Origin of the sequence: Pseudomonas sp., from assembly GCF_050739935.1 — a bacterium.
Taxonomy (GTDB): Bacteria; Pseudomonadota; Gammaproteobacteria; order Pseudomonadales; family Pseudomonadaceae; genus Aquipseudomonas.
In genome coordinates this window covers 57,135-99,486 of the sequence record NZ_JBOICF010000019.1, presented here as the reverse complement: position 1 = coordinate 99,486, position 42,352 = coordinate 57,135, and the positions used below count along the sequence as shown (strand labels likewise).

Here is a 42,352-nt window from a genome sequence, read left to right as displayed (position 1 = left end):
GGCGAATGCGGTGGGTCAGTCACCAATGCGCTCACTGCCAGAATCGGTTCGCCAGCAAGCCGGCTCCTACATGGATCGTGCTCGGCGAAAAATCCCGCTACTCCGCAGCTCTGTAGCAGCACGGCTTGCCGGCGGTGGCGTATTCCAGGACGCTGCCGCCGTGAAGCCGGACTGCTACAGGGTGATCGCTCAGGTCCGAACTCTGGCCGCTAGAAATCCCGCTTATAGAAAATATCCAGCGAACTGGCCACGCCGCCAGCCGCCTCGAGATACACCTTCTTGCTCAACAAATACCGCAACGCAATGGTGTTGGCCGGTTCGAACACCCCGACCCCATAACGCAGGCTGAGCTTGTCGGTGATCTTGCCGCTGGCGACTACGGCGGTTTTGTCACCACTGCCTGAGGTGTCGAGATCGAAATCCTTGATCCCCAGCCCGGAGGCCAGCTTGCCAGCGGTCGACGAACCGCCTGCCAGTCCGAGCGCCAGTGCTGCCTGGGCCACCATGTTGTTGTCTTCGCCGTCGGTACTCAACGGGCGTCCCAGCACCAGATAGGACAGGGCCTGCTCCTGGCTCATGGCCGGTTCCGAGAAAACCGTGGTCGTGGGCTGCTCGGCGCTGCCGGTCAGGCGGATACCGGCGATCACGTCGTCGGTCTGGCGGATCGCTTCGATGTCCAGATACGGCTGATCCACAGGCCCGGCGAACAACAACCGCGCCTTGCGAATCGTCAGGCGCTGGCCGTACGCCCGGTAACGGCCGTCATTCAGGTTCAGCTCGCCGCGGGTGTCGAGGTTGTCGCCGATATGCACACGACCGGCCAGATCAGCAGTCAGCCCAAACCCGCTGAAGCTGAGCTTGTCCTGCCCGACTTCAACATTGACGTCCATCGCGATCGCCATCGGCGGTTTGCCCTCCTTGGTCTGCGCGCCGACGATGACCGTGTCGTCAGATACCTTGACCGTGGACGGTGGCAACTGGCGAACCGTGATCTCCCCTTTGGGGATCAGCAACTTGCCGGACACCGCCAGCCGATCACCCTGCAGGGTAATCTTCAGGTCGGGCGCCGCTTCGAGCTTCGCGTAAGGCTCCACCGTAATCGGCAGGCGCGAGCCTTGCAGGCTGACATCGACATCCAGCGCCTCTGCCCAGCCAATGTGCCCACCAATACTGCCCTGCCCGTTCGGGCCACTGGTCCAGTTGCCTTTGAGCTGCACGTTCTCACCGGCGATCAGCGCCTGCACGTTGAGCTTTTCCAGGCTGACAGGCAGTTCCGGACCGGACACCTCGCCATCGCTCAACGTCACGTTGCCGTTGACCTGTGGCGCCAAGAGGCCGCCTGAAATACGGCCATTGCCGTTGAGCTTGCCGTTGAGTTTTTCAATCATTGGCACGAACGGCCTTGCCACCGACACGTCCAGGCCGGTCAGGCTGAAGTCGCCGGTAACAGGCTTGTTCTTGCCCAGCGGGTCGATGCTCAGTTGCGCCAGCAGCTCGCCCAATTTGCCGCCGCGGAAATCCAGGTTGGTATCGACCTTCTTCGGCGTCAGGCTGCTGGTGAGCTTGAGGGTCTGGTAAGGAAAATCCAGCCATTGATTCTTGTCTTTGACTCGCAGCGTGCCGCCACTGGCATCGATCACGATCTGACCGTTAGGCCCGGCGGCGGGAACGTCCAGCTGCACGTCGGCATTGAGCGAGCCTTTCCAGGCGAAATCCCTGGGCAGCCACTGCGCCAGGCTTTCCAGCGGAAATTGCTTGAGGTGGTAACGCAGCCGAGGATCAGGCATCAGGCGCTGATCTTCGCCGCACAGACTGGCTGGCCCGGACATCCAGCAGTGGGCGCCGAAATTGATCCTGCCGTCCGCCAGACGCTCCAGCCTGGCAGGCTGTTGCAGCTTCCAGTCCTGACCGCCGGTTTGAATGTCGCCAGTAGCAAGACGTCCGCGCCAGTTGCCTTTGTCCATATTGCCATCGAGTGCAAGCGCCAGCTTCAGCAGCGGACCTTGCAGATCAAGTTTGACCTGTTGGTGTTTGATGTCGCCCTGGCCATTGACTGTCAGCGTGCCCAGCGCGGTATCCCCGTTCTGAATGCCGGTGGTTTTCAGATCGATATTGGCGCGTTGGGCATTATCCAGCTTCGCTGTCAGATTCAGGCTTTGCAGTTTATTGGTGTCGTATGCCAGTTGACTGCCCTGCAAAGCCAGTTGTCCTTGAGGCGCCTGAAGCGTACCAGCCAGATCGAGTCGACCTTTGACCTGCCCCTGCAAACGCGGCCACAGTTGGCCCAGGCGCGGCAAGTTCAGGTCCAATTGCCCCGCCAGTTTTTGCTGCAGACTGCCAGCGCCCTGGATGCGGTTATCACCCAGGCGGATGTCCAGTGTGCTGACGTTCCACCTGTCCCCGGCGCCATCGGCCTTGGCCTGCAACACGGCAGGCTGGCCACGCAGCCGCCCCTTGAGATCAAGGTCGGCGTTCAGGTTCAGTTGCTGGTTCTTGAAAGCGCCCTTGCTGCGCAGTGGGCCGGCAAGGGAACCTGGCAATTCAGCGACCCAGAACGACGGATCGACTGCGCTCAGGTCCAGCGCGGTATCCCAGGAAACGCCATCGGCAAACCCGACATTCAGGTGACCGCTGGCCTTGCCTTGGCCGGCAACCAGTTCCAGTTGTGGCAGGAAGATTTTTTGCAGGTCGCCGCTGAACGGACTTTTCAGGCTGAAGGCCCCGGCCGGGCCTTTGAAGTCGCCGTCGAAGTTACCCAGATATTTACCGTCGGTGTAGGACACCTCGCCTTTGAAGGTGTGAATACTGACTTGAGGCTCGTCGATCACCGGATACAGTCGATGCCACGGGAAGTCGAGCCAATCGATTCTGGCGTCGGCGCTAAATCCATTTTGCCAGTCCGCCTTGCCGCTCACCTTGAGCCGCTGTTCGGCAGCAGCCGTCAGGTCCAGCGCACCGACTTCCGCGCCTTTGGCATCGACCCGACCTTGCAGCGCGAGCGTCACCGGTCCTTGTTCGGCAGGCAGACTGGCGTTGCCGAGGATCGCGTAACCCTGCGCCAGGTCGCCCTTGGCGTTGAGCGTCAGTTTGTTGAGTTGCAGCGTGTCCGGCAAATCGGCGCTGGGCTTGAAGCTATCGCTGGTGATCGCAATATCTGCCGGAAGATTGTCCACCAGTGGCTGCAACTGGCCGACCAGCTTCGCCTCGATGTAACCGCTGGTCTGCGCATTGAGGTTGAGCGTCTTGAGCAAGTCGCCCTCCACGTTCAACGCCAATGACAGAGGCTGACCGCTGACATCCGGCAGTTTGACCTGACCCTGGGCAGTCAGCGGCCAGTCAGCTGTCGGTTTGAGTAAGCCGGTCAAATCCAGAACGATATCGTCACGTTGAGCATGGACCGAATCGATCTTCAACCCATCAGTTGTCCAGTGCGCCGCCAGTTGCACGTCGCGCACCTGCTCCGTGCCATCCAGATGCAAACTGCCGACTTGTACCCGCCCCAACTCCAGCGCCAGTGGCAGCTTGAGGTCGGGCAAGGTGATCGGACCGCTGCTTTCTGCCGCACCCGAGGGTGCAAAATGCAGACGTACATCGCCGGTTTGCAGGTTGTCGATGCACAAGGTCATGCGCGTCAGACAAGACATCGACCAGGCAAAAACAGGCGCGTCCACTTCGACCTTGCTTTCGCCTTGCTGCCAGGTCAGCGAGTCGGCCTGCCACTGCCCACCGAGACGACCGGTGAAGTTCTCGACCTGCAAGCCGGGAACCAGGCCCAGTGCCCAGCGGCTGCCGGACTCGGTACCCAGAATCAGCCCCAGAGCCGTGCTGATCAACAGCACGACGGCGAGCAAGCCGATGACGAAATAGAGAGTGATACGTTTCAAGAGCGCGGTGTTCGTCACAGTTCAGGTCCCATCGAGAAATGCAGACGAATACCGCCGTCATCATCCAGCGCGTGAGCCAGGTCCAGGCGCAATGGGCCGACCGGCGAAACCCAGCGAATACCGATACCGACCCCGGTTTTCAGGCTCGGCAAGTCCAGCGAGTTGAAGGAGTTACCTTGATCGACGAACGCCGCCACGCGCCATTTTTCGGCGATCGAATACTGATACTCAGCGCTCCCGGCGATCATGTAACGCCCACCGATCTTGTCACCATCGGAGTTCTCCGGTGACAGCGACTGGTAGTCGTAACCGCGCACGCTCTGATCACCACCCGCGAAGAAGCGCAACGAAGGCGGGATGGATTTGTAGCCATTGGTAGCGGTGCCGCCGACCTGTATCCGGCCAAGAAAGCGATGATTCTGCGCCACTGTGGTCAGGCCCTTGAGCAACGCGGTGCCATGCAGGACATTGGCGTCCGATCCCAGACCCTCTTTAGCTACCTGAGTTTCGAATTGCAGGCGATAGCCGTTGTGCGGGTCGATCCGGTTATCGCTACGCAGGTAGGAATAGCTGATGCCGGGCATCAGCAAAGTGCTAAGCCCTTCATCGTTGCCCAGTCGATATTCTTCGCGCTGCCATTTGAGCGAGATCACCCGTTCCCACCCGCTGGGCAGCTTGCTGTGCCACTCAGGCCCCACGGTCAACAGCTTGCTCAGGCTGTCGGTGTCGGCGATTTCTTCGTATTGATAGCCGCCCGCGAATCGCAGTTTGTCGGTCAACGGCGGGTCCAGGGGGATGTCATAGAACAGGCCCACGTTCTGTCGCGGCGCCGAAAGTTCCGACTCCACGCCATAACTATGCCCCTGAGGGTTGACCCAGTGACGCGTCCAGTTGGCCTTGACCCGTGGCCCGACGTCCGTCGAGTACCCCACGCCAAGGCCCATGGTGCGAGGCTTGCGGGTCTGCAATTGCACGTCTACCGGAATCACCTGAGCCTGCGCGGCCGTGGGCGAGGCATCCACCCGTACGCCTTCGAAGTAGCCGCTGGACTGCATGGCCTGGTTGAGTTCGGCGATCAGCTCGGAGTCATAAGGCGTATCTTCCTTGAACGGCACCATGCGCTGCAGCAAGTCCTCGTCGAATGGCGCATCGCCGCTGAACGTCACCTTGCCTAGAGAGAAACGCGGCCCGCTGTCATAGACCAGTTCGATGTCAGCCACGCCAGCGCGAGGGTCGACGGAAAGCCGTTGGGTGACGAAACGGCCGTTGAAAAATCCGTAACGCGCCGCTTGATTCTGGATCAGTTTCTTGGCGTCTTCGTAATAACCATGATTGAGCGCAGCGCCGGGCTTGAGGGCGTCACTTTTGGGCACCTTGAATGCCCTGAGCTGGCTGGCTTCGCCCTGGATTCGCACGGTGACGTTGCGCAGATGTACCGGCTCCCCGGGTTGCACGGTCAAGACCAGATGCAGATCCTTGTCGGTGCGTTTGACTTCGCTGTCGATCTGCGCCTGGTAATAGCCCAGCGCCTGCGCGGCCTTCTGCGCCTGTTCGACGGCGCCCACGCTGAAGCGCTCAAGAGCCTGTTCATCGCGCTCGCCGAGGCTGCCCACATACCCTTCAATATTGGATTTGAGCTCGGAGTTGGCAGGCTTGATCCGCACATCCAGCTGCGCATCGGCAAACGCTGCGCAGCTGGAGAACATCAGGAGAAAACCACTTGTATATCGACCGGGAAACTTCATAGGCGCGGATGCTAACACGAGCGGCGGGTGCTGCTGGAGCCCGCAAAAGTTTAGGGAAGGTCCGCGGTCAAGCGATGGAACCCGGTAAAACCTGAGGGTTGGGATGAAAAAACACGTGCTCGCGGATTGGCCCTACAGCAACTTCGCCGATTTCTTCATAACCCTGTCGCTTGTAAAACTCCAGGTAATGTCCGTTTCCGGTATCCAGGACGATGCCTTGGGAGTTTCCGTCCACTGCGCACCAGTCATGCAGCGCCTGCAACAACTGCTCGCCATAGTGCTGGCCCTGGAAATCCGGGTGGACGCCGAACAGAGGCAGCACATGCACAGCGTCCGATGGCAGACACGCCAGCACTGCCTGGTAATACTCCAGATAGCGCTGTGTGCAACGCAGGCCGGTGCTCATCACCATGCGCAGACGCCATGCCCAGCTTTCCGTGATGCCCAGGCGGCGCTGCGGCGGCGCGATGAGCGCGACGCCCACCAGACGGTCCTCGACGAAAAGGCCTAGCGCAGGCATGTCTTGCAGGAAGTGTTGTTTGACCAACTCGCGAATGGTCGCCCGGACCCGCTGCTCGTAGCCCGGGCGTCCGGATTCGAACAGGTAGCCAAAACTTGGCTCGTGTCGGTACGCCTGATACAGCAGTGAGCGTGACTCGCGGGAATAACCACTGTCCAGTTGACGGATATCGGCCAGTGCATTCGCTGATTCAGGCATATGAGTGTGTCCCTTTCAATGACCATCCGACGCGTTCGACCGGTTCATGGTGTCAGGCGTTCGAGTCGTGGCCACTGACGACAGTTCCGGCGATTTTTTCAGGCATTTCCCACAGCGTAGCAGCCTGCCCGAATCGCGAGATTGCGCGCTGAGGCTGGTCGTCGTCCGGCAGGTCAGCTAGCATCGCGGTTTGATTTTTGCCAGGACTGCCGTCTATGAAAATTGTGTCTTTCAACATCAACGGCCTGCGCGCCCGCCCGCATCAATTGGCGGCGCTGATTGAAAAACACCAACCTGACGTCATCGGCTTGCAGGAAACCAAGGTCTCGGACGATCAGTTCCCACAGGCCGAAATCGAAGCGCTGGGTTATCACGTGCATTTCCATGGGCAAAAAGGTCATTACGGCGTAGCCCTGCTGTCGCGGCAGGCGCCGCTGGTCGTGCACAAGGGTTTTGACAGCGACGATGAAGAGGCCCAACGCCGTTTTATCTGGGGCACCTTCGCTGATCGCAATGGCGTGCCAGTGACCATCATGAATGGCTACTTCCCACAGGGCGAAAGCCGCGACCACCCCACCAAGTTCCCGGCCAAGACCAGGTTCTACGCCGATCTTCAGCAGTTGCTGGAAACCCGTTTCAGCAACGACCAGCCGCTGGTGGTCATGGGGGACGTGAACATTTCCCCGGAAGACAGCGACATCGGCATCGGCCCTGACAACGCGAAGCGCTGGTTGAAGACCGGCAAATGCAGCTTCCTGCCCGAAGAGCGGGAGTGGATGGCCAAGTTGAAAAACTGGGGTCTGGTCGACAGCTTCCGCCACCTGTACCCCGAAGTAGTCGACCAGTTCAGCTGGTTCGACTACCGCAGCCGCGGTTTCGAGGACCAGCCCAAGCGTGGTTTGCGCATCGATCTGATCCTGGCCTCTCACGGTTTGCAGCCGAGGATCAAGGCAGCCGGCGTGGATTACGACCTGCGCGGGATGGAAAAGCCTTCCGACCATGCGCCGATCTGGCTTGAGTTGAGCTGATTATTCAGAGCATTAACGCTGGGTGGCAGTCCTTGCCCGGGGACAGTTTCACGGACGCCTCCGCCCAGCAAGCCCGCTCCTACGCGGAATGCGCCCTACGCAAAAATCCCGGGTGCCGCAAAATCTGTAGGAGCAGCCGGCTTGCTGGCGAATGCGGTGGCTCAGTTACAGTTGTGCGGTCTGACACACTAGGTTCGCCAGCAAGCCGGCTCCTACACGGGACCGCGTAAACACACGACCCCGATACACCGCAGAATCCGTAGCAGCCCGCTTACCGGTGGTGGCGTCCGAAAGATCGCCATTGCCAACAACCCAGGCCACTACCCGGTAATGCGCGCTACGCAAAAATCCCAGGCGCCGCAAAACCTGTAGGAGCCGGCTTGCTGGCGAATGCGGTGGGTCAGCTACAATTGTGCGGTCTGACACACCCAGTTCGCCAGCAAGCCGGTTCTACGCGGGACCGCGTAAACACACAATCCCGATACACCGCAGAATCCGTAGCAGCCCGCTTACCGGCGGTGGCGTCCGAAAGCTCATCACTGCCAAAACCCAGGCCTCTAGCCGGTATGCGCCCTACGCAAAAATCCCAGGCGCCGCAAAACCTGTAGGAGCCGGCTTGCTGGCGAATGCGGTGGAGCAGCTACAGTTGTGCGGTCTGACACGCCCAGTCGCCAGCAAGCCGGCTTCTACGCGGGACCGCGTGTACGCACAATCACTCCCACGGAAGTAACCCACATGGATTCGTTTAGCGGGTGTTAGCGATGCTCGCTGCGCATCATCTCCTTGGGTACATATTTGCCGACCTCGTATTTGCCGATTGCTGCCCGATGGACCTCGTCCGGACCGTCCGCCAGGCGCAGGGTGCGCTGCATGGCGTACATATAAGCCAGGGGGAAATCGCCCGAGACCCCGGCTCCGCCGTGAATCTGGATTGCGCGATCAATCACCCGTAGCGCTACGTTCGGCGCCACCACCTTGATCTGCGCGATCTCGCTTTTCGCCACCTTGTTGCCAACCGTGTCCATCATGTACGCCGCTTTCAGGGTCAACAGCCGCGCCATGTCGATTTCCATCCGCGAATCGGCAATCTTGTCGATGTTGCCGCCCAGACGCGCCAGTGGCCGGCCGAACGCCGTACGCTGTACCGAGCGTTTGCACATCAGCTCCAGCGCGCGCTCGGCCATGCCGATCGAACGCATGCAGTGGTGAATGCGCCCCGGCCCCAGACGTCCCTGCGCAATCTCGAAGCCTCGCCCTTCACCCAGCAGTACGTTTTCGTATGGCACGCGGACGTTTTCGAAAAGTACTTCGGCGTGACCATGAGGCGCGTCGTCATAGCCGAACACCGGTAACGGGCGCACGATCTTCACCCCCGGCGCGTCGGTCGGCACCAGAATCATCGAATGCTGTTCGTGACGCGGGCCATCGGGGTTGCTCAGGCCCATGAAGATCATGATCTTGCAGCGCGGGTCACAGGCGCCGGAGGTCCACCATTTACGGCCATTGATCACCCACTCGTCGCCATCGCGCACGGCTCGCGCGGCCATGTTGGTCGCGTCGGAAGACGCCACGTCAGGCTCGGTCATGGCAAACGCCGAGCGAATTTCGCCACGCAGCAAAGGCTCCAGCCACTGCTGTTTTTGCCCTTCGCTGGCGTAACGCACCAGCACTTCCATGTTGCCGGTGTCCGGCGCCGAGCAATTAAACGGCTCCGGCCCGAGCAGTGAACGGCCCATGATTTCCGCCAGCGGTGCATATTCAAGATTGGTCAATCCTGCGCCCAACTCCGACTCGGGCAGAAACAAGTTCCACAAACCATCGGCTTTGGCCCGGGCCTTAAGCTCCTCCATGATCGCGGTCGGCTGCCAGCGATCTCCCTCGGCGACCTGGCGTTCGAACACAGGTTCGGCTGGATACACATAGGCGTCCATGAACGCCGTGACGCGTTCGCGCAATTCCTGAACCTTGGGGGAGTAAGCGAAATCCATGGGGCAGCTACCTTCTGGTGGGTGTTTCAAGTCATGCAAAGGATGCTAGATCAGCGCCCTCTATTTATCTAACCTATTCTCAGCGTGTATAAACATTCATAACCGATATATGATCGGCCAACCCAGAACAAACCAGACCAACAACAAAAACAGCGTGAGGCGCACAGCAATGAATCTGAGCAAGGTCGATCTCAACCTATTTATTGTGTTTGACGCCATCTACACCGAAGCCAACCTCACCCGCGCCGGCCAAATCGTCGGCATCACTCAGCCGGCCGTGTCCAATGCCCTGGCCCGCCTGCGGGAAACCTTCAACGACCCGCTGTTTGTGCGCACTGCCCAAGGTATGGTGCCCACGCCCATGGCCCAAAACATCATCGGGCCGGTGCGCAACGCCTTGTCGCTGCTACGGGTTTCGGTACAGGAAAGCCGCATTTTCAATCCGCTGCAGGCGAACAAGAACTACCGCATCAGCATGACTGACCTGACCGAGGCGATCATCCTGCCCGCGCTGTTCCAGCGCCTGCGTCGCCTGGCCCCAGGCGTGACCATCGAGAGCTTTTTATCCAAACGTCGGGAGACCACCAAGGAACTGGCCGCGGGCCGACTGGATTTTGCCGTCGATGCGCCCCTGAACACCGATCCGCAGGTGCGTCACGTCAAGCTGATGGAAGACAGCTATGTCTGTGCCATGCGAAAAGGGCACCCGCTGGCGAACAAGGGTTCGATCACCCTGGACGACTATCTGTCGGTGGCCCACATCCATATTTCCAGCCGTCGCAGCGGATTGGGCTATGTCGACCTTTCACTGGGCAAGATGGGCATACAGCGTAAGATCGCCCTGCGCTCCCAGCATTACCTGATGGCGTCCCAGGTGCTGCAACAGACCGACATGGTCATGACCGTCCCGGAACGCTTCGCCCGCCGCAATGATCTGCACTTTGTTCATCTCCCGGTCAATGACGTGCCGAGTGTCGAGACTCATTTGTATTGGCACGAAAGCACCGATCAGGATCCGGCGAACCGTTGGATGCGAGAGCAGATCATCGAGTTGTGTCAGTTAGTGATTGCGCAGGAACGAAGACTTGAGAAAGAGCTTTAACCATAACCTAAATAATCAGTTATATCAGCGATTTATTTCCGTTTATTAAAGCGGTATGGAGGAATTGTTTAGGTTTTCTCCGGATATGACTTTCTATAGTCCGGCAGTCCGGCTCGCCGGCGGCAGCGGCCTGAAATACGCCACCGCCGGCAAGCCGTGCTGCCATAGAGCTGCGGAGTAGCAGGATTATTGCAGGGCACGATCCATGTAGGAGCCGGCTTGCTGGCGAACCGACTCTTTCAGAGAACGCATTGGCGACTGACCCACCCCATTCGCCAGCAAGCCGGCTCCCACAGGTTTTGCGGCGTGCCGGATTTACGGTCGGCACAAACCCTGTAGCAGCCCGGCTCGCCGGCGGTGGCGGCCTTGACACCCATCATAGGCAAGCCGGACTGCTACAGAAATCAACGCTCGCATAAGGCTCGTCGCTTGACGTTTACGTCAAGCGCGCCGTACGTTTAGTTCTCGCTTTTCTCGTTCGAGTCTCCCATGAGCAATCCGACCTACAGCATTTCCGACCTCGCCCGCGAGCTAGACATCACCACCCGGACTATTCGCTTTTATGAAGAGCAAGGCATGCTCACTCCAGAACGCCGTGGTCTCGAGCGGGTTTACTCGGCGCGGGACAAGGTAACCCTCAAGCTCATACTGCGTGGCAAACGCATCGGCTTCTCCCTGGCGGAGTGCCGTGATTTGATCGGGCTTTACGATCCGGCCGGGGATAATCAGAAGCAGCTCACCACCATGCTGGCAAAAATTGCCGAGCGCCGCGCGCAACTGGACCAGCAGTTGCTGGACATTCAGCAAATGCAGCTGGAATTGGATACCGCCGAAGAACGCTGCAAAGCAGCTTTGGAAAATACCGTTTAAAAACATCAAGATAATAAATACACCTCCAAACGTTTCGAGGAATAATCCTGCCATGTCGCTCCCTCAACATGTACGCCTGGTCGAAGTCGGCCCACGAGACGGCCTGCAGAACGAAGCCCGCCCCATCGACGTAGCCGACAAGATCCGCCTGGTGGATGACCTCACCGATGCCGGCCTTGGCTATATCGAAGTTGGCAGTTTCGTCTCGCCCAAGTGGGTGCCGCAGATGGCAGGCTCTGCCGAAGTCTTCGCAGGCATCCAGCGCAAGACAGATGTCACCTATGCCGCCCTCGCGCCCAACCTTCGCGGTTTCGAAGACGCATTGGCGTCAGGCGTCAAGGAGGTCGCAGTGTTCGCTGCGGCGTCCGAATCGTTCTCCCAGCGCAACATCAATTGCTCGATAAGCGAAAGTCTCGACCGCTTCCTGCCGATCATGGAGGCCGCGCGCCTGCATGGGATTCGGGTCCGAGGTTACGTGTCCTGTGTGCTGGGCTGCCCGTACGAAGGCACTGTTGCGCCAAAACAGGTAGCGGCGGTCGCCAACGAGTTGTTCGGCATGGGCTGTTACGAAGTGTCACTGGGCGACACCATTGGCACCGGGACGCCAGGCGCGACCCGAACGTTGATCGACGCCGTGGCAGGGCAGATTCCGCGTGGCAAGCTCGCAGGTCACTTCCACGACACCTACGGCCAGGCGCTGACCAACATCTACGCCAGCCTGCTGGAGGGTATTCAGGTATTCGACAGCTCGGTCGCCGGGCTCGGTGGCTGCCCTTACGCCAAAGGGGCAACGGGCAATGTCGCCACTGAAGATGTGCTGTATATGCTCAACGGTCTGGACATCGACACAGGAATCGATCTGGACAAGCTGATCGCTGCCGGTCAACGCATCAGTGACCTGTTGGGTCGAGCCAATGGCTCAAGGGTGGCAAAGGCACGTTTGTCGGTCTGATGTGCGACAAGTTGTCACAGAGTGTTACCCTGACCGGCAAATGAAACACTGAAACGGGTAACACGGAAACACTCGGCGATTACCCTGGCAACAGCCTGATTTTCTGAATGTCCTCAAGGCCCCGGTTTCCGGGCCTTGCAAAGAATCGGAAAAAGTTGGCATGGCATCTGCTATGTCTCACGTACAACAAAAATAACAAAATGCAGTAACCCAATAAAAACAAGACGTATCGGCTCTGACATAACAAGAACAACACGGACAGAGACGCAGCTAACTGATTTTTTTGAAGTGGATCGCTTTGTGAGGCGCAGGCTTCTCGATCAGGCAGAGAACAATAAAACTACCTTCAGGTAGCTACCGCACGGGTTGAATCGCAAGATCGAAGCAGCATCAGCGCTCAAAAAAATACGTTTGCTCTTAACCCCGGATGGGGGTTGCTCAAAAGCCAAAAAGGTCTGGCCACCAAAAACAACAACAGGTCGCCTAAAAACAAAAAAGAGCATGCAGTTGAACTTGGAGGGGAGCCTTGGCTCCCCTTCGTGCTGTCTGGCGTTTGGAAAATCCCCTTTAGTCGTTTGAACCACGAGCAGCACTGTTTGACGGCGGTGACCCTCAAAGCGACCGCCGGCAAGCCGGACTTCTACAGGTCGGCATCACATCTTTATGATCCCTCTTCAAATTGTTTTCGCCCTCACCACAATTGACATCTGCACACCTGTGCCTTTACGTTAACGTAAAGGTGATACAGAATGTTGCTCTGACAGCCCCTCCAAAAACAACAAGGGAACGCAGTCTCATGAACTACCCCACGCTCAATTTCGGCCTTGGCGAAACCATCGACATGTTGCGCGACCAGGTGCAGGCCTTCGTGGCGGCCGAGCTGGCTCCACGGGCCGCGCAGATCGACAAGGACAACCTGTTTCCCGCCGACATGTGGCGCAAGTTCGGCGACATGGGTCTGCTGGGCATTACGGTCGATGAGCAATATGGCGGCGCGGGTCTTGGCTATCTGGCGCATGTGGTGGCGATGGAGGAAATCAGCCGCGGCTCGGCGTCTGTCGCCCTGTCCTACGGCGCGCACTCCAATTTGTGCGTCAACCAGATCAACCGCAATGGCAACCCCGAACAGAAATCCCGTTACCTGCCCAAACTGATTAGCGGCGAACACATCGGCGCGCTGGCCATGAGCGAGCCCAACGCCGGTTCCGATGTGGTGTCGATGAAGCTGCGCGCCGACAAGCGCGGTGACCGCTTCGTGCTCAATGGCAGCAAGACCTGGATCACCAACGGCCCCGACGCCCACACCTACGTGATCTACGCCAAGACCGACCTGGAGAAAGGCCCTCACGGCATCAGCGCGTTCATCGTCGAGCGTGACTGGAAAGGTTTCTCGCGTGGCAACAAATTCGACAAATTGGGCATGCGCGGCTCGAACACCTGCGAACTGTTCTTCGACGACGTTGAAGTCCCGGAAGAAAACCTTCTCGGCGCGCTGAATGGCGGCGTCAAGGTACTGATGAGCGGACTGGACTACGAACGCGTCGTGCTTTCAGGCGGGCCGACCGGGATCATGCAGGCCTGCATGGACGTCGTATTGCCCTACATCCACGACCGCAAGCAGTTCGGCCAGAGCATCGGCGAGTTCCAGCTGATCCAGGGCAAGGTCGCCGACATGTATACCCAACTCAACGCCAGCCGCGCGTACCTGTATGCCGTGGCGCAGGCCTGTGAACGCGGAGAAACCACGCGCAAGGACGCCGCCGGGGTAATTCTCTACAGCGCCGAACGTGCAACCCAGATGGCGCTCGACACCATCCAGATTCTTGGCGGCAACGGCTACATCAACGAATTCCCCGCAGGTCGGCTGCTGCGCGACGCCAAACTGTACGAAATCGGCGCTGGCACCAGCGAGATTCGTCGCATGTTGATCGGCCGCGAACTGTTCAATGAAACGAGATAAGCAGCGGCGAGTTTCGAGCTGTAAGCGGCAAGCAGAAGTGGTTCGTGCATGCCGTGACTTCGGATTCACGACAGAGGTTGGAGCAAGGCTCAAATGACAATTCTAGGAACCCGAATCAACCCACGCTCGGCAGAATTTTTAGCCAACAGCGAAGCGTTACGCAAACAAGTCGACGATTTGCACACCCTTTTGGCTCAGGTTCACGAGGGCGGCGGTGCCAAGGCTCAAGAGCGCCACACCTCTCGGGGCAAGTTGTTGCCACGTGAGCGCATCAACGGTCTGCTCGATGCTGGCTCCCCCTTCCTCGAAATCAGCCAACTGGCTGCCCACGACGTGTACGGTGAAGACGTGCCCGCAGCGGGTGTCATCGCCGGGATCGGTCGAGTGGAAGGCGTCGAATGCATGATCATCGCCAATGACGCCACGGTCAAAGGCGGTTCGTATTATCCGCTGACGGTCAAGAAACACCTGCGCGCTCAGGCCATCGCCCAGCAGAATCGCCTGCCGTGCGTGTATCTGGTGGACTCGGGCGGCGCCAACCTGCCACGACAGGACGAAGTGTTTCCGGATCGCGAGCACTTCGGGCGGATCTTCTTCAATCAGGCCAACATGAGCGCTCAAGGCATCCCGCAGATCGCCGTGGTCATGGGCTCCTGTACCGCAGGCGGGGCGTACGTGCCAGCCATGGCCGATGAGGCCATCATGGTCCGTCAGCAGGCGACGATCTTCCTCGCCGGGCCTCCTTTGGTCAAAGCCGCGACTGGCGAGGTTGTCAGTGCCGAGGATTTGGGCGGTGCCGACGTGCACTGCAAGGTTTCCGGGGTCGCCGATCACTACGCCGACAGCGACGAACATGCGCTGGAACTGGCCCGTCGCAGCATCGCCAACCTCAATTGGCGCAAGCAGGGCGAACTTCAGGTACGTACGCCAGTGGCCCCGCTGTATGACAGCGACGAACTGTATGGCGTGATTTCCGCCGATCCCAAGCAGCCGTTCGATGTGCGTGAGGTCATCGCGCGACTGGTCGATGGCTCGGTGTTCGATGAATTCAAGGCGCTGTTCGGGACCACGCTGGTGTGCGGCTTCGCCCATCTGAATGGCTATCCGCTCGCGATCCTGGCCAACAACGGCATTCTGTTCGCCGAAGCCGCGCAGAAAGGCGCGCATTTCATCGAACTGGCCTGCCAGCGCGGCATCCCGCTGTTGTTCCTGCAAAACATCACCGGCTTCATGGTCGGCCAGAAGTACGAGGCCGGCGGCATCGCCAAGCACGGGGCCAAGCTGGTGACCGCCGTTGCCTGCGCCAAGGTGCCCAAATTCACCGTGATCATTGGTGGCAGCTTCGGCGCCGGCAACTACGGGATGTGCGGACGCGCCTACGATCCACGCTTCTTGTGGATGTGGCCCAATGCGCGCATTGGCGTGATGGGCGGCGAACAGGCGGCGGGCGTACTGGCCCAGGTCAAGCGCGAGCAGGCCGAACGCAGCGGCCAGAGCTTCACTGCCGAACAGGAAACCGAGCTCAAGCAGCCGATTCTCGACCAATACGAGAGGCAGGGTCATCCCTACTATTCCAGCGCCCGACTGTGGGACGACGGCGTAATCGATCCGGTGCAGACCCGCGAGATTCTTGCGCTGGCCATCAGCGCCGCGCTCAACGCCCCTATCGAACCGACCCGCTTCGGCGTGTTCCGGATGTGACCCGAGGACCGAATATGACCGATTTCGACACTATCGAGCTTGAGCACGACCCACGCGGCTTCGTCACGCTCTGGCTCAACCGGCCTGACAAGAACAATGCTTTCAACGCGCAGATGATTCGTGAACTGATCATCGCCCTGGAGCGTATTCGGAACGACAGCAGCCTGCGCTTTCTACTGTTGCGCGCGCGGGGGCGGCATTTCAGCGCCGGGGCCGATCTGACCTGGATGCAGGAATCGGCCAATCTGGACTACGACACCAATCTGGGTGATGCCCGTGAGCTAAGCGAGCTGATGTACAACCTGGCCAAACTGAGAGTGCCGTCCCTGGCGGTGGTGCAAGGCGCGGCCTATGGCGGCGCGCTTGGCCTGATCAGTTGCTGCGACATGGCGATTGGCGCCGAAGACGCGCAGCTCTGCCTCTCGGAAGTCAAGATCGGCCTGACGCCTGCGGTCATCAGCCCGTTCGTGGTGCAAGCGATCGGCGAACGTCACGCGCGTCGTTACGCCCTGACCGCTGAACGCTTCGATGGATCGCGCGCCCGGGAAATCGGCCTGCTTGCCGAGGCTTACCCCGCCGCGGAACTCGAACAGCAGACGCAGCAATGGATAGCCAACTTGCTGCTCAACAGCCCGCAGGCGATGCGCATCAGCAAGGACCTGCTGCGTGAAGTCGGTCACGGTGAGTTGACGCCTGCCCTGCGCCGCTACTGCGAGAACGCCATTGCCCGCATCCGGGTCAGTCCTGAAGGCCAGGAAGGTTTGCGCGCATTTTTGCAAAAACGCGACCCGAGCTGGCGCGGCGACAATAACAATGATGGAGAATCACGTTGATGAGCGGCCCGAACAACCCTGCCCTGACCTCTGTGCTGGTCGCCAATCGTGGCGAGATTGCCTGTCGGGTCATGCGCACTGCCAGGGCAATGGGCCTGACCACCGTTGCAGTCCACAGCGCCACCGATCGCGACGCTCGGCATGTGCGTGAGGCGGATATCGCGGTGGATCTGGGTGGCAGCAAGGCCGCAGACAGCTACTTGCAGATCGACAAGCTGATCGCAGCGGCCAAAAGCAGCGGCGCCCAGGCGATCCATCCAGGCTATGGATTCCTTTCGGAAAACGCAGGCTTCGCCCGAGCGATAGAGCAGGCGGGCCTGATTTTCCTCGGCCCACCCGCCTCCGCCATCGACGCCATGGGCAGCAAATCGGCTGCCAAATCGTTGATGGAAACCGCAGGCGTACCGCTGGTACCCGGTTACCACGGTGAAGCTCAGGACGCCGCGACATTCAGGGAAGCCGCCGCGCGTATCGGCTACCCGGTGCTGCTCAAGGCTACAGCGGGTGGTGGTGGCAAGGGCATGAAAGTCGTCGAGCGTGATGAGGATCTGGCCGAAGCGTTGGCCTCGGCGCAGCGCGAAGCACAATCATCGTTCGGCGATTCGCGGATGCTGGTGGAGAAATATGTTCTCAAGCCGCGTCACGTGGAAATTCAGGTATTCGCCGATCAACATGGCCACTGCGTGTACCTGAACGAGCGCGACTGCTCGATCCAGCGTCGCCACCAGAAAGTCGTCGAAGAGGCCCCTGCCCCCGGCCTGAGTCCCGAGCTACGCCGCGCCATGGGTGAAGCGGCGGTGCGTGCGGCTCAGGCAATCGGTTATGTGGGTGCGGGGACAGTGGAATTCCTGCTGGATGCTCGCGGCGAGTTTTTCTTCATGGAGATGAACACGCGCTTGCAGGTCGAGCACCCTGTCACCGAGGCTATTACCGGGCTGGATCTGGTCGCCTGGCAGATTCGCGTCGCACAGGGCGCGCCGCTGCCGATCAATCAGGAGCAGGTGCCGTTGACCGGCCATGCGATCGAGGTGCGGTTGTATGCCGAGGATCCGGTCAATGATTTTCTGCCTGCCACTGGCACATTGCAGATTTATCGTGAATCGGCGACCGGTCCGGGACGTCGTGTCGACAGCGGCGTGAGCGAGGGAGATGCCGTTTCGCCGTTCTACGATCCGATGCTGGGCAAGCTGATTGCCTGGGGCGAGGATCGCGAACAGGCGCGCCTGCGGTTGCTGGCCATGCTCGATGAATTCGCCATTGGTGGGCTGCGCACCAACCTTGCGTTTCTGCGGCGGATCATCGCTCATCCAGCCTTTGCCGATGCTGAGTTGGATACCGGTTTCATCCCGCGCTATCAGGCTGATTTGTTGCCGCCTGCGCAGGGGCTGTCCGATGACTTCTGGCAGACGGCAGCGCAGGCTTATCTGCAAAGCACGCCGAACTCAGCCTGTGACGGTGACCCACATTCGCCTTGGGCCGTTACCCATGGAATGCGATTGGGGCTGCCAGCCGAGACGAATCTGCATCTGAGCTGCGCAGGCGAAACACGCAAGGTCCAGTTGCGGGGCGCAGCCAACGATCACGTTCAATTCCACGGCGAAAAACTGACGTTGAGAGACAACGGCGTACGCCAGCAAACGCTGGCGATTCGGCGTGATGGCACGTTGTACCTGCATTGGCAGGGTGAACTGCATGCCATCCAGCGCGTCGATCCGATTGCTGCCGTCGAGGCCAGCCACAGCCAACAGGGCGGCCTAGGCGCCCCCATGAACGGCAGCATCGTTCGGGTACTGGTGGAAGTCGGCCAGCAGGTCGAAGCGGGTACGCCACTGGTGGTGCTGGAAGCCATGAAAATGGAGCACAGCATCCGGGCGAATGTGGGCGGCACGGTTTCCGCGCTGTATTGCGCCGAGGGCGAGATGGTCAGCGAAGGTGCCGTGCTGGTCGACTTGACGCCGTTATGACCAGCAAACGATGACCTGTGGAGCGAATTCATTCGCCAGATGGCGGTAGTCCGATAGAGCTGTATCGGATGTACCGGCTTCTCGCGAATGGGCTCGCCTCCCCAGGAATCGCTCAGTATGGACCCGCACAGGACGTCGGGCGCATACGCGTGACCCCGCCACTGATCCAGCCCGGCGGCTAGCCAGAGTGAAGATTTTCTGGACTCTAATCCAAGCAATACTCCCTTTAATTATTCTTCAGCGCTTTGCACTATAGCCTCCGCCGCGCCCGCCTGAGGATTGGCGCGGTCATAAAAAACAACAAGAATTGCTGGAGTGCTCATGCCCTACATGCTCGATAGACGCCGCCTGCTCGGAGCAATGACGTGCCTGGCGCTGATGCCGGCCTTCTCCTTCGCGGACGATAAATCACCTGCATCCGATGCTCCCCCTGGCGCACCAACCATTGCCGACCGGCTCGCCGATTATGTGGCCACAATCCAGTACGGCAACCTCCCCGCCGAGATAGTCGAACGCGTGAAAGCGCACTTCATCGATGCCATGGGTTGCGCCATCGCCGGGCTGAACAAGCCTGAAGTACAAGAGGTGCGCCAGGTTGCCCTCGCCATGGAGGGCGGAGTCTCGACACTGATTGGCAGCACGCGCAAGACCAGCATGGACCTGGCTGCCTTCGCCAACGGCGCGGCCCTGCGCTACCTCGATTTAAATGATTCCTACGCGGGCAAGGAAGTTGGCCATCCGAGCGACAACATTACGCCGTGCCTGGCGGTCGCCGAGGCGCAGAAGCGTTCCGGTCAGGAGCTGATACTGGCGATCGCGCTGGCCTATGAGATCGACTGTCGCTTGCTGGACACCGTGCAGATCAGCGCGCGAGGCTGGGACCACCCCAACTTCAGCCTGCCAGCGGCGGCGTTGGCGAGCGGTAAACTGATGAAGCTCTCGGCGCAGCAGTTGACGCAGGCGGTCAATCTGTCCCTGGCCGGTCACTTGGCGATGAACCAGACCCGCCTGCAAGTGTTGTCCAACTGGAAAGGTCTGGCCGATGCCGAAGCCGGGCGCAACGCCGTATTTGCCGCCCAGCTGGCGCGCGCCGGGCTAACCGGCCCTGCACCTGCATTCGAGGGCAATGCCGGGTTCTTCAAACAGGTTTCAGGGCCGTTCACGCTGGACACCGAACAATTTGGCGGGCGCGCGGGGACGTTCAAGATTGCCGAATGCCAGATCAAGCCCTACCCCGCTCAGGCGTTGTTGCAGACGGCCATAGCCGCGGCTGCCAAGGTCGGCAAGGCCATCCCCGACACGAACAAGGTGCAATCCATCGTGATCGCCACCTCCCATGTCGGCCATCAGTATTCAGCGGAATCGCCGGAGAAGTTCGCCCCCAAGACCCGAGAAACCGCCGACCACAGCCTGCCTTATATCGTGGTGCGGGCGATGCTCGACCATGAGATCAAGGATTCGAGCTATTCGGATGAAGCGCTGAAAGATCCGCGTCTGGTGGCACTGCTCAAAAAGCTGACGGTTGAAGAAGACGACGCCCTCACCAAAATGTCCCCGCAACGCCTGCCTACGCGGGTAACGGTCACCCTGGAAGATGGCCGCGTCATCAGTGAACAGGTCGATGACTTGCCCGGTTTTGGCGGCAAACCCCTCACGCGCCAGGGTGCCGAGGAAAAATTCCTGCGCTCGGTCAAAGGTGTCTGGTCAGAAAAACAGTCGCGTACGTTTTTCGATGTGGCCTGGAAGCTGGATGAACAACACGACCTCACGGAATTGCTCAAGCGTTTGCAGACCGGTGATCCACGGCATAGCGGACAATCCACGACCTAGCATTCGCTTGGGTCGACCGCCGATGAGACGCTGAAGCAAACGTCTTAAACCACCGGGTGAGGTCAGTCTTGACCTCACCCGGCCCGATTACGCCGCTACCTCATACAACTTAGGCAGCTCAACCTCGCCACTGATCAGGCTCTGGCGCATCCGCGCTGCCTGCAGCTCCGCAGCCTTCATCGCGCTTTCCTTCACATGACCGTAACCACGAATCCGCTCCGGCAGACGAGCCAGGCTCAGGGCCGTGTGACGATTTCCGGCGTTCAAGTGCGTCAGAATCAGTTCGATATCGGCAACATAGCTGTCGATCAACGCACGCTCCTGACGCCGCTCCAGACTGCGACCGAACGGGTCAAACGCTGTCCCGCGCAGGAATTTGAATTTCGCCAGCACGTCGAACGCCTTCAGCATCCACGGGCCGAAACTGCGCTTGCGCGGTGCGCCGCTGTTCGGATCACGCTTGGCCAGCCACGATGGCGCCAGATGAAACTCCAGACGGTAATCGCCTTCGAACTGCGCGTGCAGCTGACGGGTGAATTCGCCGTTACTGTAAAGACGTGCGACTTCATACTCATCCTTGTAGGCCAGAAGCTTGAAGTAGTTGAACGCCACCGCTTCGGTCAGCGCCATTTGCTCGCCGGGAAACAGGCGGCTTTCTGCGTCGCGCACTCTGTAAACCAGTTGCAGATAGCGCTCGCCATAAGCCTGGTTCTGATACTCGCCGAGGGTCCTGGTGTGGGTGGCCAGACGTTGTTCCAGACTCAGAAACTTCGGTTCAGCAACGACCGCCTGAGGATTGGCGGCCGCTTGTACCGCAGGCAGATCGAACGCTGCACGCCGGCCCCACAGAAACGCCTGCTGGTTCAGATTGACCGCCACGCCGTTGAGCTCGATCGCCTTCTCGATCGCCGCCGAGGTCAGCGGAATCAAGCCCATCTGGAAGGCATAACCCAGCATGAACAAATTGCTGGCGATGCTATCGCCCATCAATTTAGTCGCCAGATCCGTGGCCGCAACGAAATGGGTTTTTTCCTCGCCGACCGCTTCGCGAATGGTCTGCATCATGGCGTCGGCCGGAAACTCAGCGTCTGGATTACGAGTGAATTCGGCAGTCGGGGTTTGCTGGCTGTTCACTACCGCGTGGGATTTGGCGCTGTTGAGTTTGGCGATCGCATCCGGACCCGAGGAGACCAGCAGATCGCAACCCAGCAACAGATGCGCTTCACCGGCTGCAATCCGCACGGCGAACAGGTCGGCCTGGCGCGCAGCGATGCGGATATGGCTGACCACGGGACCGAACTTCTGCGCCAGCCCTGCCTGATCCAGCACGCTGCAACCCTTGCCTTCCAGATTGGCCGCGTAGCCCAGCATCGCGCCTACCGTGGTGACGCCTGTACCGCCGACTCCGGGCAGCAGAATGTTGAACGGTTGATCGAGGCTCGGCAGGGTTGGCTCAGGCAGTTGGGCAAACGCCTGTGCCTGTTTAGGTAATTGCGGCTTACGTAATTTGCCGCCGTGGACCGTGACGAAACTCGGACAGAAGCCTTCGACGCAGCTGAAGCCCTTGTTACAGGCACTCTGGTCGATTTCACGCTTGCGTCCCTCGGTGGTTTCCTTGGGCAGGATTGACAGGCAGCCGGATTTCGCCCCGCAATCGCCGCAGCCTTCGCACACCGCCGGGTTGATGATGGCGCGCTTGTCGAGATCGAGCATGGTGCCGCGTTTGCGACGGCGGCGCTTCTCGGTGGCACAGGTCTGGTCGTAAATGATCACCGACACGCCTTTGAACTCGCGCAGTTCGCGCTGCACGCTGTCCAGATCGCGACGGTGGTGGAAGGTGGTGATCGGCGCGAACTGCTCGCGGCTCGGGTATTTTTCCGGATCGTCCGACACCAGTGCGATGCGCTGGACGCCTTCGTTGAACACCTGCCGGCTGAGCTGATCGACCCGCAGAATGCCGTCGATAGGCTGGCCACCGGTCATGGCCACGGCGTCGTTGTACAGAATCTTGTAAGTGATGTTGACCTTCGACGCCACAGCCGCACGCAACGCCAGGTGACCCGAGTGGAAGTAGGTGCCATCGCCCAGGTTCTGGAATACATGAGGCGTTTCAGTGAAGGGCGCCTGGCCGATCCAGGTCACGCCCTCGCCGCCCATCTGGGTAAACGTATCGGTTTCCCGGTCCATCCAGATGGTCATGTAGTGGCAGCCGATACCGGCCAGCGCGCGACTGCCTTCAGGCACTTTGGTCGAGGTGTTGTGCGGGCAACCGGAACAGAAATGCGGGGTGCGTTGGGTACTGAACAGCGGCGCGGCCAGAGCTTTTTCCTTGTCCTGGAGGAATTGCAGACGCGCTTCGATCTTCGGGCTGCTGTAGATCGGGGCCAGGCGTTTGGCAATGACGCGGGCGATCATGGCCGGGGTCAGCTCAGCCAGATTCGGCAGCAACGAGCGACCTTCCTCGTCGAACTCACCGACAACCCGCGGACGCTGATCCACCGGCCAGTTGTACAGCTGACCGGTCAATTGGTCTTCGATCACGCTGCGTTTTTCTTCGACGACGAGGATTTCGTCAAGTCCCTCGGCGAAGTCGTGGACCGAGACCGGCTCAAGCGGCCAGCTCATGCCAACCTTAAGCACGCGGATGCCCACCGAGGCGCACAGGTCTTCGTCGACGCCCAACTCTTCCAGAGCCTGGCGCACATCGAGATAGGATTTACCGGTCGTGATGATGCCCAGACGAGGCTTTGGCGAATCGATGACGACCCTGTTCAGCTTATTCGCCCGAGCAAAAGCACGAGCGGCGTAGATCTTGTAGGTATTGAGGCGTGCTTCCTGGGCCAGTGGCGGGTCGGGCCAGCGAATATGCAGACCATCCTTGGGCAACTGGAAGTCTTCGGGGATCCGGGTCTGGATGCGCAGCGGGTCAACCTCGACCACTGCGGACGAATCGACGTTTTCGGCAATGGTCTTCATTGCCACCCAGCAACCGCTGTAACGCGACAACTCCCAGCCGATAATCCCGTAATCGAGGATTTCCTGGACGTTGCTCGGGTTGAGCACCGGAATCATCGAGGCGATGAAAGCGTGTTCGCTCTGGTGGGCGATGGTTGAGGATTTGCAGCCGTGGTCGTCACCGGCGAGGATCAGCACCCCGCCGTTTTCCGCGACACCGGCCGAGTTGCCATGCTTGAAAACGTCGCCGCAACGATCGACACCGGGCCCCTTGCCGTACCACAGCGCAAAGACGCCGTCGTATTTGCCGTGAGGAAACAGGTTGACCTGCTGACTGCCCCACACCGCCGTGGCGGCCAACTCTTCGTTGACCCCCGGCTGGAAATGGATGGCGTTTTCCTGAAGATAATCCTTGGCGTCCCAGAGGCTCTTGTCGAGATTGCCCAAGGGCGAGCCACGATAACCGGAAATGAAACCCGCAGTGTTCAGACCACGGGCCTCGTCGCGCTGTTTCTGCAGCATCGGCAAGCGGGTCAACGCCTGGGTTCCGGTCAAATACAGATTGCCGGTTGCGAGTCGGTACTTATCATCCAGACGAATATCAGCCAAAGACATTCAGGCACTCCTTTATTTTTATCAGTGCGTTTTGAATGTGGCGAGCAGTGGCCTTGCGGGCCTTGTGGGCCGTGGCCCTGCCGCTCGGTCGTCGGGACGGTTGACCCGACGCACACAGAGCCAATACTGCCTGTGCGGCGTAGGCTTTTTCTTTCTAAATTGGCCGAAATCTGCTCATATCCTGCATGCCTGTTTCATTTCAAGAATAAAAAAGGGTCAATTCATGCAGGTCAAACTCAGCCCCATCGACCGTAAAATCCTGCGCCTGCTACAGCACGACGCTGACCTCTCTGCCGCCGAAATCGCCGAAAGGGTCGAATTGTCTCAGTCGCCGTGCTGGCGCCGGATCAATCGACTGGAAGAGGAAGGCGTGATCGAGCGCAAGGTCGCCCTGCTCAACCCGGCCAAGCTGGGGCTAACCATGACCGTGTTTGTGGATGTGAAGCTGTCGGGCCACGGTCGGCGCTACCTGACCGAATTCGAGGAGGCGATCATCGGCTACCCCGAAGTGCTGGAATGCTACACGATGGCCGGGGATATGGACTTCATGCTCAAAGTGGTGGTGCAGGACATCGCCAGCTACGAGCGCTTTCTACGCGATCACCTGCTGCAAAGCCCTCATGTCCAGGAAGCGCACTCGAACATCGCGATGAGTGTGGTCAAGCGCACTACGGAATTGCCACTGGACTAGCGAAGCTCCACGCCGTGGCGATCCGGCTTGCCGGCGGATGCGCTGTGCCAGCGGGCACAGCTGTTACAGACATGACGCCACCGCCAGCAGGCCGTACTGCTACAGGGAAGCGCTGCAAATTCGAGCGGGAGGTTCGCACGCACAAAAAGTTATTTCGCGAGAATGCGAAAAAACATTTGACGCGCAAATGATAATGATTATTATTGAGCGCAACCGGTCGCGAGATCGGTTGGTAACCCGGAAGCCTTAGGTCGGCTTCCGGATTATCTCCTCATCAGGCTAATCACGGTTTTTGACCCGGCTTTTGCCGGGTCTTTTTTTCGTGCCCTTGAAGGGTCTGATTTGGTCGGGTGTTGCTTCTTCAGGCTAATGAAGAGGGGTCGACTGTTCGATGGCGCGCATGATAGCAAAAGAAAAATGAGCGCTGAACCGCCACCGAGGTCAAAAACGACATATTTGGCAAAAAAATCTTGAATAAACGATGCTCAACTTGAGAACGACTCTCATAAACACTAGCATCGAACTCCATCACGGATGATGCTCCACTCCTTTCCCCAAGGACGATCCACGGATGACCCGCGAGTGAAATGCCATGACTAATCAGCTCAGCTCGATGTTCTCGCTGCCTACTCATCAGCCAGACGCGCCTGTCAGCCAGCAGACCGATGCTTATCGGCGCCGAATCCAGAAGCTGCCGCGCAAGACACAGCAGGTGTTTCTGCTCAGCCGTCTCGATGAGCTTTCCTACGCTTCAATTGCCCATCTGCTCGAACTGGATGTCGATTCAGTGGAGCGCAAGATGGTTCGCGTGTTCGAACAATGCCATGAAGAAGCCCCCACCTCGCCGGACTCTTTCAGCCAGGCCCTGCGCTGGTACGTGCACCTGCAGAGCCCCCAGGCGACCGCCAGTCAACGAATCGAATTCCGCCTCTGGCTCGATGCCGATGCCCTGCACCTCGACGCATTCCAGGAAACCGAAGGTCTGTGGCGCAAGCTCCTGGCGCCCGCGACGATCATGGGCGCCAACGGCTGGCACCGACGCAAGCGCCGCGTGTACATCGGCTGGCTGTTACTGACAGCGTTTCTGTGCAGCCTGCTGGTCACCGCCGAAGCGTTCACCTGAGTCTCATCGTCAAACGTTTCTGTCGTCTTCCGGCTACCTGATGCGTGTAAAGTACCTGCCATGACAGCCATCCAACGGCGATGAGCTGGTACTAACGTATTCAGGACTTTTCCGTGACTCAGACCGCCCTTTCCATCACCTGCGATTTCGACAGCGGCAACATCGTCGTGCTCGATGCAAGCAATGCGCAGAATGTACAACTGGCCATCCGCCCGGACACCCGCAGCCCACATTTCCAATGGTTCCATTTCAAGGTTGACGGCATGCAAATCGGCCAACCTCACGCCTTCAGTCTGACCAACGCCAGCGAATCGAGCTACAACCGCGCCTGGACCGGCTATAACGCCGCTGCCTCCTACGACCAGAAAACCTGGTTCCGCGTGCCAAGCCAGTTCGACGGCAAGGCGTTGAACTTCGCGCTCTCGCCAGAGCAGCCGCAGATCTGGTTCGCTTATTTCGAGCCCTATAGCCGCGAGCGTCACGTGTGGCTGATCGATCAGGCGCTGCACAAGGCGGGCACCGAACTACTGGCCACAGGCTCCAGCAGCGAAGGCCGCGATATAGCGTTGCTGCGCAAAGGTGACGGCGCGCCGGGTAAACGCAAGATCTGGATCATTGCCCAGCAGCATCCCGGCGAACACATGGCCGAATGGTTCATGGAAGGCATCATCGAGCGCCTGCAAGAGAACGACGCCGAATTGCAGGCCCTGCTCGCCTCTGCGGATCTGTATCTAGTGCCACACATGAACCCGGACGGTTCGTTCCATGGCCACCTGCGCACCAACGCTCAGGGCAAGGATCTCAACCGCGCCTGGCAGGACTCGACACCGGAGTTGAGCCCTGAAGTGTTTTTCGTCAAAGAACAGATGGAAAAACACGGCGTGGACATGTTCCTCGACGTACATGGTGACGAAGAAATCCCTTACGTCTTCACCGCTGCCTGCGAAGGCAATCCCGGTTACACCGAGAAACAGAAGGAGCTGGAAGCCGATTTCCGCGGGCGCCTGAGCGGGCTGACCAGGGATTTCCAGACCCGCTACGGCTATCCGAAAAGCGCGCCGGGCAAGGCCAACATGAACCTGGCCTGCAACAGTGTCGGCGAACGCTATAAATGCCTGTCGCTAACCCTGGAGATGCCGTTCAAGGATAACGACGATGCGCCGGATATCGTCACCGGCTGGTCGGGCAAGCGCTCCAAACAATTGGCTCGGGACGTGCTGACCATCCTGGGGCAGATGGTTTCGGTGCTGCGCTGAACCTTTACCCCCCTTTGTAGGAGCCGGCTTGCTGGCGAACGCGGCGGCGCAGACACATCTGCGCGGCCGGGTCGAATGCTTTCGCCAGCAAGCCGGCTCCTACGCGCTGCGCCCGGAAGCACACCGTGTGCGTTCGGCCATCTGCGGGCCGACCTTACCCCTTCGATTTCCCCCGCAACATGCTGTCCAGCACCTCGTCCCTGCGGATCCATCCGTGAAACAGCGCCGCCGCCAAGTGCGCGAGGATGGTCAGGAAGAACAGATACGCCAGATAGCGGTGAGCGTTGCGCAGAAAGGCGAAGGTTTGCGCGTGGGCGGCGACGATCGAAGGCAGGCGCAGCGAACTGCCGAGCATGACCGGGTCGCCCGCCGCCGAAATCATCGCCCAGCCGATCAGCGGCATTGCCAGCATCAGTGCATAAAGCAGGTAGTGCGAGAGCTTGGCGGCCAGCACTTGAACGGGAGGAAGATCGGCAGGTAACGGCGGCGTTCGCGTGGTAAAGCGCACGATCAGTCTCACGATGACCAGCACCAGAATCGCGATACCCAGCGGTTTGTGCAGGTTCAGCAGCCACTCGTGGCGTTCGGATATCGACGCGACCATTCCGGCGCCAATGAACAACATGGCAATGACCATAAGCGCCATCAGCCAATGCAGGGCGCGGGCCAGTGGAGCGAAGTGCGTGTTGGGCGAACTCATGGCTGTTTCTCCTGGGCAGGCGCGGCTTTCAACTGATCGACTTCACTGGTACGACGCAAGTACGAAGACGCGTACGCAGCGGATCGTGCCGCCAACAGCGGGTCATCCGAGCCTTCGATGCCGTTCGGCAATACCAGCGGGTCGTAGTTGATGTCGCGGCAATTGCCGTCCAGCTGCGCGCTGTCGCTTTCCACGACCAGGGTGCCGGCGTTCACGGTTTTATGCTCACCCGACCAGCTCTTGGAAGCGTCGTTGGTCGGGTCTTGGGCATTGGCCATCGTCAGCACCAGATTCCAGCGTTGCGGACCACTGGCGAGTTTGTCGCTGAGGTCCTGTTGCAGGTAGTCCTTGGCATCTGGCGTCGGCGCATCACCTTTGGCTTCCGGCACCAGACTCCAGCGCACGGGCTGGCGTTTGCCCTGGGCATCGATCAGTACGAACGCGTTAATGCTGTTGTAGGTCTCGGTCGCGAAGCTGGCGGACGGTTTGGCGGTCTTGACCCACGCAAGAAACGGCTGGGCTTCGGGGTGTGCGGCGAAGAAGGCAGGCGGCTTGGCCGGGTCGGGTTTGCCGGTTCTGGGATCTGGCGCGGTGGCTTTCTGCAGATCGATAAACGCCTCAGGCGTGCCGACGGGGAACACTGGCATGCTGTTCATCCCGGTGCGCCATTGCTGGCCGTTGGGCTGGGTGAACTGCACGGCGAAACTGCGGATTGGCGCGGCGCTGTCCGGCGAATACGGATTGCCGGTGGGCAGCGCGAGACGTCCGATTACAGGCGTGCGGCCGTTAGCAAATACCTGCGCTTTGGACAGGGAGGCCGCCGAGCCATTGCTCTCAAAGTACCCGGCGACGCAGATTCCTTTGGGATGGTTACGACGAAAACCTGCATGGACGCCGTTATTGTGTTCGAACACATCGACGACACGGGCGGGCGTCAGGCGCTGTGGGTCCAGACTGCCATTGACGTAGGCGAACGCTCCGGCGGCGATCAGCACCACCAGCCCAATGCCCGCCAGACGAACGAGTTTTTCCGAGGTGCTCAAGGGCGGTTTACGGGGATACGGCGGCTCATGGTCAATCATCGGTCACACTCCGGGCCTTTGGCCTCTATGGATAGCTGCAAGTCAGTCGTGCGGTAGGACGTGGCATCCACGGGTTTATTCCATGGACGATATTTATTTTTTCTGCGGTGGAATAACCTGCATCGACGTGCGTCTGGCAGGTCTACGATCCGAGCTATCCCGCTGATCGACCCGGAAGCCATCCCATGAATGATGTCGACGATCAACTACGAGAATTGCTGCCGCGAATGCGTCGATTCGCCGTGTCGCTCACCCGTGACGCCAGCAGTGCCGACGATCTGGTGCAATCGAGCTTGGAAAAAGCCCTGTCTGCCTGGAGCGGCAAACGGCCCGAGGGTGACTTGCGCGCCTGGTTGTTCTCCATTCTTTATAGGCAATTTCTCGACGCTCATCGGCGTTCGCGTCGATATAGCCGCATGCTCGAACTGTTTACCGGCGGCAAGGAAGATCATTACGAGCCCTCCGTGGAGCGCACAGTCGTCGCGCAAACCACCTTGCAGGCGTTCGAGCGCCTGAACACCGAACAACGCGCTTTGTTACTCTGGGTTTCGGTCGAAGGCTTGAGTTACAACCAGGTTGCTGAAATTCTCGATGTCCCGGTGGGAACCGTCATGTCCCGCTTGTCTCGCGCGCGTCAGGCCCTGCGCCTGCTCAGCGAAGGCGAAATCACCACCCCTTCCCTGCGGATACTGAAATGATCACTCTGCCCCCCAGTGAACGCGACTTGCACGCCTACATCGACGGTCAGCTCAACGATGCCGATCAGCAGGCCATGGAAACTTACCTGGCGGCCCACCCCGAACGGGCGAAACAGGTGCTGGCCTGGCAACTGGATGCGCAGAACCTGCGCGCTAGCCTCAGTGGCGAGCTGCACCGGCCGACGAATCCTGAACTGGATCCGGCGTTCATTCGCCAGCGTCTGCGGCGAAACCGTACCCGGCATTTCGCGACGGCAGCGGTGTTGCTGATCGCTGTCGGTATCGGCGGGCTCAGTGGCTGGCAGGCGCGGGAGATGACGATGTTCAGCGGCGTGTTGCCGATGGCAGATGCGGTCCAGGCTTATCGCATGTTCGCGGTCAACGACAACATGGTCAGCGACTGGGACACCGGCAAGCCGAACGATGTGCAGGTCTGGCTGGACAAGAATTTCGCCCAGGCCAATCGCGCGCCCGATCTGGAGGCAGCGGGATTCAAGCCGGTGAGTGGGCGCCTGACCAGCACCGAACAGGGCGCAGCGGCGATGGTGGTGTATAAGGATGCGCAAGGCCGGACGCTGAGCTTCTACATCCGTCCGCCGGGTGCGAACAACCATCTGCTGGCGTCTGGCACCCGCCGCGATGGAGAGCTGCAAGCGAACTATTGGTCCGGTGGGGGTTACAACTACGCGGTGGTCGGTCCGGCAGACGACCCGGCGGCGCAGGCGGCACGTCAGGCGTTGAAACAGCCGATTTGATTCGGCAGCGGCATGACTTGCCAGCGCCAGCGACCTCGAATACGCCACCGCCAGCAAGCCATGACACACGCGTCCACCAACTTGCCCTTTTATAGCCGGTGCTGGTCTTTCCTGATGGGTGCATTCCCATGCAAGTGGCCGCCGCTAACCGGTTCAGCTCAACGCGGTGGCGATTTCCTGAAGGATCGCCGGATCATCGATAGTCGCGGGGATGGTGTAAGCCTCGCCGTCGGCAATCTTGCGCAGCACGGCGCGCAGGGTCTTGCCGGATCGGGTTTTCGGCAGGCGCTTGACCACCACCACGCGGTTGAAACAGGCGAGCGCGCCTATTCGTTCCCGGACCAATGCGATCAACTCACCCTGGAGTTGCCCGGCGCCCTCCCCGACCCCATCCTTGAGCACCACCAGCGCCAATGGAACCTGCCCCTTTATCTCGTCCTGCACGCCGATCACCGCGCTTTCCGCCACCCCCGGATGCTGACCCACGAGATCCTCCATCTCGCCAGTGGACAGGCGATGGCCCGAGATGTTAATCACATCGTCGGTGCGGCCCATGATGTAGACGAAGCCATCCTGGTCGACATAGCCCCCGTCGCCGGTGTTGTAGTAACCAGGGAATATCTTCAAATACGCCTGCAGATAGCGCGAATGATCGCCCCACAACGTCTGACTGCAGCCCGGCGGCAGCGGCAGAGTGATGACGATCGAGCCCGGCTCGCCAGGCCCCAGCAAGCGCCCTTGTTCATCGATTACCCGGACGGCGTACCCCGGAACGGCCCGATTGCTTGAGCCTGGCGCCGGCTCATGCCCTTCCAGCCCCAGGCAACGCGCAGTCACCGGCCAGCCGGTTTCGGTTTGCCACCAATGATCCAGCACCGGTTTTCCGGTCAGCGTTTCCAGCCATTGGTGAGTGCTGGAGTCGAGCTTTTCGCCGGCCAGAAACAATTGCCGGATCGAGCTCAAGTCCCTTCCCTCAAGCAATCGCCCATGCGGGTCTTCCTTGCGAATCGCGCGCATGGCGGTCGGCGCACAGAACAGCGCGTTGACCCGATACTCTTCGACGATTCGCCAGTAGGCCCCGGCGTCCGGAGTGCGGATCGGTTTGCCTTCGTAGAACACTGTGGTGCAACCGGCCATCAACGGCCCGTAGACGATCAAGGTGTGCCCGACCACCCAACCCACGTCGGAAATCCCCCACCAGACATCCCCGGCGTCCATGCCGTAGACCTGTCTCATGGTGTAGAGCATCGCTACCGCATGACCGCCGTTCTCGCGAACGATGCCCTTGGGTTTGCCGGTGGTGCCGGAGGTGTAAAGGATATACAGCGGATCGAGGCTGGAAACGGGGACTGGATCGACCGGCGCGACACTTTCGAGCGCCGTATGCCAGTCCAGATCACGTCCTTCGTGCATCGGCGCCAGCGATTGCGGGCGCTGCCAGAGCAGTACATGGTCAGGTTTGAATGTCGCCAGTTCCAGCGCTTTGTCCACCAGTGGCTTGTAGGGAATGACCCGGTCGAACTCCAGCCCGCAGGAGGCCGTAAGCAGCAATCTGGGCTTGAGGTCATCGATGCGCAATGCCAGTTCATGGGGCGCGAAACCGCCGAACACCACTGAGTGCATGGCGCCGATCCGCGCACAGGCCAGCATCGCCATGGCGGCCTGAGGGATCATCGGCATATAGATGATGACGCCGTCGCCCTTCTCCACGCCCAGCTTGCGCAGCAACCCTGCCAGACACGCGACCTCGTCGCGCAATTGATTGAAGGTGTAGGTCGCTTTGCAGTCAGTGACGGGCGAGTCGTAAATCAATGCCAGTTGCTCACCACGACCTAGTTCGATCTGGTGATCCAGCGCCAGATAGCAGGTATTGAGTTGCCCGTCGGCGAACCAGCGGTGGGTGCCGTCGGGCATCGCTTGCAGCACTTGCCGTGGCGCGTGATACCAGGCCACCTGTCGCGCCTGCTCGCTCCAGTACGCCTCGGGATCAGCGATGGAGTGCTGGTGATGGTCTGCATAATGCGCGCTGGCAGGCATGCGTTTTCTGTCATTCATCCGTGGATCCCTGTGATTGTTTTTATGAGGGCTGACAACACAGGAATGAAACTAGCAGAAGCTCAGGCGCCTGCCACGGGGTATCAGGCGGCTTTGATTCGGGCCGCGCGCTGCAACAGCAATCCACCCAGAGCGAGCAGGGCCAGCACCACGACCACCGCGCCATAAACGTTGGTGGTCACGATCAGGCCTTCCGTTTTCACCGCCAGCCCCGCGACGAGCGCAGGGACGCAAAACGCGAGGTAACTGAACGCCAGAAAAGTCGACATCAGACCGGCCCGCTCATGGGCATGGGCCAGGGGCAGCAGTAACCGCAGCGCCCCAAGGAAGCTGGCGCCAAATCCAACGCCTGCCACCACGGTCCCGGTGAAGAACAACCACAGCCAGCCCAGATTGACCGCCAGCAGTACCACTGACACGCCCATGGCCAGGAAACTGCTGCCGATGAGCAATGCCAGTTGAGGCGGCCGCAGGCGCAGGTTCATGATCGAAATCGCCCCGCTGATGGTCAGTGCCGCCACGGCCAACCCGCCATTGAGCACGGAGTTCGAGCCGGTGGCCGCCGCCAGCAAAGACGGCGCAAGTGACAGAAAGAAGCCACCCAGCGCCCAGGCGGCGATATCCGCGGGCAGCACCAGCAGCAAGGTGCTGCGCGCACGCTGAGGCACATAGAGCCTGGGCTTCAGGGTTTTCAGCACGCCAGGCTGCGGCGTTACGGTTTCCTGTACGCGCCACAGATACAGCACCTGTGCGACGAAAGCGGCCAAAAGCAGGATGTAGGCCAACAGCAATGGCATGGGCGCGTACTCCACCAGCGCACTGGTGCCGAGCGCGCCTAGCGCCATGCCGAACATCGGGGTGATGCTGTTGATCAATGGCCCCTGGTTTTGATCGGTGTCGAGCATCGCCGCGCCCAAGGCACTGGTAGCGATACCGGTTGCCACCCCTTGCAGCACTCGCGCCGCGATCAGCCAACTGACGTCACTGGCGCCGATAAACAGCAGCAATGAAAGGATCTCCAGCAACAGCGCGACGAAAATCACCGGTCGACGACCCAGATAGTCCGACAGCGAGCCGAACACCAGCAGGGTCGCCAGTAGACTCAAGGCGTAGACCGCGAAAATCAGCGTCAGCAGCGCCGAAGAAAATCCCCACGCCTGCTGATACACGTGATAAAGCGGCGTCGGCGCGCTGGAGGCTGCGAAGAAACACAGCATGACAAAAGCGAGATACCCCAGGTGCCCCCGGCTCCGACCATCGACTTGCGGGTTCTGCAACGAATCAGACACGAGTACACTCTCCCGAAAAAGCACACTATAAAAGCTATGAATTTGCGTTAGAGAGTGTGCGAGCAGATTCCGCTTAAAGCAAATACTTTGTGTTAAGGTTCGATCCATGGCTATCAAAGAAGGCATTCGTACTGGCGGGCGCAGTGCCCGGGTGCAGACATCGATTCACGCAGCGGTACGTGATCTGCTTCAGGAGCAAGAGCGTTCTGCGCTTAGCGTGCCGATGATTGCTGCACGTGCCGGGGTCACGCCGTCGACCATTTACCGTCGCTGGGGCGACCTCACCTCACTGCTTGCCGATGCGGCCGTGGAGCGTCTGCGCCCGGACGAACCGGTGGATTGCGGCAGCCTGCGCGAGGATTTGCGCACTTGGGTCGAAGTCTATCTGGAGGAAACCAACTCGGCGCCCGGTCGCGAAATGATGCGCGATGTCGTCGCCAGCAGCGCCACTCTCTGCTCGGGCAAATGCCTGAATATCGTTCGTGAGCAATTGCAGATCATCATCGACCGCGCGCAACAGCGCGGCGAGCGCAGCCCCTCGGCCGATGAGCTGGTGGACGCCGTGGTCGCGCCGATGGTCTACCGGATCCTCTATGCCGAATCAGCGCCCACACTCGAGCGCATGCATCAGTTGCTCGACCGCTGCCTGGGTTGAGCGCAGAGCCAGCGAACTGGTTATGATGACGGGCTTTGGGCCACGGGTTTCTCTTCCCATGCATACTCTCGCAGACCTGCGCGCCGGCAAGCTGGCGGGCAGCAAACGGCTGGACCTCAACTGCGGCCTCACAGAGTTTCCTGTTGAGATATTCAGTCTCAGCGACTCACTCGAAGTGCTGAATCTGTCTGACAATCAGCTGACCGATCTGCCTGCCGACCTGCATCGGCTCACACATCTCAAGATCCTCTTCTGCTCCAACAATCTGTTCACCCGTCTGCCCGAAGGGCTGGGCCAGTGCGAACAGCTGTTTTTTGTCGGCTTCAAAGCCTGCCGCATCGCCGAAGTACCACCACGCTCATTGCCGCCGCATCTGCGCTCGCTGGTGCTGACCGATAACTGCATCGAGTCGCTGCCTGAGGAGCTGGGCGAGTCCGAGCATTTGCAAAAGCTGATGCTGGCCGGCAATCGCCTGCGTAGTCTGCCGGCGTCCATTGCAGCGTGCCATCGACTGGAACTGGTGCGCATCGCCTCCAACGACATTCGCCAGTTGCCGCAATGGCTGCTACAGATGCCTGCGCTGGCCTGGCTGGCGTTCGCTGGCAATCCGCTCAACGACATCCACACTGAGGAGCCGATCCGGCAGATCCCCTGGTCACAACTGACCTTGCACCAGATGCTGGGCGAAGGCGCGTCAGGGCTCATCCAACGGGGCGAATGGGTGGACGATGCCGGGGTGTGCGAAGAGGTCGCGGTCAAACTCTACAAGGGCGATCTGACCAGCGACGGCTCGCCGTTGGACGAGATGGCGGCGTGCATCGCGGCCGGTCAGCATCCGCATCTGATTCCAGTCGAGGGCGAAGTGGTCGGCCACCCACGCAATGCCAGGGGGCTGGTCATGGAGTTGATCTCGCCTGCCTTTGTTACCCTTGCTCGTCCGCCGAGCCTGGAATCCTGTACCCGCGACATCTACAGCGACACCCGCTTGAGCCTGGAGACCGCCCTGCGCATGGCGTCAGGCATCGCTTCGGCCTGCCGACACCTGCATGGGCGCGGCATCAACCACGGCGACCTTTACGCACATAACATCCTTTGGGAGCAAAACGGCGAGAGCCTGCTGGGGGATTTCGGCGCTGCGGCGTTTTATCCGGATGAAGAAACCGGGCGAACACTCGAACGTATCGAAGTGCGGGCCTTCGGGATTCTGTTGGGGGAATTGTTAGCGTGCTGCGATGCCAGTGAGGCGATTGCGCAGTTGCGGGAGCTGCAGCAGCAGTGTGTGGGGCCGCGGGTGATGAGTCGCCCGAGCTTCACAGAGATAGAGCGGGCGCTGGAGACACTTAAGCGCTGCTTGTAGCGGCAGTTGCCGGCGGTGGCGTCTTTGAAATCGCTACCGCCGGCAAGCTGGACTGCTCGGGATGAACGTGTGCCCAAAATCCCAGCATGCCGACAGAATTGGTGAAGCGAATTCATTCGCGAAGGGCCGGTACATCCGACGCATATCTGCCGAATTTACGACCGCATCGCGAATGAATTCGCTCCCACAGGTGGATGGCGTGCGTCAGCAAGCTCTCTTTCCGGCCAGTCGGATGGCGTTGCGTCGGCGAGCTCTCATTCCGGCCAGGTGGATGGCGTTGCGTCAGCGAGCTCTCTTTCCGGCCAGGTGGATGGCGTTGCGTCAGCGAACTCTCATTCCGGCCAGGTGGATGGCGTTGCGTCAGCGAGCTCTCATTCTGGCCAGTTGGATGGCGTTGCGTTAGCGAACTCTCATTCCGGCCAGGTGGATGGCGTTGCGTCAGCGAACGCTCATTCCGGCCAGGTGGATGGCGTTGCGTCAGCGAGCTCTCATTCCGGCCAGTTGGATGGCGTTGCGTCGGCGAGCTCTCTTTCCGGCCAGTCGGATGGCATTGTGAGTCAGAGCTGTTCGGGCACCGCGGCCGCGATCAGGTTTGACGGCGTGTGATGACCCTCTGTGGGAGCGAATTCATTCGCGAAGGGCCAGCACAGACGACGCCTTCCTCCAGGGAGAATCCCTACCCTGCCAGCCCTACATACACGTTTTGCACGTCGTCATGGCTGTCGATGGCTTCCAGGAACGCCTCGACTTCTGCCATCTGCTCGTCACTCAGGCCCGACACCGGGTTTTTCGGACGATAGCCGAGCTTGGCCGACTCCACTGTAAAGCCCTGCTCCGGCAATGCCTTGCACACGGCATCCAGGTCGGTGGTCTCGGTGTAGAACAGGGTCAAGCCCTCTTCGCCCGCCTCGACATCCTGCGCACCGGCTTCGATAGCGGCTTCTTCAGGGTCGGTATTGCCGTCGCCAGCCGCTTCAATCATGCCCAGATGGTCGAAATCCCAGGTAATCGAGCCCGCAGCGCCCATCTGGCCTTTGCGAAACAGCACACGAATCTCGGCGACGGTGCGGTTTACGTTGTCGGTCAGGCACTCGACGATCACCGGCACCTTGTGCGGCGCGAAGCCTTCGTAAGTGACGAAATGGTAGTTGACCTGCTCACCCAGCAGGCCCGCGCCTTTCTTGATCGCCCGCTCCAGGGTTTCACGGGGCATCGAGGCCTTTTTCGCCTGCTCGACCACCAGACGCAGACGCGAGTTCATGTCGGGATCAGCGCCGGAACGCGCGGCAATCATGATTTCCTTGGACAGCTTGCCGAAAATCTTACCCTTGGCGTTGGCTGCTGCTTCTTTGTGTTTGACCTTCCACTGTGCGCCCATGATTGCTCTCTTGTTCCGATGGCGATAAACCGTCGATGCCGGTCCGGCGTGGGGCGTCGGACCCAGGACGATAAATGCTGAAAATGGTGAACGATGATGAAACGCCCGGACAGAGCCCGGGCGCCCGGCGCATTTTATACGCGCTGACGGCAGATGAAACCCCTGATATGGCGCCGTCGATCAAAGGATGGCCGATAAGTTTCCCGGAAAAGGTCTACACAATGCTCAGGATAGTCGGACAAACCTTGTAGTCCGCTTCCGAAAATTCAGAACTGGCCCCTTTGTCTTGTAGCTTTTCGTACCCTCTGCGCCTCGAAATTTCAGGGTGCCCCAGCAGATGTGCGAAGACTCGCAGGTGACAATGACTTTGGCTATCGCCAACAACCCAAGCGATCTGCTGGTGATCGGTGTCAACGGCCGTGACCGACTCAATGCGCCGTTCTGTTTCGACATCGACCTGGTCAGCCCGGATCCGACTCTGGACTGCGCCGCGCTGCTGCTGCGCGATGCCTGGTTGGAGATTGGTGTGGAAATACTCCAAATGCATGGGCTGCATGGACAAATTCACCAGGCGGACAGACTGTACCGAGGCCCCGACCTGAGCCTTTATCGCTTGCGCCTGATGCCGAGCCTGCAGCGCCTTGACGGAGCGCCCCGGCGTCGCGCGTTCAATGGACAAAGCGTCCCACAGATCATCACCCGGCTGCTGCACAGCCACGGCATGGGTGACGACGCATTGCGCTTTGACCAACTGATTGGGGTTTACCCGCCTCGGGAGCATTGCCTTCAGTACGACGAAAGCGATCTGCATTTCCTGCGCCGACTGTGTGAAGAAGAAGGGATCTCCTTTCGCTTCGAACACCACCTTCATCGGCACATCCTGGTATTTTCCGACGATCCCCTGGGCTTCCCGGAATGGCCGACACCGGCTTGCGTCGATCATCTGGCAGAGCAACTGTCGGTACGCACCAGTTACAGCAGCCATGCCGGAGAGCACTACAGTCCGCAAGGCCGCATGCCACCCCACGACGCATACGAGGCTGACAATCAGGTGCCATCCGTGCCGTGGGATGTCCATGCCAGTCCCGGCCAGCATCAACAGATCAGCGCGCGTCAGCTTGAGCGCCTTAGGTGTGAGCGCCGGGAGATCATGGGCCGTAGCCGTCTTCCGTGGCTACGCGGCGGCTTGGTGATGCGGGTCGACCAGCATCCTGACTCGTGTTTCAACGACCAATGGCTTTTGACCGACGTAAGCCATTGCGCGTGGCAACTGGCCCCGTTGCGCGGTTGCGCGTCGAACGATGTAATTCAGATCCTGCAAGCAATGGCATCGGCGAACGTTTCCGGGATGGGCGTCGCCGGACTGCTGCGTCCCCGCCCCGACCTCGACAGGCCGGCCCTGGCGGGCTATGAAAACAGTTTTCAAGTGCTGCCGTGGGCAATGCCGTATCGGCCGGCGCTCGAACATCCCAAGCCGATTGTCGCCGTGAGCCAGGCCGCCTGGCAGGTCGACGACCAGGCTGACGCGTCGGGACGCATCCGCATTCGCTACGACTGGCAACCAGAGTCGCCGGCCAGCAGCCCTGATGACAGTTGGGCACGGGTGGTCAGCAGACTGGAGAGGCAGGCGGCCGGGACACGGCTACAGATCAGGTTTTTCGAGGGGGACCCCGATCAACCACTGATATGCGAAGCATTGAGCACAGTCGCGAACACAACAGGGCCACCCGGAATGTGGTGCGACGAGGGCGGATGCGATGAACGCCTCGCGCCGTCAACGGCGCCTCCCGAGGATGGACAGTTGCGCCTCGACAGCGCCAGGCCGCTGACCCTGCGCAGCGCGCGGGCCACGCTGCATATCACCGAACAGGGTGTTCATTACACGCCCCGTAATGCAGCGGACGACGCCGGTTAGCGCCGCAGCTTCTGGACTTAGCGATGCTTGAAGATCGGCTCGCGCTTCTCGATGAAAGCCGCCATGCCTTCTTTCTGGTCCTCGCTGGCGAACGCCGCGTGAAAAACCCGCCGCTCGAAGCGTATGCCTTCGGAAAGGCTGACCTCAAACGCCCGATTGACGCTTTCCTTGACCATCATGGCCACCGGTAATGACTTGGCGGCAATGCCTTGCGCGACGTTCAGTGCTTCTTCAAGTAGCTGGTCCTGGGGCACGATGCGCGCCACCAGCCCGGAACGTTCAGCCTCGACCGCATCGATCATGCGTCCGGTCAGGCACATTTCCATGGCCTTGGCCTTGCCCACCGCTCGGGTCAGACGTTGAGTACCACCCATCCCGGGCAAGACGCCGAGCTTGATTTCCGGCTGACCGAATTTGGCGTTATCGGCCGCCAGGATGAAGTCGCACATCAGCGCCAGCTCGCATCCACCGCCCAGCGCGAAGCCGGACACTGCCGCGATGATCGGTTTGCGGCGGTTGGCTACGCGATCACTGTCGCTGAAGAGGTCATCGAGATAAATCTGCGGATAGGTCAGCTCAGCCATTTCCTTGATATCAGCGCCCGCGGCGAAGGCTTTGGCCGAGCCGGTGAGAACGATGCAGCCGATGTCCGGATCACGTTCCAGTTCATCGAGGGCGTGGTTGAGCTCATTGATCAACTGCGCATTCAGGGCATTCAGCGCCTGGGGTCGATTCAACGTAATCAACGCTATTCGCCCTCGAATCTCTTTAAGAATAGTTTCGTAACTCATTGATATACATCCTTATTAATATTTAGTAGAAAGCGAGAAAAAAGCCTTACTCAGCCTTAAATAGCCATCTCAACTCATTGATTTAAAAGACTTCCAGCGCGATCGCCGTCGCTTCACCGCCACCGATGCAGATCGCTGCGACACCGCGCTGCAATCCTCTCTGCTTGAGCGCTGCAAGCAAGGTAACGAGAATCCGTGCTCCCGAGGCGCCGATGGGGTGTCCGAGGGCACAGGCGCCGCCGTTGACGTTGACCTTGTCGTGGGGCAGCTCAAGCTTGTTCATCGTCACCAGGGCGACGACGGCAAACGCCTCGTTAATCTCGAACAGGTCAACATCGCCGAGGGACCAGCCGGTCTTGCGCATCAGCTTCTCAATCGCACCGATGGGCGCTGTGGGAAACAGACCCGGCTGGTTGGCGTAGGCGGCGTGGCCGTGAATGACGGCCAGCGGCTTGAGCCCTCGCCGCTCGGCTTCCGACTGGCGCATCAGGATCAATGCGGCGGCGCCGTCAGAGATCGAGCTGGAGTTGGCCGCCGTGACCGTTCCACCTTCGCGAAATGCCGGCTTGAGCTGGGGAATCTTGTCCAGTCTGGCCTTGGGAGGCTGCTCGTCTTGAGTGATGGTTTTTTGCTCTTTGCCAACGCTGACTTGCAATGCAACGATCTCGCTCTCGAAACGGCCCTGCTGCATTGACTCTTGGGCGCGAGTCAAGGAGGCGATGGCGAAAGCGTCCTGCGCCTCGCGACTGAAGCCTTGGAGCGACGCGCAATCCTCGGCGAATGTGCCCATCAGTCGGCCACGATCATAGGCGTCTTCCAGCCCGTCGAAGAACATGTGATCGATGATTTGCCCGTGGCCCATGCGATAGCCGCTGCGGGCCTTTTCCAGCAGGTATGGCGCGTTGGACATGCTTTCCATGCCGCCAGCGACCACCACATCGGCGCTGCCGGCGAGCAACAGGTCGTGGGCCATGATTGCCGCCTGCATTCCGGAGCCGCACATCTTGTTCAGTGTGGTGCACAGCGTGCCGTCGCCCAGGCCGGCACCCAATGCGGCCTGACGCGCCGGCGCCTGGCCAAGCCCGGCGGGCAGCACGCAGCCGAACAGCACTTGCTCGACATCGGCAGCCGCAAGGCCGGCGCGCTCGACGGCAGCGCGAATGGCTGCCGAGCCGAGCTGAGGCGCGGTCAGGCTCTTGAGATCCCCCTGAAAGCCGCCCATGGGCGTGCGGACGGCGCTGACGATAACCACCGGATCTTCGATCTGTGGCTGACGCTGGTTCAGTGACATGTCGGATCTCCTCGGTTAGCGGGCGGCCATGCGCAAGGCGCCGTCGAGACGGATCACTTCGCCGTTGAGCATGCTGTTTTCGATGATGTGGCGCACCAGGGCGGCGTATTCGTCAGGTTTGCCGAGCCGTGGTGGGAACGGCACGCCCGCCGACAGGCTTTCGCGTACCTGCGGGGTCATGCCAGCCATCATCGGGGTCTCGAAGATGCCGGGGGCAATGGTCATGACGCGAATGCCGAAACGCGCCAGTTCGCGTGCCGCGGGCAGGGTCAGGCTGGCGATCGCGCCCTTCGAGGCGGCGTAGGCAGCCTGGCCAATCTGCCCGTCATAGGCAGCTACGGACGCGGTATTGACGATGACACCGCGCTCCCCCCCTTCATCCGCAGCGCCCTCGGCGATCGCAGCGGCGGCCAGACGCAGAAGGTTGAAGCTGCCGATCAGGTTGACGTTGATGACCCTACTGAAGCTGTCCAGAGGATGGGGGCCTTCCTTGCCAAGGATCTTCTGCGCACCGACGATGCCGGCGCAGTTAATCAGGCCGTTGATCTGGCCGAACTCCGCCAGTGCCTTGTCCACCGCGGCCTGGGCGGCGGCCTCATCGGTAATGTCGGTCATGCTGGCGCGCGCATTCTCGCCGAGCTTCGCTACCTGGGTTTCGAGCGCCTGAGCGTTGACATCCACCAGCACGACCTTCGCGTCCGCCTCAATCAGCATCTGTGCTGTGGCGGCACCCAGACCGGATGCGCCGCCACTGACCAGAAATACCTTGCCTTCGATCTGCATGATTGTGTCGTCCTTACATTTTTATTGTTCGAGTGACGAAATACTCCGCCCTGCCGCCGCAATCGGCAATAGTCAAAGCGTGCACAGGCGGTGGTGGTTTTAGACAGTGCACCGGCATACCGCTCGGGTGCCGCACACATGTTCGCAGGGGTAAGCGTTCGCTGTAGCAGTCCGGCTTGCCGGCAGCGGCGTTCCTGAAACCGCTACCGTCGGCAAGCTGGACTGCTGCGTCGGAATCAAAGTATTCGGAATTTGATCAAGCCTTGCGCTGCAACACCGCGTCGCCCGCCTGCGCCGACAGCCGCCGGTTGTCCAGTAATGCCAGCAGCGCGATCAGCGCGACCCAGACGAAGGTCAGCTGGAAATCGCTGGTGTGCGCCTGCCCTTC

Annotated in this window: 32 protein-coding genes (1 of these 32 running past the window's edge); 18 read left to right on the top strand and 14 right to left on the bottom strand. The window is 60.1% G+C overall.

What is annotated here, in order from left to right:
* Positions 1 to 209: 209 nt before the first annotated feature.
* From ACRER8_RS02725 to ACRER8_RS02715, 3 genes are all read right to left on the bottom strand, one after another.
* Positions 210 to 3,857, bottom strand: coding sequence for a translocation/assembly module TamB domain-containing protein (locus ACRER8_RS02725; protein ID WP_431744828.1), 3,648 nt, complete (start codon positions 3,855 to 3,857; stop codon positions 210 to 212).
* Between the two features lie 41 nt (positions 3,858 to 3,898).
* Positions 3,899 to 5,629, bottom strand: coding sequence for an autotransporter assembly complex protein TamA (locus tag ACRER8_RS02720; RefSeq protein WP_431744826.1), 1,731 nt, complete (start codon positions 5,627 to 5,629; stop codon positions 3,899 to 3,901).
* A gap of 67 nt (positions 5,630 to 5,696) precedes the next feature.
* A complete protein-coding gene (locus ACRER8_RS02715) occupies positions 5,697 to 6,347 on the bottom strand; it encodes a GNAT family N-acetyltransferase (protein WP_431744825.1) in 651 nt (216 codons plus the stop codon).
* Between the two features lie 215 nt (positions 6,348 to 6,562).
* On the opposite strand from ACRER8_RS02715, the gene xthA reads away from it, so the two are divergent.
* Complete coding sequence (gene xthA, locus ACRER8_RS02710) at positions 6,563 to 7,375, top strand: exodeoxyribonuclease III (RefSeq protein WP_431744824.1); 813 nt, start codon at positions 6,563 to 6,565, stop codon at positions 7,373 to 7,375.
* A 755-nt stretch (positions 7,376 to 8,130) separates the two neighbouring features.
* On the opposite strand, the gene ACRER8_RS02705 is transcribed toward xthA, so the two are convergent.
* Positions 8,131 to 9,363, bottom strand: a complete 1,233-nt coding sequence (locus ACRER8_RS02705) for an acyl-CoA dehydrogenase (protein WP_431744823.1) — start codon at positions 9,361 to 9,363, stop codon at positions 8,131 to 8,133.
* A gap of 169 nt (positions 9,364 to 9,532) precedes the next feature.
* Here ACRER8_RS02705 and ACRER8_RS02700 point away from each other — a divergent pair, with 169 nt between their 5' ends.
* The 8 genes from ACRER8_RS02700 (at position 9,533) to ACRER8_RS02665 (ending at position 20,575) form a co-directional block, all read left to right on the top strand.
* Complete coding sequence (locus tag ACRER8_RS02700) at positions 9,533 to 10,465, top strand: LysR family transcriptional regulator (protein ID WP_431744822.1); 933 nt, start codon at positions 9,533 to 9,535, stop codon at positions 10,463 to 10,465.
* Positions 10,466 to 10,954: 489 nt separating this feature from the next.
* Positions 10,955 to 11,335, top strand: a complete 381-nt coding sequence (locus tag ACRER8_RS02695; RefSeq protein WP_431744821.1) for a MerR family transcriptional regulator — start codon at positions 10,955 to 10,957, stop codon at positions 11,333 to 11,335.
* 52 nt (positions 11,336 to 11,387) lie between these two features.
* Entirely contained in the window at positions 11,388 to 12,287 is a 900-nt protein-coding gene (locus tag ACRER8_RS02690; protein ID WP_431744820.1) for a hydroxymethylglutaryl-CoA lyase, read from the top strand.
* A gap of 796 nt (positions 12,288 to 13,083) precedes the next feature.
* Positions 13,084 to 14,247, top strand: coding sequence for an isovaleryl-CoA dehydrogenase (locus ACRER8_RS02685; protein ID WP_431744819.1), 1,164 nt, complete (start codon positions 13,084 to 13,086; stop codon positions 14,245 to 14,247).
* Positions 14,248 to 14,340: 93 nt separating this feature from the next.
* Positions 14,341 to 15,948: a carboxyl transferase domain-containing protein gene (locus tag ACRER8_RS02680; RefSeq protein ID WP_431744818.1), complete on the top strand. Its 1,608-nt coding sequence runs from the start codon at positions 14,341 to 14,343 to the stop codon at positions 15,946 to 15,948.
* Positions 15,949 to 15,962: 14 nt separating this feature from the next.
* On the top strand, positions 15,963 to 16,781 hold the full coding sequence (locus ACRER8_RS02675) for a gamma-carboxygeranoyl-CoA hydratase (protein WP_431744817.1): 819 nt from the start codon (positions 15,963 to 15,965) through the stop codon (positions 16,779 to 16,781).
* Positions 16,781 to 18,745 (top strand): acetyl-CoA carboxylase biotin carboxylase subunit, encoded by a 1,965-nt coding sequence (locus ACRER8_RS02670; RefSeq protein WP_431744816.1) that lies wholly within the window; start codon positions 16,781 to 16,783, stop codon positions 18,743 to 18,745. The genes ACRER8_RS02675 and ACRER8_RS02670 overlap by 1 nt, the downstream gene beginning before the upstream one ends.
* Before the next feature lie 321 nt (positions 18,746 to 19,066).
* Complete coding sequence (locus ACRER8_RS02665) at positions 19,067 to 20,575, top strand: MmgE/PrpD family protein (RefSeq protein WP_431744815.1); 1,509 nt, start codon at positions 19,067 to 19,069, stop codon at positions 20,573 to 20,575.
* Between the two features lie 87 nt (positions 20,576 to 20,662).
* Here the strand turns inward: ACRER8_RS02665 and ACRER8_RS02660 are convergent, their stop codons facing one another.
* Positions 20,663 to 24,145, bottom strand: a complete 3,483-nt coding sequence (locus ACRER8_RS02660) for an indolepyruvate ferredoxin oxidoreductase family protein (RefSeq protein ID WP_431744814.1) — start codon at positions 24,143 to 24,145, stop codon at positions 20,663 to 20,665.
* 223 nt (positions 24,146 to 24,368) lie between these two features.
* Between ACRER8_RS02660 and ACRER8_RS02655 the strand changes: the two genes are divergently transcribed.
* The 3 genes from ACRER8_RS02655 to ACRER8_RS02645 all read left to right on the top strand — a co-directional run bounded on the left by ACRER8_RS02655 (position 24,369) and on the right by ACRER8_RS02645 (position 27,215).
* Positions 24,369 to 24,836, top strand: a complete 468-nt coding sequence (locus ACRER8_RS02655) for an Lrp/AsnC family transcriptional regulator (protein ID WP_431744813.1) — start codon at positions 24,369 to 24,371, stop codon at positions 24,834 to 24,836.
* A 592-nt stretch (positions 24,837 to 25,428) separates the two neighbouring features.
* On the top strand, positions 25,429 to 25,959 hold the full coding sequence (locus ACRER8_RS02650; protein ID WP_431744812.1) for a DUF4880 domain-containing protein: 531 nt from the start codon (positions 25,429 to 25,431) through the stop codon (positions 25,957 to 25,959).
* Positions 25,960 to 26,072: 113 nt separating this feature from the next.
* Positions 26,073 to 27,215, top strand: coding sequence for a M14 family metallopeptidase (locus ACRER8_RS02645; RefSeq protein ID WP_431744811.1), 1,143 nt, complete (start codon positions 26,073 to 26,075; stop codon positions 27,213 to 27,215).
* A gap of 154 nt (positions 27,216 to 27,369) precedes the next feature.
* Here ACRER8_RS02645 and ACRER8_RS02640 read toward each other — a convergent pair whose 3' ends face one another.
* Complete coding sequence (locus ACRER8_RS02640) at positions 27,370 to 27,915, bottom strand: cytochrome b (protein ID WP_431744810.1); 546 nt, start codon at positions 27,913 to 27,915, stop codon at positions 27,370 to 27,372.
* Positions 27,912 to 28,997 (bottom strand): catalase family peroxidase, encoded by a 1,086-nt coding sequence (locus tag ACRER8_RS02635; protein WP_431744809.1) that lies wholly within the window; start codon positions 28,995 to 28,997, stop codon positions 27,912 to 27,914. The genes ACRER8_RS02640 and ACRER8_RS02635 overlap by 4 nt, the downstream gene beginning before the upstream one ends.
* A 185-nt stretch (positions 28,998 to 29,182) precedes the next feature.
* Here ACRER8_RS02635 and ACRER8_RS02630 point away from each other — a divergent pair, with 185 nt between their 5' ends.
* Complete coding sequence (locus ACRER8_RS02630) at positions 29,183 to 29,695, top strand: sigma-70 family RNA polymerase sigma factor (RefSeq protein ID WP_431744808.1); 513 nt, start codon at positions 29,183 to 29,185, stop codon at positions 29,693 to 29,695.
* Positions 29,692 to 30,450, top strand: coding sequence for an anti-sigma factor family protein (locus tag ACRER8_RS02625; RefSeq protein WP_431744807.1), 759 nt, complete (start codon positions 29,692 to 29,694; stop codon positions 30,448 to 30,450). Before ACRER8_RS02630 ends, ACRER8_RS02625 begins: the two co-directional genes overlap by 4 nt.
* A 153-nt stretch (positions 30,451 to 30,603) precedes the next feature.
* Here the strand turns inward: ACRER8_RS02625 and ACRER8_RS02620 are convergent, their stop codons facing one another.
* Entirely contained in the window at positions 30,604 to 32,505 is a 1,902-nt protein-coding gene (locus ACRER8_RS02620) for a propionyl-CoA synthetase (RefSeq protein WP_431744806.1), read from the bottom strand.
* Positions 32,506 to 32,588: 83 nt separating this feature from the next.
* Complete coding sequence (locus ACRER8_RS02615) at positions 32,589 to 33,794, bottom strand: MFS transporter (RefSeq protein ID WP_431744805.1); 1,206 nt, start codon at positions 33,792 to 33,794, stop codon at positions 32,589 to 32,591.
* A gap of 106 nt (positions 33,795 to 33,900) precedes the next feature.
* Here ACRER8_RS02615 and ACRER8_RS02610 point away from each other — a divergent pair, with 106 nt between their 5' ends.
* Together ACRER8_RS02610 and ACRER8_RS02605 are read left to right on the top strand one after the other, a co-directional pair.
* The gene (locus ACRER8_RS02610; RefSeq protein ID WP_431744804.1) at positions 33,901 to 34,449 is read left to right on the top strand and encodes a TetR/AcrR family transcriptional regulator; all 549 of its coding nucleotides are present in this window, start codon (positions 33,901 to 33,903) and stop codon (positions 34,447 to 34,449) included.
* Positions 34,450 to 34,507: 58 nt separating this feature from the next.
* The gene (locus tag ACRER8_RS02605; protein ID WP_431744803.1) at positions 34,508 to 35,806 is read left to right on the top strand and encodes a leucine-rich repeat-containing protein kinase family protein; all 1,299 of its coding nucleotides are present in this window, start codon (positions 34,508 to 34,510) and stop codon (positions 35,804 to 35,806) included.
* 676 nt (positions 35,807 to 36,482) lie between these two features.
* Here ACRER8_RS02605 and ACRER8_RS02600 read toward each other — a convergent pair.
* Positions 36,483 to 37,184, bottom strand: a complete 702-nt coding sequence (locus tag ACRER8_RS02600; protein WP_431744802.1) for a YebC/PmpR family DNA-binding transcriptional regulator — start codon at positions 37,182 to 37,184, stop codon at positions 36,483 to 36,485.
* A 74-nt stretch (positions 37,185 to 37,258) separates the two neighbouring features.
* Here ACRER8_RS02600 and ACRER8_RS02595 point away from each other — a divergent pair, with 74 nt between their 5' ends.
* Both ACRER8_RS02595 and ACRER8_RS02590 read left to right on the top strand, forming a co-directional pair.
* The gene (locus ACRER8_RS02595) at positions 37,259 to 37,435 is read left to right on the top strand and encodes a hypothetical protein (RefSeq protein WP_431744801.1); all 177 of its coding nucleotides are present in this window, start codon (positions 37,259 to 37,261) and stop codon (positions 37,433 to 37,435) included.
* A gap of 110 nt (positions 37,436 to 37,545) precedes the next feature.
* Positions 37,546 to 39,099: a type VI secretion system Vgr family protein gene (locus ACRER8_RS02590; RefSeq protein ID WP_431744800.1), complete on the top strand. Its 1,554-nt coding sequence runs from the start codon at positions 37,546 to 37,548 to the stop codon at positions 39,097 to 39,099.
* A 17-nt stretch (positions 39,100 to 39,116) separates the two neighbouring features.
* Here the strand turns inward: ACRER8_RS02590 and ACRER8_RS02585 are convergent, their stop codons facing one another.
* From ACRER8_RS02585 to ACRER8_RS02570, 4 genes are all read right to left on the bottom strand, one after another.
* Complete coding sequence (locus tag ACRER8_RS02585) at positions 39,117 to 39,890, bottom strand: enoyl-CoA hydratase (RefSeq protein WP_431744799.1); 774 nt, start codon at positions 39,888 to 39,890, stop codon at positions 39,117 to 39,119.
* Positions 39,891 to 39,972: 82 nt separating this feature from the next.
* Positions 39,973 to 41,181 carry an acetyl-CoA C-acyltransferase gene (locus tag ACRER8_RS02580; RefSeq protein ID WP_431744798.1) on the bottom strand — a complete coding sequence of 403 codons (1,209 nt, stop codon included), beginning with the start codon at positions 41,179 to 41,181 and terminating at the stop codon, positions 39,973 to 39,975.
* 15 nt (positions 41,182 to 41,196) lie between these two features.
* A complete protein-coding gene (locus ACRER8_RS02575) occupies positions 41,197 to 41,964 on the bottom strand; it encodes an SDR family NAD(P)-dependent oxidoreductase (protein ID WP_431744797.1) in 768 nt (255 codons plus the stop codon).
* 256 nt (positions 41,965 to 42,220) lie between these two features.
* A protein-coding gene (locus tag ACRER8_RS02570; protein ID WP_431744796.1) for a DHA2 family efflux MFS transporter permease subunit crosses the window boundary here: on the bottom strand, positions 42,221 to 42,352 show its final stretch. The gene runs 1,263 nt beyond the window's last position; the window shows 132 of its 1,395 coding nt (coding positions 1,264–1,395); the start codon falls outside the window, past its right edge — the gene reads right to left on this strand; its stop codon occupies positions 42,221 to 42,223.

Excerpts from the sequence above, each read along its gene's own strand:
- ACRER8_RS02720 (WP_431744826.1), bottom strand. The coding sequence starts at position 5,629 with ATGAAGTTTCCCGGTCGATATACAAGTGGTTTTCTCCTGATGTTCTCC.
- ACRER8_RS02715 (WP_431744825.1), bottom strand. The coding sequence starts at position 6,347 with ATGCCTGAATCAGCGAATGCACTGGCCGATATCCGTCAACTGGACAGT.
- xthA (WP_431744824.1), top strand. The coding sequence starts at position 6,563 with ATGAAAATTGTGTCTTTCAACATCAACGGCCTGCGCGCCCGCCCGCAT.
- ACRER8_RS02705 (WP_431744823.1), bottom strand. The coding sequence starts at position 9,363 with ATGGATTTCGCTTACTCCCCCAAGGTTCAGGAATTGCGCGAACGCGTC.
- ACRER8_RS02700 (WP_431744822.1), top strand. The coding sequence starts at position 9,533 with ATGAATCTGAGCAAGGTCGATCTCAACCTATTTATTGTGTTTGACGCC.
- ACRER8_RS02695 (WP_431744821.1), top strand. The coding sequence starts at position 10,955 with ATGAGCAATCCGACCTACAGCATTTCCGACCTCGCCCGCGAGCTAGAC.
- ACRER8_RS02690 (WP_431744820.1), top strand. The coding sequence starts at position 11,388 with ATGTCGCTCCCTCAACATGTACGCCTGGTCGAAGTCGGCCCACGAGAC.
- ACRER8_RS02685 (WP_431744819.1), top strand. The coding sequence starts at position 13,084 with ATGAACTACCCCACGCTCAATTTCGGCCTTGGCGAAACCATCGACATG.
- ACRER8_RS02680 (WP_431744818.1), top strand. The coding sequence starts at position 14,341 with ATGACAATTCTAGGAACCCGAATCAACCCACGCTCGGCAGAATTTTTA.
- ACRER8_RS02675 (WP_431744817.1), top strand. The coding sequence starts at position 15,963 with ATGACCGATTTCGACACTATCGAGCTTGAGCACGACCCACGCGGCTTC.
- ACRER8_RS02670 (WP_431744816.1), top strand. The coding sequence starts at position 16,781 with ATGAGCGGCCCGAACAACCCTGCCCTGACCTCTGTGCTGGTCGCCAAT.
- ACRER8_RS02665 (WP_431744815.1), top strand. The coding sequence starts at position 19,067 with ATGCCCTACATGCTCGATAGACGCCGCCTGCTCGGAGCAATGACGTGC.
- ACRER8_RS02660 (WP_431744814.1), bottom strand. The coding sequence starts at position 24,145 with ATGTCTTTGGCTGATATTCGTCTGGATGATAAGTACCGACTCGCAACC.
- ACRER8_RS02655 (WP_431744813.1), top strand. The coding sequence starts at position 24,369 with ATGCAGGTCAAACTCAGCCCCATCGACCGTAAAATCCTGCGCCTGCTA.
- ACRER8_RS02650 (WP_431744812.1), top strand. The coding sequence starts at position 25,429 with ATGACTAATCAGCTCAGCTCGATGTTCTCGCTGCCTACTCATCAGCCA.
- ACRER8_RS02640 (WP_431744810.1), bottom strand. The coding sequence starts at position 27,915 with ATGAGTTCGCCCAACACGCACTTCGCTCCACTGGCCCGCGCCCTGCAT.
- ACRER8_RS02635 (WP_431744809.1), bottom strand. The coding sequence starts at position 28,997 with ATGATTGACCATGAGCCGCCGTATCCCCGTAAACCGCCCTTGAGCACC.
- ACRER8_RS02630 (WP_431744808.1), top strand. The coding sequence starts at position 29,183 with ATGAATGATGTCGACGATCAACTACGAGAATTGCTGCCGCGAATGCGT.
- ACRER8_RS02625 (WP_431744807.1), top strand. The coding sequence starts at position 29,692 with ATGATCACTCTGCCCCCCAGTGAACGCGACTTGCACGCCTACATCGAC.
- ACRER8_RS02620 (WP_431744806.1), bottom strand. The coding sequence starts at position 32,505 with ATGAATGACAGAAAACGCATGCCTGCCAGCGCGCATTATGCAGACCAT.
- ACRER8_RS02610 (WP_431744804.1), top strand. The coding sequence starts at position 33,901 with ATGGCTATCAAAGAAGGCATTCGTACTGGCGGGCGCAGTGCCCGGGTG.
- ACRER8_RS02605 (WP_431744803.1), top strand. The coding sequence starts at position 34,508 with ATGCATACTCTCGCAGACCTGCGCGCCGGCAAGCTGGCGGGCAGCAAA.
- ACRER8_RS02600 (WP_431744802.1), bottom strand. The coding sequence starts at position 37,184 with ATGGGCGCACAGTGGAAGGTCAAACACAAAGAAGCAGCAGCCAACGCC.
- ACRER8_RS02595 (WP_431744801.1), top strand. The coding sequence starts at position 37,259 with ATGCTGAAAATGGTGAACGATGATGAAACGCCCGGACAGAGCCCGGGC.
- ACRER8_RS02590 (WP_431744800.1), top strand. The coding sequence starts at position 37,546 with ATGACTTTGGCTATCGCCAACAACCCAAGCGATCTGCTGGTGATCGGT.
- ACRER8_RS02585 (WP_431744799.1), bottom strand. The coding sequence starts at position 39,890 with ATGAGTTACGAAACTATTCTTAAAGAGATTCGAGGGCGAATAGCGTTG.
- ACRER8_RS02580 (WP_431744798.1), bottom strand. The coding sequence starts at position 41,181 with ATGTCACTGAACCAGCGTCAGCCACAGATCGAAGATCCGGTGGTTATC.
- ACRER8_RS02575 (WP_431744797.1), bottom strand. The coding sequence starts at position 41,964 with ATGCAGATCGAAGGCAAGGTATTTCTGGTCAGTGGCGGCGCATCCGGT.